Genomic DNA, 57,671 nt, shown 5'->3' on the forward strand with positions numbered 1-57,671 from the left:
TGCGTTGTCTGCGGCCCTCAACCCCGGTCACTTACTGATGTAAGCTCCCGGGGATGTCGGGTCTTGACGCCTTTTTGCCACGCGAAATGCTGGGTTAAATGGGTGGGGCGCCTTTCACGCCCCAGATGTGTTGGCCGGATAAATGCTATCCGGCCTTCTCTTACCAGCCACCGCCGCCACCACCACCGGAACCGCCGCCTGACGATCCGCCACCGGAAGAGCCGGAACCGCTATAGCCCGACCCTGACGAGTCACCCTCTGAACGCTGCACCGGCTTCTCGCCGGCGGCGGAATGACAGCTCTGGTAGAAATGATGCATATCCTGCCAGTCTGCCTGCGCTAACACTTCCGACATCGCGCCGGTGCTGCTTAAATATCGGGAAAAAGTGTTCGCCAGGGTCTTTCCTACGCCGAGCGCCAGAGCGACCGGCAGCAGGCTTTCAAAGTGAGCGACCATCTGGTCAGGTGGATAAAGTGTCTGATAACGCTTCTCTTCGGCGGTTTTAATATACAGCTTCAAGCCCTTGGCGACGGCCAGATCGTTTAACCCCTTCTGCGTATAGCGAGGTGTTTTCCAGGCGACGAACGCGCACAGTGCGATGGCGGTTAACAAGGCGCCAGGATAGCCGGCAGGAAGTTGGGTGAGGGGTAGCATGCCAAGCAGGAAAACACCGCCCGCCACGGTGGCGAAAGGGCTAAATACCAGCGCCATCAGGATCATCACTGGTCCCAAACTACGCAGGGTTTTCATCGGATTGCGTAAAAACCTCAGGCACAAATACGTCATCACCCCGCCGACCGATACAAACAGCAGACAGGGAACGGTGAGCGCCGCCGCCGCCGGGCTAAATCCGATGCCGCAAACGATCGGGATCAGCAGAGCAATATAAATACAATGACGCAGCGGTTTACCCCATGTCCGGCACAGCTGCGATTTCTGCTCTTCACAACATTTTTCCAGCCATCTGCGCGCGTTTTGCATCAACGTTTGATGCGGCGTACTGAGATTGATGTTCTTACGTTTAGCGCTGAAAAGCAGGCTCATCAACTGCTTTTCATTGGGGTTCAGCGGCTTATGTTTTTCGTCTGGCTGACGGGAAAGCCACTGCTCATCAACAGGGGATGAAGACCACGCGCCTTTGGTTTGGCTTTTTTTACTCGTTAATCTGATTGCTCGTTTGGCAACCAGTCCCAGCAAATCGCTACTGAATGCCACATCATCATACTTACGTTGCGTAATAAAGCGCAGATAGCCTGGCGACATCGCGGCGGGCAGCGAAAATAGCGGCGTCACCGGCGGCATTTTTAACCCCGCCGCGATGACGTTTTTGCGCCACCACAGCCAGTAGTAGCCAACAAGCAGTAGCAGGGGAAGCCAGATAATACTGGTGGCCAGCGTCGGCACCAGTAAATGGACCAACGGCCAGACCGCTTCGGGCGCGGCGGCGCCTGCCAGAATATCTCGAGGCCAGGTATAGACCACGGTTAGCCCTTCGCCGGTGGCAAGGGGGCGGGAAGTTTGTATGCTGCCATCAGGCAGGATGATCGCATGGTGGTCTTTCGCCCCCTGACGACCAGTGTAAACATCAATGGTGCGCAACCTTGCATCTCTGCCATCCGCATTCAGCTGCCCGGCGGCGTCAGGCAGTACAAGCTGGAAACGGGCTTTCCCGATTGGCCAGCTCCAGTCGTTGCCCGTCACGTTCCAGTACAGCTCATCCCAGTCATGGAAGCGGCTGAAATGGTTGCTAACCTGATAGCGAATTTCATAGTGATAAATACCTGGCTTCAGGGTGCGATCGGCGCTGCCAATGCGCACGGTCAGCGCTTTTGTCGTGCGATCGAGGCTGTAGGGTTCAGGGAGTCCATTGCGTGAGACCGATTTGATGACGTAATCAACGCTAAAAATTTTGCCGTCCTGCCGGTGCCAGGAGAGAGGTAGCGTGCGGAAAATGCCTCGACGAATCTCCTTTCCGAGGGACAGCACGGTGATATTTTCCCGCATCTCCATGCTGCCGTTTGGCTGAAAACGCGCCAGGGAATCGAAAAAGAGAATATGTTCATACGCGGGAACCCGGCGGACATTGGCCGGGAGTGGCGACGCCTCGGTGATAGCGTTATCGTCGCTGACGGCTAAGCCAGAGATGCTCAACAGCAGCAACAGGCCAATACTGCGCAGTATCCGCATGGACCAGGTGGACATAGGTCACTCCATCCGCGGCAATTTGGCTTCTTCAGGGGACTCCAGTTCAAAGAACAGTTCCGCCCTGAAGCTAAACAGGCGGGCCAGCAGCAGGCTGGGGAAAGACTCCACCAGAATATTAAACTCACGGACCGTGGCGTTGAAGTAACGGCGGGCCATTTGCAGCTGTTCTTCTATTTCGCCAAGGGATTGCTGCAGCGAGAGGAAATTTTCGCTGGCTTTGAGTTCCGGATAGGCTTCCGCCAGGGCGAAGATACGACTCAACGTTCCGGCATATTGCTGCTCGCTGTCGGCCACCTGTCGGGGATTGCCGATCAGGACGCTGCGCTGGCGGCCGATCTCTTCCAGCAGCTCTTTTTCGTGCTGCGCATAGCGTTTGACCAGACTGAACAGATTGGGCGCCAGATCGTGACGGCGCTTGAGCTGGACGGCAATGCCACTCCAGGCTTCATCTTTGAAACGGCGTAGAGAGATAAAACGGTTATAGGTGAAGATCGCCCAGATAAGGATCACGGCGACAATAGCCAGCCCGATATACATTTCCATATGTTTATTCCATGTTGACTGCTGATGATCGCGTTGCGCTGAATACTTTCTGCGCAATTTTACGCGTCAGCGAATCTTACCGCACGTGAAACGCCAGGAGAAACTGTGCTTGCAGATTAAATTCTGAAATATCACGCGAGCCTTTGTCCTGGCGGATATCTGACAGGACAATCCGCAGTTTCACGTTCGGGGCACCATGGCATTATCGTCGCAGTATGAAATAAACAAGCCCAGCCGTTCACCCGCGGCTGGGCTTTATTCCGTTGCCGGGAGGCAACAAACAAGCGCTGTGTTACCTGACGAACGCTTTTCTTAATGCTTTTCCCAACCGGTCTGCTGGGCGCTAAAGCCGAGCGCCTGCATAAAGGCCGCCATCACGCCGCGGTCCTCCACCCCTTGGTCGGCGACGCGCCAGCTTTTGATGGCCGGGTTATCACGCAACGTCTCTTCCACTAAATATTGCCCGACGCCGCGGCGGCGGGTCACTTCACGCACGCACAGATCGCTGAGCTCACCTTCAACGCCGCGCAGGGTAACGCGCACGGCGCCCAGCAGGCGCTCGTTAAAGCGGGCGGCGTAGAGACGATGGTTTTCATCAAGGGTCAGCGTCGACAGATCCTGCGACGGCCAGATTTTTCCCAGATCAATGCGATCCTGATCGCTGAAGTGCTGTAAACGGATAATGGTCAGTTTCATGGGCGGCAAGTCCAGTGCAAAACAGAGGCGCCAGTGTACCCAAAATTGCTGTCTGGCGGAGCGCTGTTTTTTGCGCATACATCAGGGGATTCGTTTTCCTGGCGTTGTTGGGGTAGCGCAATCCGTCATGGATCGAAAAATAAGCAGAATTTTAACCTAATGTGCAGCGTTTTATTCCGCCTTATGTATCGTTATTTTATGCTGCCGCATGGACTTTTTTTGTTTATCTTCAGCAAAATACAGAATATTATCTTTGCTTAATCGACTGAAAAATAGAGATTTTAATCTGTTTTTTAGTGAAAAGCTGCGCTAAACCATTAAACTCAATGGTAAAAATGGCGTTGTTTAATAAAAGCACAGAATGCTTTTTAACCATAAAAATACAAAACATTTACACCACATCACGAACGGGGTTCTGCAGCATGAAAAGGAACGCGAAAACCATCGTCGCGGGCATTGTCGCATTAGCGATGTCGCACGCGGCGATGGCCAAGGATATTAAGGTCGCCGTGGTCGGCGCGATGTCGGGCCCAGTGGCCCAGTGGGGCGACATGGAGTTCAATGGCGCGCGTCAGGCGATTAAAGACATCAACGCCAGCGGCGGCATTAAGGGCGACAAGCTGGTGGCCGTCGAATACGACGACGCCTGCGATCCGAAGCAAGCGGTCGCGGTAGCCAACAAAATCGTCAACGACGGTATTCAGTACGTTATCGGCCACCTGTGCTCCTCTTCCACCCAGCCGGCTTCCGATATCTATGAGGATGAAGGCATCCTGATGATCTCCCCGGGAGCGACCAACCCGGAGCTGACCCAGCGCGGCTATCAGTACATCATGCGTACCGCCGGCCTCGACTCCTCGCAGGGGCCGACCGCGGCGAAATATATCGTCGAGAAAGTGAAACCGCAGCGTATCGCCATCATTCATGACAAGCAGCAGTACGGCGAAGGGCTGGCGCGTTCGGTGCAGGACAACCTGAAAAAAGCCGGCGCCAACATCGTCTTCTTTGACGGCATCACCGCGGGGGAAAAAGATTTCTCCGCCCTGCTGGCGCGCCTGAAGAAAGAGAACATCGACTTCGTCTACTACGGCGGCTACTACCCGGAAATGGGCCAGATGCTGCGCCAGGCGCGCTCCGTCGGGCTGAAAACCGTGTTTATGGGGCCGGAAGGGGTCGGCAACGCCTCGCTGTCCAATATCGCGGGCGCCGCGGCGGAAGGGATGCTGGTGACAATGCCAAAACGCTACGATCAGGACCCTGCCAACAGCGCCATCGTCAACGCGCTGAAAGCGGAGAAGAAAGATCCGAGCGGGCCGTATGTCTGGATCACTTACGCCGCGGTTCAGTCGCTGGCGCAGGCGATGGACAGAACCGGCAGCCAGCAGCCGCTGGATTTAATCAAAGATTTGAAAGCGCACGGGGCGAAAACCGTGATTGGGCCGCTGACCTGGGATGAAAAAGGCGATCTGAAGGGATTTGAGTTTGGTGTCTTCCAGTGGCACGCCGACGGCTCTTCGAGCGCGGCGAAATAAGCGCTGAAGACGAGTTATCCCTCCGCCCGCGAACCGCGGGCGGTTTGAAAAAGGTTACCTTATGTCCGAGCAGTTTCTCTATTTTCTGCAGCAGATGTTTAACGGCGTCACGCTGGGCAGTACCTATGCGCTGATCGCCATCGGCTATACGATGGTGTACGGCATTATCGGCATGATCAACTTCGCCCACGGCGAGGTCTATATGATTGGCAGCTATGTCTCCTTCATGATCATCGCCGCGCTGATGATGATGGGCATCGACACCAGCTGGCTGCTGGTCGCCGCCGGCTTCGTGGGCGCCATTGTGATTGCCAGCGCCTACGGCTGGAGCATTGAGCGCGTGGCCTATCGGCCGGTGCGTAACTCCAAACGTCTGATTGCGCTGATCTCCGCTATCGGGATGTCTATCTTCCTGCAGAACTACGTCAGCCTGACCCAGGGCTCCCGCGACGTGGCGCTGCCGAGCTTGTTTAACGGCCAGTGGGTCGTCGGCCACAGCGACAGCTTCTCTGCGACGATCACCACCATGCAGCTGGTGATCTGGGTGGTGACTTTTATCGCCATGCTGGCCCTGACGCTGTTCATTCGCTACTCGCGGATGGGGCGCGCCTGCCGCGCCTGTGCCGAAGACCTGAAAATGGCCAGCCTGCTCGGGATTAATACCGACCGCGTTATCGCCCTGACCTTTGTCATAGGCGCAGCGATGGCGGCGGTGGCCGGCGTGCTGCTGGGGCAGTTCTACGGCGTGATTAACCCCTACATCGGCTTTATGGCCGGGATGAAGGCCTTCACCGCCGCCGTGCTCGGCGGTATCGGCAGTATTCCGGGCGCGATGATCGGCGGCCTGATCCTGGGTATTGCCGAAGCGCTCTCTTCTGCCTATCTCAGCACTGAATATAAGGACGTGGTTTCCTTCGCGCTGCTGATTCTGGTGCTGTTAGTAATGCCGACCGGCATTCTGGGCCGCCCGGAGGTTGAAAAAGTATGAAACCGATGCAAATTGCAATGGCGCTGCTCTCTGCTGCGATGTTCTTCATTCTGGCGGGCGTCTTTATGGGCGTGCAGCTGGAGCTGAACGGCACCAAACTGGTGGTGGATACCGCCGCCGATATTCGCTGGCAGTGGATCTTCATCGGCACCGCGGTGGTCTTTTTCTTCCAGCTGCTGCGGCCGCTGTTCCAGAAAGCGGTTAAGAACGTCTCCGGGCCGAAGTTTATTATGCCGGCGATTGACGGCTCAACGGTGAAGCAGAAGCTGTTCCTGATCGCCCTGCTGGTCATTGCCGTGGCCTGGCCGTTTATGGTGTCGCGCGGCACGGTGGATATCGCCACCCTGACGATGATCTATATCATCCTCGGCCTCGGGCTGAACGTGGTGGTCGGGCTTTCCGGCCTGCTGGTGCTGGGCTACGGCGGGTTCTACGCCATCGGCGCCTACACTTTCGCGCTGCTGAACCACTATTACGGTCTTGGTTTCTGGACCTGTCTGCCGCTGGCCGGCCTGGTCTCCGCGGCGGCTGGCTTCCTGCTCGGTTTCCCGGTACTGCGTCTGCGCGGCGACTACCTGGCGATCGTGACCTTAGGCTTCGGCGAGATCGTGCGTATTCTGCTGCTCAACAATACCGAAATCACCGGCGGGCCGAACGGCATCAGCCAGATCCCGAAACCGACCTTCTTTGGCCTCGAATTTAGCCGTAGCGCCCGCGAAGGCGGCTGGGATACCTTCAGCAACTTCTTCGGCGTCAAATACGATCCCTCCGACCGGGTGATTTTCCTCTACCTGGTGGCGCTGCTGCTGGTGGTGCTGAGCCTGTTCGTTATCAACCGCCTGCTGCGGATGCCGCTGGGGCGGGCGTGGGAAGCGCTGCGTGAAGATGAAATCGCCTGTCGTTCGCTGGGCCTGAGCCCGACGCGCATTAAGCTGACCGCCTTTACCATCAGCGCCGCGTTTGCCGGCTTTGCCGGGACGCTGTTCGCCGCGCGACAGGGTTTCGTCAGTCCGGAATCCTTTACCTTCGCCGAGTCCGCCTTCGTACTGGCGATCGTCGTGCTGGGCGGGATGGGCTCGCAGTTCGCGGTGATCCTGGCGGCTATTCTGCTGGTGGTGTCGCGTGAGCTGATGCGTGACTTTAACGAATACAGCATGTTAATGCTCGGCGGCCTGATGGTGCTGATGATGATCTGGCGTCCGCAGGGGCTTCTGCCAATGACGCGCGTGCAGTTGAAGCTGAAAAACGGTCAGGCGAAAGGAGAGCAGGCATGAGTCAGCCATTATTATCCGTCAGCGGCCTGATGATGCGTTTCGGCGGTCTGCTGGCCGTCAACAATGTGTCGCTGGAGCTCAGAGAGCGCGAGATCGTCTCGCTGATCGGCCCCAACGGCGCCGGGAAGACCACGGTCTTTAACTGCCTGACCGGTTTCTACAAGCCTACCGGCGGCACCATTCTGCTGCGCGACCAGCATCTGGAAGGGCTGCCGGGCCAGCAGATTGCCCGGATGGGCGTGGTGCGGACCTTCCAGCACGTGCGTCTGTTCCGCGAAATGACGGTGATTGAAAACCTGCTGGTGGCGCAACATCAGCAGCTGAAAACCGGACTCTTCTCCGGTCTGCTGAAAACGCCGGCCTTCCGTCGGGCGCAGAGCGAAGCGCTGGATCGCGCGGCCACCTGGCTGGAGCGTATCGGCCTGCTGGAGCACGCTAACCGCCAGGCCAGCAACCTGGCCTATGGCGACCAGCGCCGGCTGGAGATTGCTCGCTGCATGGTGACCCAGCCGGAAATTCTGATGCTCGATGAACCCGCGGCGGGGCTGAACCCGAAAGAGACCAAAGAGCTGGACGAGCTTATCGCCGAGCTGCGTAACCATCACAACACCACCATCCTGCTTATCGAACACGATATGAAGCTGGTGATGGGCATTTCCGATCGCATCTACGTCGTAAACCAGGGGACACCGCTGGCCAACGGGACGCCGGAAGAGATTCGTAATAACCCGGACGTGATCCGCGCATACCTTGGTGAGGCATAAGATGGAAAACGCGATGTTAACTTTTGACAACGTCAGCGCCCACTACGGCAAGATTCAGGCGCTGCACAACGTCAGCCTGCATATCAAACAGGGCGAGATTGTGACGCTTATCGGCGCCAACGGCGCGGGGAAAACCACCCTGCTCGGCACGCTGTGCGGCGATCCGCGCGCCTCCAGCGGGCGCATTGTCTTTGACGGTAAGGATATTACCGACTGGCAGACGGCGAAGATCATGCGTGAGGCGGTGGCGATCGTCCCGGAAGGGCGGCGCGTCTTTTCGCGTATGACGGTGGAAGAGAACCTGGCGATGGGCGGTTTTTTTGCCGACCGCGATCAGTTCCAGACCCGCATCAAATGGGTGTATGAGCTGTTTCCGCGTCTGCACGAGCGCCGTATCCAGCGCGCCGGCACCATGTCCGGCGGCGAACAGCAGATGCTGGCGATCGGTCGCGCTCTGATGAGCCAGCCGCGTCTGCTGCTGCTGGATGAACCGTCATTAGGGCTGGCGCCGATCATTATTCAGCAGATCTTCGATACCATTGAGCAACTGCGCGAGCAGGGGATGACTATCTTCCTCGTCGAGCAGAACGCCAACCAAGCGCTGAAGCTGGCCGACCGCGGCTACGTGCTGGAGAACGGTCACGTGGTGCTGGAGGATACCGGCGACGCGCTGCTGGCCAACGAGGCGGTGCGCAGCGCCTATCTCGGCGGTTAATTCATCGCAACCCGGCGTCGTTCAGTTCGCCGGTTTGTAGCCCGGGCGAGGCGCTTGCGCCGACCCCGGGAGCCGATCGCACAACTCTTATCCGTGTCTCAGCTCCCACTTTACTTCCCCCGTCCTTTCATCGGCTTGTCATCTCTCTGACCCGTTACTATCTTTTTTTTGTAATAAAAAAGTTATTTTTCTGTAATTCGAACATGTCATGTTACCCCGCGAGCATAAAACGCGTGAAATCGCGCATCCGGCACAACAAGAGAGATAACCGATGATATCGTTACGACATACAGCTTTAGGACTGGCGCTGAGCCTGGCTTTTGCCGGTCAGGCCCTGGCGGTTACCACCATCCCGTTCTGGCACTCAATGGAAGGCGAACTGGGTAAAGAAGTGGATTCTCTGGCGCAACGCTTTAACGCGGCCAATCCTGATTACAAAATCGTTCCGGTATACAAGGGCAACTATGAACAGAGCCTGAGCGCCGGTATCGCCGCCTTCCGTACCGGCAACGCGCCGGCGATCCTGCAGGTGTATGAAGTGGGCACCGCCACCATGATGGCGTCGAAAGCCATTAAGCCGGTCTACCAGGTGTTTAGCGAGGCGGGCATCAAGTTTGATGAATCGCAGTTTGTGCCGACGGTCGCCGGGTATTACACCGATTCGAAAACCGGCCATCTGCTCTCCCAGCCGTTTAACAGCTCCACCCCGGTGCTGTACTACAATAAAGACGCCTTCAAAAAAGCCGGTTTAGATCCAGAGCAGCCGCCGAAGACCTGGCAGGATCTGGCGGCCTACACCGCGAAGCTGAAAGCTGCCGGGATGAAGTGCGGCTACGCCAGCGGCTGGCAGGGCTGGATCCAGATCGAGAACTTCAGCGCCTGGCATGGTCTGCCGGTGGCGACGAAAAATAATGGCTTTGACGGCACCGACGCGGTTCTTGAGTTCAATAAGCCGGAGCAGGTGCAGCATATTGCGCTGCTCGAAGAGATGAACAAGAAGGGCGATTTCAGCTACTTCGGGCGTAAAGACGAGTCCACTGAAAAGTTCTATAACGGCGATTGTGCCATTACCACTGCCTCGTCCGGCTCGCTGGCCGATATCCGCCAGTACGCCAAATTTAACTACGGCGTCGGCATGATGCCTTACGATGCCGATGTGAAAGGCGCGCCGCAGAACGCTATCATTGGCGGGGCCAGCCTGTGGGTGATGCAGGGCAAAGACAAAGAGACCTACACCGGCGTGGCGAAGTTCCTCGACTTCCTGACCAAACCGGAAAACGCCGCCGAGTGGCACCAGAAAACCGGCTATCTGCCGATCACCACCGCGGCCTACGATCTGACCCGCCAGCAGGGCTTCTATGATAAGAACCCGGGCGCCGATATCGCCACCCGCCAGATGCTGAACAAGCCGCCGTTGCCGTTCACCAAAGGCCTGCGCCTGGGCAACATGCCGCAAATCCGCACCATCGTCGATGAAGAGCTGGAGAGCGTGTGGACCGGCAAGAAAACCCCGCAACAGGCGCTGGATTCCGCCGTTCAGCGTGGGAATCAGCTGCTGCGCCGCTTCGAACAAGCGACCAAATCGTAATCTGTAACTTGCCCGGTGGCGCTGCGCTTACCGGGCCTACGATGTGCCCTATGTAGGCCGGGTAAGGCGTAGCCGCCACCCGGCATTGTTCAGGAACCCAATCTCCATGTCATCATCCCGTCCGGTATTCCGCTCGCGCTGGCTGCCCTACGTGCTGGTCGCGCCGCAGCTGATTATCACGCTGATTTTCTTTATCTGGCCCGCGGGCGAAGCGCTGTGGTATTCGCTACAGAGCGTCGACCCGTTTGGCCTCTCCAGCCAGTTCGTCGGCCTGGATAACTTCGTTGCGCTGTTCCATGACCCGTACTATCTGGACTCATTTTGGACCACCATAAAATTCAGCACCCTGGTGACCGTCAGCGGCCTGCTCATTTCGCTGTTTTTTGCCGCGCTGGTCGACTATGTGGTGCGCGGCAGCCGCTTTTATCAAACGCTGATGCTGCTGCCGTACGCCGTGGCCCCCGCCGTCGCGGCGGTGCTGTGGATCTTCCTCTTTAACCCCGGGCGCGGGCTGATCACTCACTTCCTTGGCGAGCTGGGCTACGACTGGAACCACGCGCAAAACAGCGGCCAGGCGATGTTCCTGGTGGTCTTTGCCTCGGTATGGAAGCAGATAAGCTACAACTTCCTGTTTTTCTTCGCCGCGCTGCAGTCGATCCCGCGTTCGCTGGTTGAGGCCGCCGCCATCGACGGCGCCGGACCAATCCGCCGCTTCTTCAAGCTGGCGCTGCCGCTGATTGCGCCGGTAAGTTTCTTCCTGCTGGTGGTCAACCTGGTTTACGCCTTCTTCGACACCTTCCCGGTGATCGATGCTGCCACCGCCGGCGGGCCGGTGCAGGCGACCACCACCCTGATTTACAAAATCTATCGCGAAGGTTTCGCCGGGCTCGATCTTTCCGCTTCCGCCGCGCAGTCGGTGGTGCTGATGTTCCTCGTCATTATCCTGACGGTGGTGCAGTTCCGTTACGTTGAAAGTAAGGTGCGTTACCAATGATTGAGAACCGTCGCGGGCTGACGATTTTCAGCCACACCATGCTGATTTTGGGCATCGCCGTCATTTTATTCCCGCTGTATGTTGCCTTCGTGGCGGCGACGCTGGATAACCAATCGGTGTTCGAAACGCCGATGACGCTGATCCCCGGCGGACATCTGCTGGAGAACATGAAGACCATCTGGGTGAACGGCGTCGGCGTCAACAGCGCGCCGTTCTGGCTGATGATGCTCAACAGCTTCATCATGGCGTTCGCCATTACGGTGGGCAAAATCGTGGTGTCGATGCTTTCGGCGTTCGCCATCGTCTGGTTCCGCTTTCCGCTGCGTAACCTGTTCTTCTGGCTGATCTTTATCACCCTCATGCTGCCGGTCGAGGTGCGTATTTTCCCGACGGTGGAAGTGATCGCCAATCTCAACATGCTCGACAGCTATGCCGGGCTTACGCTGCCGCTAATGGCCTCGGCCACCGCCACCTTCCTGTTCCGCCAGTTCTTTATGACCCTGCCGGACGAGCTGATTGAAGCGGCGCGTATCGATGGCGCTTCGCCGATGCGCTTTTTTCGCGACATCGTGCTGCCGCTGTCGAAAACCAACCTCGCGGCGCTGTTCGTCATCACCTTTATCTACGGCTGGAACCAGTATCTGTGGCCGTTGCTGATTATTCAGGATGTGAATCTTGGCACCGCCGTCGCCGGCATCAAAGGCATGATCGCCACCGGCGAAGGCACTACCCAGTGGAATCAGGTGATGGCGGCGATGCTGCTGACCCTGATCCCGCCGGTTGTCATCGTTTTAGCCATGCAGCGCGCGTTTGTGCGCGGCCTGGTCGATAGTGAGAAATAAAATGGCTGGTTTAAAACTACAGGCAGTAAGCAAAAGCTGGGATGGCAAAACCCAGGTAATTCAACCGCTGACGCTGGACGTGGCGGACGGGGAGTTTATCGTCATGGTCGGCCCGTCGGGCTGCGGGAAATCCACGCTGCTGCGGATGGTCGCCGGACTGGAGCGGGTGACCAGCGGCGATATCTGGATCGACCGCAAGCGGGTGACCGAGATGGAGCCGAAGGATCGCGGCATCGCCATGGTGTTCCAGAACTATGCCCTTTACCCGCATATGAGCGTGGAAGAGAACATGGCGTGGGGGCTGAAGATCCGCGGCATGGGTAAGGGATTGATCGCCGAACGGGTGCAGGAGGCGGCGCGTATTCTTGAGCTGGACGGCCTGCTCAAGCGCCGCCCGCGCGAGCTCTCCGGCGGCCAGCGCCAGCGCGTGGCGATGGGCCGCGCCATCGTGCGCGACCCGGCGGTATTCCTCTTCGACGAACCGTTGTCAAACCTCGACGCCAAGCTGCGCGTGCAGATGCGTCTTGAGCTGCAGCAGCTGCATCGCCGCCTGAAAACCACCTCGCTGTACGTTACCCATGACCAGGTGGAGGCGATGACCCTCGCCCAGCGGGTGATGGTGATGAACAAAGGCGTTGCCGAGCAGATCGGCACCCCGGTCGACGTATATGAGAAACCGGCCAGCCGCTTTGTGGCGAGCTTTATCGGCAGCCCGGCCATGAACCTGCTGGAAGGGCGCATCAGCGATGACGGCGGTCGCTTTGAGCTGGCGGGCGGCATGCAGCTGCCGACGAATCATGAGCATCGGCGCCACGCCGGGCGTAAAATGACGCTCGGTATCCGCCCGGAGCATTTTATCTTAAGCTCGCAGGCGCAAGGCGGCATTCCGCTGCTGATGGACACCCTGGAAATTTTAGGTGCCGATAACCTCGCCCACGGGCGCTGGGGCGAACAGAAGCTGGTGGTCAGACTGCCGCACCAGCAGCGTCCGGCGGCAGGCAGCACGCTATGGCTGCATCTGCCTTTGGAACATCTGCACCTCTTTGATGGTGAAACAGGACAACGCGCATGAGTAACTGGCCTTATCCCCGTATCGTCGCCCATCGCGGCGGCGGTAAACTGGCGCCGGAGAACACCCTGGCGGCTATCGATGTTGGCGCCCGCTACGGGCACACGATGATTGAATTTGACACCAAGCTGTCAAAGGACGGGCAGATCTTTCTGCTGCATGACGATAATCTCGAACGCACCAGCAACGGCTGGGGCGTGGCGGGGGAGCTGCCATGGGACGATCTGCTGAAGGTCGATGCCGGCAGCTGGTTCAGCCGTGAATTTAAGGGCGAGCCGCTGCCGCTGCTCTCCCAGGTGGCGGAGCGCTGCCGCCGTCACGGCATGATGGCGAATATTGAAATTAAACCGACCACTGGCCTTGGGCCGCAGACCGGCAACGTGGTGGCCCTGGCGGCACGGGAGCTGTGGGCGGGAATGACCGCGCCGCTGCTGTCGTCGTTTGAAATCGATGCCCTGGAGGCGGCGCAGGAAGCCGCTCCCGAGCTGCCGCGCGGGCTGCTGCTGGATGAGTGGCGCGATGACTGGCGGGAGTTGACCACCCGGCTGGGCTGCGTCTCCATTCACCTCAACCACAAGCTGCTGGACGCCGGGCGTGTGGCAAGCCTGAAACAGGCCGGCCTGCATATCCTGGTGTATACCGTTAACAAACCCCAGCGCGCCGCCGAGCTGCTGCGCTGGGGCGTAGACTGCATCTGCACCGATGCCATTGACGTCATCGGGCCGGATTTCCAGCCTTAATATCCACTGCGCGGCGGCTGGCCTTTACGGGTTGGTCTGCCGCAGCATCCCTCCATTATTGTTCGGCAGTACCTGCTGCGGCGGATTGATATTCCCGCCCTGTGCGGCACGCTGCTGATTGGTCTGCAGCTGGTTTTGCAGATGCTGCTGCTGGGAGCGAGTCTGATTGTTCAGATTCTGCTTCAGCATGCTCTGCTGCTGCTGTTGCTGCACCTTCATCTCATTTTGCATGCGCTGCTGGCTGGGGACCACGTAACCCGGCTGATTGGGGTTGTTATCAATATTGATTGGCTGGGCTAAAACGCCGAGCGGCATCAGCGCCGCCAGAAATAACATCGCTTTCATGGTTTTCTCCTCCCGTGCGTGGGATCACTTAAGTGTACCTCGAATCCGCCATAACAATGATTTTTTAGGAGTTATCAACCAGGCTTAAGCGGGGAATGAAACCTACCTATCAGGAGTAAGACAATGATAAAAACAACAATCTGGCGTCAGGTGGTCATCGCTGCGTTGCTGGCGGGCGGGAGTTTTACCGTTGCCGCCAGTCCGCCACCGCCGCCGCCGGTCTCTTATGGCGTAGAGGAGGATGTGTTCCACCCGGTTCGCGCCCGACAGGGGATGGTGGCCTCGGTGGATGCCCTGGCCACCCGCGTCGGTGTGGACATTCTGCGCCAGGGCGGCAACGCCGTCGATGCGGCGGTGGCGGTCGGCTACGCGCTGGCGGTCACCCATCCGCAGGCCGGGAATATCGGCGGCGGCGGTTTTATGCTGCTGCGTACGAAAGACGGCAAGACCACGGCCATCGATTTCCGCGAAATGGCGCCGGAGCAGGCCACCCGCGACATGTTCCTTGACGATCAGGGTAACCCGGACAGTAAAAAATCGCTCACCTCGCATCTCGCCTCCGGCACGCCAGGCAGCGTCGCCGGTTTCTCTCTTGCCCTGGAAAAATACGGCACCATGCCGCTGAACAAAGTGATCCGCCCGGCGATTAAGCTGGCGGAAGAGGGCTTTATCGTTAACGATGCGTTGGCGGACGATCTGAAGACCTACGGCAGCGAAGTGATCCCGCAGCACGAAAACAGCAAAGCGATCTTCTGGAAGAACGGCGAGCCGCTAAAGAAGGGCGACCGGCTGGTACAGAAGAACCTGGGGAAAAGCCTCGAGCTGATTGCCGAGCACGGTCCGGATGCCTTCTATAAAGGCGCCATCGCCGACCAGATCGCTGAGGAGATGAAAAAGCACGGCGGGCTTATCACCAAAGCCGACCTCGCTAACTATAAGGCGGTGGAGCGCACGCCGATTAGCGGCGAATATCGCGGGTATGAGGTTTATTCCATGCCGCCGCCGTCTTCCGGCGGGATCCACATCGTGCAGATCCTCAATATCCTCGAAAACTTCGATCTGCAGAAATATGGCTTTGGCAGCGCCGACACCATGCAGGTGATGGCGGAGGCGGAGAAACACGCCTATGCCGACCGCTCTGAATATCTCGGCGATCCTGACTTCGTCAAAGTGCCGTGGCAGGCGCTGACCAGCAAAGCCTACGCCAAAGCGATCGCCGCTGAGATCGACGTCAATAAGGCGAAGCCTTCCAGCCAGATCCGCCCGGGCAAACTGGCGCCCTATGAAAGCAACCAGACCACCCATTTCTCGGTGGTGGATAAAGAGGGCAATGCGGTGGCGGTGACCTATACGCTGAATACCACCTTCGGTACCGGCATTGTGGCCGGCGACTCCGGCATTCTGCTGAATAACCAGATGGATGATTTCTCGGCGAAGCCCGGCGTGCCTAACGTCTATGGCCTGGTGGGCGGCGACGCCAATGCGGTGGAGCCGAAAAAACGCCCGCTGTCGTCGATGTCGCCGACCATTGTGGTGAAAGACGGCAAAACCTGGCTGGTGACGGGCAGTCCCGGGGGCAGCCGGATCATCACCACCGTACTGCAGATGGTGGTCAATACCATCGATTTCGGGATGAACGTCGCAGAAGCCACCAACGCCCCGCGTTTTCACCATCAATGGCTGCCGGATGAGCTGCGGGTGGAGAAAGGCTTTAGCCCGGATACCCTGAAGCTGCTGGAGGCGAAGGGGCAGAAAGTGGCGCTGAAAGAGGCGATGGGCAGTACCCAGAGCATTATGGTGGGGCCGGACGGGATGCTGTATGGCGCCTCCGATCCGCGTTCGCCGGATGATTTAACGGCGGGGTATTGATATGTTGCCCGGTGGCGCTGTTGCGCTTACCGGGCCAACCACGGCACGAACGTAGGCCGGGTAAGGCGAAGCCGCCACCCGGCAATAAGCTACTTCATTCTCGCCATATAATACGCATCCACATACTCACCGTTGCGCAGCGCGTAACGCTTGCCGGTGCCTTCGATCTCAAAACCGTGTTTTTTGTACGCCGCAATCGCTGGCTCGTTATCGGCGAACACCGTCAACTCGATGCGGTCAACGCGCAGCCAGTTATCGCACAGGTCGATCATCTCGCGCATCAGGGCGCTGCCGATACCGCGGCCCTGATGGCCTGCTGAAACCGCCATACCAAAGGTCGCAACGTGGCTGCGGCGAGGGCGCGGCTCGACATGGAGCGACAGATGCCCGGTAACCCGATCGTCCAGCGTCGCTACCAGATGGAAGGTATGGGGTTTGGGCTGTAGCTTCTCCTGCCAGGCTTCCATGGCGGGGTAAGGGATCTGTAGCGTGTCATGATAGACCTCCGGGTGCGCCATCAGCATACGTAAAGGTTCAGCATCGCGCGGTTCGGCATGGCGTATCACTATGTCACTCATTCCCTTATCCTCTTTTTGGTGGTTGATTCCCCTTCACCATCTCTGACGGCAGCCGGGGAGTCAATGTTGTTTTTTGCAAAAAAAGATAGACAAGTGCGAATGAGAATGATTATTATTGTCCTGCATTCAGGAAGACCCCTGCGGAAAGCCTGAAAGCACGACATTGCTCACATTGCTTCCAGTATTACTTTAGCCAGCCGGGTGCTGGCTTTTTTTTTGCTGCAATCTCAGGCGCTTTGCGGCCTGGCGGACGTCACGCCGTCTTCCGCAACCAGGCCGATGAGATGACTTTTGCTTTCCGCCGCGGCCAGCACCTCGGCGCTGCCGGTGAACAGGCCGCCCTTTTTAATCGCCAGCGAGCGATAGGTGAGGGTGCCATCCAAATTGCCATGCTCCTCAATGGTGATACTGTCGCCGCGACACTGGCCCTGCACCTTGCCGTCAATAATCAGCTCCCGGCAGCTGATGTTGCCCTCCACCTGGCCTTCACGCATCACCTTAATCAGATGTTCTTTAGCCTCAATGTTGCCGGTAAGCTGGCCGTGAATGTAGACATGGCCGCTGGCGACAATATTGCCAACGAAATGCACCCCGCTGGCGATGACCGTGGTCTCTTGTTTTTTACTGGCGACCGTTGGGGATTCTGGGTTATTTGCCGGAGGCGTGACCACTTCTGAAGTCTGGGGTTCCGTTTTATTTTTCTTAATAAACATTGGGTTAATCTTGTTCCGTTGGCTATGGAGGAGGAAGGCGACCAGCGCGCAGGCGGCCGCCAGGCGCGCCGGCACGATCGCATCGACAGACCAGGCGATCAGCGCGAGAAGCCAGAAAAAAAGGGCGCCGTTTAAGGCGAGATACTGTTTGTCCATCCGTAGCGGCTGGCTACTCCGTTAGTCATCAGCAACGTCCTGGTTTGCCCTCCACTTATCCGCAGTTTCGCCATTGAGATCAAGATATTTAACCGAAAAATGTCGATTTAATCTGTTGTTAATCAATGAGTTATTAATAATTACGTATGGATGGTACGAGACCTATTTTTTTGACGAATCTTCACGGAAAACGGACTGAGAGGATGAAGTCATGTCCCGGCTTGCGCTATGGTTGAAGGTAGCTCATTCACTAAGGACAGCGTTATGACTCTGCACTGCGCATTTATTGGCTTCGGCAAAAGCACCACCCGCTACCATCTTCCTTACGTATTACACCGCCAGGACCGCTGGCAGGTGGCGCACATCTACCGCCGTCGGGCGAAGCCCGAAGAGCAGGCGCCGCAGTATTCCCACATCCATTTCACCAGCGATCTCGATGAAGTATTAAACGACCCGCAGGTCAGGCTGGTGGTGGTCTGCACCCATGCCGACAGCCATTTTGACTATGCGAAAAAGGCGCTGGAGGCGGGGAAAAATGTGCTGGTGGAAAAGCCGTTCACCCCGACGCTGGAGGAAGCCAAAACCCTGTTTGCGCTGGCGAACAGCAAAGGCCTGACGGTGACGCCCTACCAGAACCGCCGCTTCGATTCCTGCTTCCTGACCACCAAGAAGGTGATTGAGAGCGGCAAGCTTGGCGAACTGGTGGAGATCGAAAGCCATTTTGACAACTACCGCCCGCTGGCGGAGACCAACCCTGGCGGTCCGCAAAACGGCGAGTTCTATGGCCTTGGCGTACATACCCTGGACCAGATTATTTCGCTGTTCGGCCGCCCGGACCATGTTGCTTACGATCTGCGCTCGCTGCGCAACAAAGCTAACCCGGACGATACCTTTGAGGCCCAGCTGTTCTACGGCGATCTGAAGGCTATCGTTAAGACCAGCCATCTGGTGCAGATCGACTACCCGAAATTCATCGTCCACGGCCATAAAGGCTCGTTTGTGAAATATGGTATCGACCAGCAGGAAACCAGTCTGAAAGCCAATATCATGCCGGGCGAGCCGGGCTTTGGCGCGGATGACAGCGTCGGCGAGCTGGTGTATGTCAACGACGCGGGGGAGACAGTGCGCGAAGCGGTCCCGCTGGAGAGCGGCGACTATGGCCGGGTATACGACGCGCTGTACGATACCCTCGTCAACGGCCAGCCAAATTACGTCAAGGAATCTGACGTTCTTACCAATATGGAGATCCTGCAGCGCGGCTTTGAGCAGCCATCACCGGCCACTATTACCCTGGTGAAATAAGCCCAATCGGCTCCTCTGCGCTTGTTCATATTTTTTGAACAGAGGAGTCAATTTTCACCCTCTATGATCGTTGGCGAAATGGGTCCACACTGACTCCATCGAAAACATATGGGGGTGCAACATGATCTACTTACGCAAAGCGAACGAACGTGGCCATGCTAACCATGGCTGGCTGGATTCCTGGCATACTTTCTCTTTCGCCAACTATTACGACCCGAACTTTATGGGCTTCTCCGCCCTGCGGGTGATTAACGATGACGTCATCGACGCCGGTCAGGGCTTCGGTACCCACCCGCACAAAGACATGGAGATCCTGACCTATGTGCTGGAAGGGGCGGTGGAGCACCAGGACAGCATGGGCAACAAAGAGCAGGTGCCGGCGGGCGAGTTTCAGATCATGAGCGCGGGTACCGGGGTGCGTCACTCTGAGTACAATCCGAGCAAAACCGATCGTCTGCGTCTGTACCAGATCTGGATTATTCCGGAAGAAACCGGTATTACCCCGCGCTACGAGCAGCGCCGCTTCGACGCCGCCCAGGGCAAACAGCTGGTGCTGTCGCCGGATGCGCGAGATGGCTCGCTGAAGGTGTACCAGGATATGGAACTGTATCGCTGGGCGCTGCTGAAAGATGAGCAGTCGGTTCACCAGATTGCTGCGGAACGCCGCGTCTGGATCCAGGTCGTCAAAGGCGAAGTGACCATTAACGGTACCAAAGCTACCACCAGCGATGGTCTGGCCATCTGGGATGAGCAGGCGATTTCGGTTCATGCCGACAGCGATAGCGAAATCCTGCTGTTCGATCTGCCGCCGGTTTGATAGTTATCTGAGGTAGTCTATACCCAAAATAATGCGAGTTGCAGGAAGGCGGCGACGCAGCGAATCCCCAGGAGCTTACATAAGTAAGTGACTGGGGTGAGCGAGGAAAGCCAACGCGCATGCAACTTGAACTATGATGGGTATAAATAAATTGCGCAACCTTCCCTAACATGAGGGAAGGTTGCGCTTTGTCCGTGATAAACTGAGAAAATGTTTCCCCGTTGATCACAGTCAGGACGATGAAAAAGAAAAGACCCGTACTTCAGGATGTAGCCGATCTTGTCGGCGTGACCAAAATGACGGTCAGTCGCTATTTACGCAACCCGGAGCAGGTCTCCGAAGCGCTGCGTGGCAAGATTGCCGTTGCCCTCGATGAACTGGGTTATATTCCCAATCGCGCCCCTGACATTCTCTCCAACGCCACCAGCCGCGCGATTGGCGTGCTGCTGCCATCGTTAACCAACCAGGTGTTCTCGGAAGTGCTGCGCGGTATTGAAAGCGTCACCGACGCCTTCGGCTATCAAACCATGCTGGCGCACTACGGCTACAAGCCGGAAATGGAAGAGAAACGCCTCGAATCAATGCTCTCCTGGAACATTGACGGCCTGATCCTCACCGAACGCACCCATACGCCTCGCACCCTGAAGATGATTGAAGTCGCCGGCATTCCGGTGGTGGAGCTGATGGACAGCCGGTCGCCATGCCTCGATATTGCGGTCGGGTTTGATAACTTTGAAGCTGCCCGGCAGATGACCGCGGCGATCATCGCCCGCGGCCACCGCCACGTCGCCTATCTGGGGGCGCGTCTTGATGAACGTACTATCATCAAACAGAAGGGGTACGAGCAGGCGATGCTCGACGCCGGTATGACGCCCTACAGCGTGATGGTGGAGCAGTCCTCGTCCTATTCATCCGGGATTGAGCTGATGCGCCAGGCGCGTCGCGAATACCCGCAGCTTGACGGCATCTTTTGCACCAACGATGACCTCGCGGTCGGCGCGGCCTTTGAGTGCCAGCGCCTGGGGCTGAAGATCCCCGATGATATGGCAATTGCCGGTTTCCACGGCCACGATATCGGCCAGGTGATGGAGCCGCGGCTGGCCAGCGTCCTGACTCCGCGTGAGCGGATGGGGCGCATCGGCGCCGAACGTCTGCTGGCGCGCATTCGTGGCGAAGCGATTACCCCTAAGATGTTAGATTTAGGTTTCACATTGTCACCGGGCGGATCAATTTAAACTGACAAGTTTGAAGTAGATCACACATATTCACATCTGGCACGAATGGATATTGCTTCTCCACAGGTCCGGCATGACAATGTTACCGATAACAGTTACCCGTAACAATTAACCGATACGCCGCCTTCGCGCTCAATGAGTCTCAGCCACGGCGCGGCGTACCTGTCCGGTGGGAGGATGCTTTGAGCACGACTAATCATGATCACCACGTCTACGTTCTGATGGGCGTTTCCGGCAGCGGAAAATCCGCTGTCGCCAGCGAAGTGGCGCATCAGCTGCATGCCGCGTTTCTCGACGGCGACTTTCTGCATCCGCGCAGCAATATCACCAAGATGGCTTCCGGTGAGCCGCTCAACGATGACGACCGTACCCCGTGGCTGCAGGCGTTAAATGACGCCGCGTTTGCCATGCAGCGTACCAATAAGGTGTCGCTGATCGTCTGCTCGGCGCTGAAGAAGAGCTATCGCGACATTCTGCGCAAGGGCAACCCGAACCTCTCCTTCATCTACCTGAAAGGCGACTTCGAGGTGATCGAAAACCGTCTGAAGGCGCGTAAAGGGCACTTCTTCAAAACCCAAATGTTGGTGACGCAGTTTGAAACGCTGCAGGAACCAGGCGCCGACGAGAGCGATGTGCTTATCGTCGATATCGACCAGCCGCTGGAAGGCGTGGTGGCCAGCACCATTGAGGTGATCAACAAAGGCAGTCACTAGTGAGTACTTTAACGCTTGTTTTAACAGCTGTCGGCTCGGTATTGCTGCTGCTGTTTTTAGTCATGAAGGCGCGGATGCACGCCTTCGTGGCTTTGATGGTGGTTTCTATTGGTGCAGGTCTCTTCTCCGGCATGCCGCTGGATAAAATCGCGGCGACGATGGAGAAGGGGATGGGCGGTACGCTGGGCTTCCTGGCGATCGTCGTCGCGCTGGGCGCGATGTTCGGTAAGATCCTGCATGAAACGGGGGCGGTCGATCAGATTGCCGTCAAGATGCTCAAATCCTTCGGCCACAATCGCGCGCACTATGCGATTGGTCTCGCCGGCCTCATCTGCGCGCTGCCGCTGTTTTTCGAAGTGGCGATCGTACTACTGATCAGCGTCGCCTTCTCGATGGCGCGCCATACCGGCACTAACCTCGTGAAGCTGGTGATCCCGCTGTTTGCCGGGGTGGCCGCCGCCGCAGCGTTCCTGCTGCCGGGACCGGCGCCGATGCTGCTGGCGTCGCAAATGCACGCCGACTTTGGCTGGATGATCCTGATTGGCCTGTGCGCGGCAATTCCGGGGATGATTATCGCCGGGCCGCTGTGGGGCAACTTCATCAGCCGCTACGTTGAGCTGCATATTCCTGACGACGTGACCGAGCCGCATCTCGGCGAAGGCAAAATGCCCTCCTTCGGCTTCAGCCTGTCGCTGATCCTGCTACCGCTGGTGCTGGTAGGCCTGAAAACCATCGCCGCGCGCTTTGTGCCGGTGGGGTCTACCGCTTACGAATGGTTCGAATTTATCGGTCACCCGTTCACCGCGATCCTGGTGGCCTGCCTGGTGGCGATCTACGGCCTGGCGGTACGTCAGGGGATGGCGAAAGACCGGGTAATGGAGATCTGCGGCCATGCGCTGCAGCCGGCGGGAATTATCCTGCTGGTGATCGGGGCTGGCGGCGTCTTCAAGCAGGTGCTGGTTGACTCCGGCGTCGGCCCGGCGCTTGGTGAAGCGCTGACCGGCATGGGGCTGCCGATCGCCATTACCTGCTTCGTGCTGGCGGCGGCGGTGCGTATCATCCAGGGATCTGCCACCGTGGCGTGCCTGACGGCTGTCGGCCTGGTGATGCCGGTGATTGAGCAGCTGAACTACAGCGGCGCGCAGATGGCGGCATTATCTATCTGTATCGCCGGCGGCTCGATTGTGGTGAGCCACGTGAACGACGCCGGCTTCTGGTTGTTCGGTAAATTTACCGGCGCCACCGAAGCCCAGACGCTGAAAACCTGGACGATGATGGAAACCATCCTCGGCACCACCGGGGCGATTGTCGGCATGATTGCCTTCCAGCTTCTGAGCTAAGTCTGTTCGTCACCCGCTCGCGGGAGGCCAAAAGCCAGGGTAACGCCGTTTACCCTGGCTTCCCGGCAATAAGCCGCGCTTTTTCCCTCTTTTCTCTTCCGGCTCCTCGCCCTTATTAGCGCTACGACGATACTCGTATCCTTCGGCAAGCCTTGCTGCACCTGGGTTTGTTGCTTCTTTTTGGCAAGGGGAAAATCAGCCGATTTCGTGCTTAATCCATAATCAGGATCAATAAAATCGCAACGGAAAATGTTCCATTCCCTGGGTGATTTCCCCGATAATCATTGCGCTTTTGACGACTACCAGCGACGGTGGACAATGCGCAGGATAAGTTGCTTTTCTGATTGTTCAGCAATCATTGATTAATTTCACTTGCGACTTTAGCTGCATTTTGTAAGGTGAGGGATAATCCAGTTGGAAACTGGTCAGGCACAAACAGCACACACCTCGCAGGAATACGTTATGAAAAATGTTGGTTTTATCGGCTGGCGCGGAATGGTCGGCTCTGTTCTCATGCAACGCATGGTTGAAGAGCGCGATTTCGACGCCATTCGCCCGGTGTTCTTCTCTACCTCCCAGCTGGGACAGCCAGCGCCGTCATTCGGCGGTAGCACCGGTGGCACGCTTCAGGATGCGTTCGATCTGGACGCGCTGAAGGCACTGGACATTATTGTCACGTGCCAGGGCGGCGATTACACCAACGAGATTTATCCGAAGCTGCGCGAAAGCGGCTGGCAGGGTTACTGGATTGACGCCGCCTCTTCGCTGCGCATGAAGGACGATGCGATCATTATCCTCGACCCGGTTAACCAGGACGTGATCACCGCCGGCCTGAACAACGGCGTAAAAACCTTTGTCGGCGGCAACTGTACCGTCAGCCTGATGCTGATGTCCCTCGGCGGCCTGTTTGCCCAGGATCTGGTGGAGTGGGTCAGCGTGGCGACATACCAGGCGGCTTCCGGCGGCGGCGCGCGTCATATGCGCGAACTGCTGAGCCAGATGGGCCAGCTGCACAACCACGTCGCGACAGAGCTGGCGGACCCGGCTTCCGCCATTCTGGAAATCGAGCGCAAAGTGACGTCGCTGACCCGCAGCGGCGAGCTGCCGGTGGATAACTTCGGCGTTCCGCTGGCGGGCAGCCTGATCCCGTGGATCGACAAACAACTGGATAACGGCCAGAGCCGCGAAGAGTGGAAAGGCCAGGCGGAGACCAACAAGATCCTCGCCACCTCGTCCGTTATCCCTGTAGACGGCCTGTGCGTCCGCGTTGGCGCGCTGCGCTGCCACAGCCAGGCGTTCACCATCAAGCTGAAAAAAGATGTCTCTATCCCGACCGTTGAGGAGCTACTGGCCGCGCACAACCCGTGGGCCAAAGTGGTACCGAACGATCGCGACATTACCATGCGCGAGCTGACCCCAGCCGCGGTGACTGGCACCCTGACCACCCCGGTCGGACGCCTGCGTAAACTGAATATGGGACCGGAATACCTGTCGGCCTTTACCGTTGGCGACCAGCTGCTGTGGGGCGCCGCCGAGCCGCTGCGCCGGATGCTTCGCCAGCTGGCGTAAGCGCAGGATGAACAGAAAGGGGGTCTTCGAGCCCCCTTTTTTTTTGCGTAATACAAGGAGTAAACGCGGATGTTAGATTTTTCCCCACGGAGGTAACTCAGCCTTGGCTATGCTTTAAGTAAGGAATTCCTTACCTGAAGGTGGGACGGAGCAGAAGGATGCAAAAAGCGCTGCGCCGTTCAGGTCAAAAAAGTCGCCAGTTACAGGAATGAGCGACACTTACAACAGGATGAAAGCATGTCTAATCATATCGATAGAGACGTGATTAATGCGCTAATCGCCGGTCATTTCGCGGACCCTTTTTCCGTGCTCGGCATGCACCGTACCGACGCCGGGCTGGAAGTGCGCGCATTATTACCCGATGCCACCGATGTGTGGGTTATTGAACCAAAAACCGGACGTAAAGTCGGCAAGCTCGAATGCCTCGACTCGCGTGGTTTTTTCAGCGGCGTTCTGCCGCGGCGTAAAAACGCCTTTCGCTATCAGCTGGCCGTCACCTGGCACGGACAGCAGAATCTGATTGATGACCCTTATCGCTTTGGTCCGCTGCTGCAGGATCTTGACGTCTGGCTGCTGTCGGAAGGGACCCACCTGCGCCCTTACGAAACGCTGGGCGCGCATGCCGCCACCATGGACGGCGTTACCGGCACCCGTTTCTCGGTGTGGGCGCCGAACGCCCGCCGTGTCTCGGTGGTGGGGCAGTTTAACTACTGGGACGGTCGACGCCACCCGATGCGATTCCGCAAAGAGTCCGGGATCTGGGAGCTGTTCGTTCCCGGCGCGCACAATGGCCAGCTGTATAAATTCGAACTGATTGACGCCCACGGCCACCTGCGGGTCAAAGCCGACCCGTACGCCTTTGAATCGCAAATGCGTCCGGAAAGCGCCTCGCTTATCTGCGACCTACCGCCCAAAGTGGAACAGCCGGCGGACCGCAGAGCGGCGAACCAGTTTGATGCCCCGATCTCTATCTATGAAGTGCATCTCGGCTCCTGGCGCCGCCATACCGACAATAATTTCTGGCTGAGCTACCGCGAGCTGGCCGACCAGCTGGTCCCCTACGCGAAATGGATGGGCTTCACCCATCTCGAGCTGCTGCCGGTTAACGAACACCCGTTCGACGGCAGCTGGGGCTATCAACCTACCGGCCTCTATGCACCGACCCGCCGTTTCGGCACTCGTGACGATTTCCGTTACTTTATCAACGCCGCGCATGCCGCCGGGCTGAACGTCATTCTTGACTGGGTGCCCGGCCACTTTCCGGCGGATGATTTTGCCCTTGCCTCGTTTGACGGCACTTCGCTGTATGAGCACAGCGATCCGCGCGAGGGATATCACCAGGACTGGAATACCCTGATCTACAACTACGGACGTCGGGAAGTCAGCAACTACCTGGTGGGTAACGCGCTGTACTGGATCGAACGCTTCGGCATCGATGCGCTGCGCGTCGACGCGGTGGCCTCGATGATCTATCGCGACTACAGCCGCAAGGCGGGGGAGTGGATCCCTAACGAATACGGCGGCCGGGAAAATCTGGAAGCCATTGAGTTTCTGCGCAACACCAACCGCATCCTTGGCGAACAGACGCCGGGCGCGGTCACCATGGCGGAAGAGTCCACCGATTTCGCCGGGGTAACCCGTCCGCCAGCCGGCGGCGGCCTCGGTTTCTGGTTCAAATGGAACCTCGGCTGGATGCATGACACCCTGGATTACATGAAGCTCGATCCGGTGCATCGCCGCTACCATCACGACAAAATGACCTTCGGCATGCTCTACAACTACACCGAGAACTTTGTGCTGCCGCTCTCCCACGATGAAGTGGTGCACGGCAAAAAATCGATTCTCGACCGCATGCCGGGGGATGCCTGGCAGAAGTTCGCTAACCTGCGCGCCTACTACGGCTGGCTGTTCGCCTTCCCGGGGAAAAAGCTGCTGTTTATGGGCAATGAGTTCGCTCAGGGCCGCGAGTGGAACCATGACACCAGCCTCGACTGGCACTTGCTGGAGGGCGGCGACAACTGGCACCACGGCGTTCAGCGGCTGGTGCGCGACCTGAACCATACCTATCGCCACCATAAGGCGCTGCACGAGCTGGATTTCGACCCGTACGGCTTCGAATGGCTGGTGGTCGACGACCATGAGCGCTCGGTGTTTGTCTTTGTGCGCCGCGACCGGGCCGGGAACGAGATTATCGTCGCCAGCAACTTCACGCCGGTACCGCGCCATGACTACCGCTTCGGCATCAACCAGCCGGGCCGCTGGCGCGAGGCGTTGAATACCGACTCAATGCACTATCACGGCAGCAACCAGGGCAACGGCGGCGTGGTGGAAAGCGATGCTATCCCTAGCCACGGTCGCGAACATTCGCTGTCCCTGACCCTGCCGCCGCTGGCGACGATCTGGCTGGTCCGGGAGGCGCAATGACCACCCTCGCGGCAGGCAAACCTGCGCCGTTGGGCGCCAGCTATGACGGCAAAGGGGTGAACTTCGCCCTCTTCTCCGCCCACGCTGAGCGGGTGGAGCTGTGCGTGTTCGACGAGCAGGGCAACGAGCAACGCTTCGATCTCCCGGCGCGCAGCGGCGACATCTGGCACGGCTGGCTGGCTGGCGTCGGGCCGGGCCTGCGCTACGGCTACCGGGTGCATGGTCCCTGGGATCCGGCGCAGGGACACCGCTTTAACCCGGCCAAGCTGCTGCTCGATCCCTGCGCGCACCGGGTGGAAGGCGAGCTGCCGGACGACGAACGCCTGCACGGCGGAATGTGGCAGCCGGATCATCGCGACAGCGCCGCGATAGCGCCAAAATCGCAGGTCGTGGATCTGCATTACGACTGGCTGGGCGATCAACCGCCGCGTACCCCGTGGGGGGAAACGGTGATTTATGAGGCGCACGTGAAAGGGCTCACCCTGCTTAATCCGCAGCTGCCGGAAGCTATTCGCGGAACTTATAAGGCGCTGGGCCACCCGGTAATGATCGCTTACTTCAAATCGCTGGGCATTAGCGCCCTTGAGCTGTTGCCGGTGGCGCAGTTCGCCAGCGAGCCGCGACTGCAGCGGATGGGGTTGAGCAACTACTGGGGCTACAACCCACTGGCATGGTTCGCGCTGGATCCGCGCTATGCCAGCGACCCGACGCGCGCCCTGGATGAGTTTCGCGATGCGGTTAAGGCGCTGCACGCCGCCGGTATCGAAGTGATTCTGGATATCGTGCTCAACCATAGCGCGGAAATCGATCTTGAAGGTCCCACCGTCTCCCTGCGCGGAATCGACAACCGTAGCTATTATTGGGTAAGGGAAGATGGTGATTATCACAACTGGACCGGGTGCGGGAATACGCTCAATCTCAGCCACCCGGGGGTAGTGGAACTGGCGCGCCAGTGTTTGCGCTTCTGGGTGGATGAGTGCCATGTCGACGGTTTTCGCTTCGATCTCGCCTCAGTGATGGGGCGGACACCGGAATTCCGCCAGGATGCGCCACTGTTCGAGGCTATCCGCCACGACAGCGTGCTGTCGCAGGTGAAACTGATCGCCGAACCCTGGGATATCGGCCCGGGGGGCTACCAGGTGGGCAATTTTCCCCCGCTGTTCGCCGAGTGGAACGACCATTTTCGCGATAGCGCCCGCCGCTTCTGGCTGCAGCAAAACGTCTCCCTGGGGGATTTCGCGCAACGCTTCGCGGCCTCCAGCGATCTCTTTGCCCGTGATGGCAAGCCGCCATCGGCGACGGTCAACCTGGTGACGGCCCACGATGGATTCACGCTGCGCGACTGCGTTTGTTTCAATCAGAAACACAATGAGGCAAACGGGGAGGAGAATCGCGATGGGACTAACAACAACTACAGCAACAATCATGGTATAGAAGGATTAGAAGCTAATTTTGCGGTGGTTGAACGGCGACGCGCCAGCGTGCATGCGCTGCTGACGACGCTGCTGCTGGCTCAAGGGACGCCGATGCTGCTGGCGGGCGATGAGCAAGGCCACAGCCAGCACGGCAACAATAATGCTTACTGCCAGGACAATGCCCTGACGTGGCTGGACTGGCGCCAGGCGAACCCGGGATTAACCGCCTTTACCGCGGCGCTGATCCACCTGCGCCGGCGCATTCCGGCGCTCACCCGCAACCGCTGGTGGCAGGAGGGGGATGGTAGCGTCCGTTGGCTTAATCGCAATGCCCAGCCGCTGACTGCCGGGGAGTGGCAGCAGGGGGCAGCGTGTATGCAAATCCAGTTGTCGGATCGCTGGCTGCTCACGCTGAACGCCACCGCAGAGGTGGTCGATATGGTTTTACCCGAGGGGGAATGGCGCGCCGTTCCTCCATTCGCCGGAGAGGATAATCCGGTCATCATGGCTGTCTGGCATGGGCCCGCGCACGGAGTGTGCGTATTTCAAAGGTCGTAAGCCCTGAAGCTTCCGGTAAACCCGTGGCGGCGGCGCGGCGGGATGAGCAGGAAAGCGGGGGTGTAAAAAGGAGTTAATCATGGTTAGGCTTGAAAAAAACGATCCGCTGATGCTGGCGCGTCAATTACCCATCAAATCCGTGGCGTTGATCCTCGCGGGCGGCCGTGGCACCCGGCTTAAGGATCTCACCATTAAGCGTGCGAAACCTGCCGTTCACTTCGGCGGCAAGTTCCGTATTATCGATTTCGCATTATCTAACTGCATTAACTCAGGGATCCGCCGCATCGGCGTTATTACCCAGTATCAGTCGCATACGCTGGTGCAGCACATCCAGCGCGGCTGGTCTTTCTTCAGCGAAGAGATGAACGAGTTTGTCGATCTGCTGCCGGCTCAACAGCGCGTACACGGCGAAAACTGGTATCGCGGCACGGCGGATGCGGTGACGCAGAACCTGGATATCATCAGCCGCTACAAGGCCGAGTACGTGGTGATCCTCGCGGGCGACCATATTTATAAGCAGGACTACTCGCGCATGCTGATCGACCATGTCGAAAAAGGGGCGCGTTGCACCGTGGCCTGCATGCCGGTGCCCATTGAAGAGGCATCCGCCTTCGGCGTCATGGCGGTCGACGAAAACGAAAAGATCATTGAGTTTGTCGAGAAACCCGCCAACCCGCCGGCGATGCCGACCGACCCGACCAAATCGCTGGCCAGCATGGGCATTTATGTCTTTGACGCCGCCTATCTTTATGAGCTGCTGGAAGAAGACGATCGCAACGAGAACTCCAGCCATGATTTCGGCAAAGACATCATTCCGAAGATCACTGAAGCTGGCATGGCTTATGCACATCCTTTCCCGCTCTCCTGCGTGCAGTCCGACCCGAACGCCGAGCCGTACTGGCGCGACGTGGGGACGCTGGAAGCCTACTGGAAGGCCAACCTCGATCTGGCGTCAGTCACGCCGGAGCTGGATATGTACGACCAGAACTGGCCGATCCGTACCCATATGGAATCGCTGCCGCCGGCGAAGTTCGTGCAGGACCGCTCCGGTAGCCACGGCATGACCCTGAACTCGCTGGTTTCCGGGGGGTGCATTATCTCCGGGTCGGTGGTGGTGCAGTCGGTGCTGTTCCCGCGCGTGCGGGTGAACTCATTCTGTAACATTGATTCGGCAGTTTTGTTGCCAGATGTCTGGGTGGGGCGCTCATGCCGCCTGCGTCGCTGCGTGATTGACCGCGCCTGCGTCATCCCGGAAGGTATGGTGATTGGTGAGAACGCGGAAGAGGATGCACGCCGCTTCTATCGCTCAGAGGAAGGTATCGTGCTGGTGACCCGCGACATGCTGCGGAAATTGGGGCACAAACAGGAGCGCTAATGCAGGTCTTACATGTATGTTCTGAGATGTTCCCGCTGTTAAAGACGGGCGGTCTGGCGGACGTCATCGGCGCGCTGCCGGCGGCGCAAATCGCGGAGGGTATCGATACGCGTGTGCTGTTGCCGGCGTTTCCTGATATCCGCCGCGGCGTGGTGGATGCCCAGGTGGTGACCCGCCGGGATACGTTCGCCGGGCGGATCACGCTGCTGTACGGCCACTTTAACGGCGTGGGGATCTATCTGATAGACGCCCCGCATCTCTATGACCGGCCGGGGAGCCCTTACCACGATACCAACCAGCACGCTTATACCGACAACGTTCTGCGCTTTGCGCTACTGGGCTGGGTGGGAAGCGAAATGGCCAGCGGACTGGATCCATTCTGGCGACCGGATGTGGTCCATGCCCACGACTGGCACGCCGGCCTGACGCCGGCCTACCTGGCGGCGCGCGGCCGCCCGGCTAAATCGGTCTTTACCGTGCATAACCTGGCGTACCAGGGGATGTTTTACTCCTGGCATATGAATGATATCGAACTGCCGTGGTCGTTTTACAACATGCATGGCCTCGAGTTTAACGGCCAGATCTCGTTTCTGAAGGCCGGTCTTTACTACGCCGATCATATTACGGCGGTGAGCCCGACCTACGCGCGCGAGATCACCGAGCCGCAGTACGCCTACGGCATGGAGGGGCTGCTGCGTCAGCGCCATCATGAAGGACGGCTGTCGGGAATTCTCAACGGCGTTGACGACGGTATCTGGAGCCCGCAAAACGACCTCCTGCTGCCGATGCGCTACGATCGCGACACGCTGGAGGAGAAGGCGGAGAACAAGCGTCAGCTGCAGATCGCCATGGGCCTGAAGGTCGATGATAAAGCGCCGCTGTTTGCTGTCGTCAGCCGTCTCACCAGCCAGAAAGGGCTGGATCTGGTGCTCGAAGCGCTGCCGGGCCTGCTTGAGCAGGGCGGCCAGCTGGCGCTGCTGGGCGCTGGCGATCCGGTGCTGCAGGAAGGGTTCCTCGCCGCCGCCGCCGAACATCCAGGCAAAGTGGGCGTGCAGATTGGCTACCATGAGGCCTTCTCCCACCGCATTATGGGGGGCGCCGACGTCATTCTGGTCCCGAGCCGCTTTGAACCCTGCGGCCTGACCCAGCTGTACGGTCTGAAGTACGGTACGCTGCCGCTGGTGCGCCGCACCGGCGGTCTGGCGGACACGGTCTCAGACAGTTCGCTGGAGAACCTTGCCGATGGTCTGGCGACAGGTTTTGTCTTTGAGGACAGCAATGCGCTGTCATTGCTGCGCGCTATTCGTCGCGCCTTTGTCCTCTGGTCGCGCCCGTCGCTCTGGCGCTATGTGCAGCGTCAGGCGATGAATATGGATTTTAGCTGGCAGGTTGCCGCGAACTCCTATCGCGAACTTTATCAACGCTTGATGTAACCACTGGAGTCATTGTTATGAATGTACCCTTTAGCTATGCATCACCGACGCTGAGCGTTGAGGCGTTAAAGCATTCTATTGCCTATAAGCTGATGTTTATCATCGGCAAAGATCCGGCCATCGCCAACAAGCATGAATGGCTTAACGCCACGCTGTTTGCCGTTCGCGATCGCATGGTGGAGCGCTGGTTGCGCTCCAACCGCGCGCAGCTCTCGCAGGAAGTGCGCCAGGTATACTATCTGTCGATGGAGTTCCTGATCGGCCGTACCCTCTCGAATGCCCTGCTGTCGCTCGGCATCTATGACGATGTGAGCAGCGCGCTGGCGGAGATGGGGCTCGATCTCGAAGAGCTGATCGATGAAGAGAACGACCCCGGGCTTGGCAACGGCGGTCTGGGCCGCCTGGCGGCCTGCTTCCTTGACTCCCTGGCGGCGCTAGGCCTGCCGGGACGCGGCTATGGGATCCGCTACGACTACGGGATGTTTAAACAGAATATCGTCGATGGCCGGCAAAAAGAGTCCCCTGACTATTGGCTGGAGTACGGTAACCCGTGGGAGTTTGAGCGCCACAATACCCGCTATAAAGTGCGCTTCGGCGGCCGCATTCAGCAGGAGGGGAAGAAAACCCGTTGGATTGAGACGGAAGAGATCATCGCCGAAGCCTACGACCAGATTATCCCCGGCTTTGACACTGACGCCACCAACACGCTGCGTCTGTGGAGCGCACAGGCCAGTAGCGAAATAAACCTCGGTAAGTTCAACCAGGGTGACTATTTCGCCGCGGTAGAGGATAAGAACCACTCCGAAAACGTCTCCCGCGTGCTCTATCCGGACGACTCAACCTACTCCGGCCGCGAGCTGCGCCTACGCCAGGAGTATTTCCTCGTCTCGGCCACGGTGCAGGATATCCTGAGCCGCCATTACATGTTGCATAAGACCTATGACAACCTGGCGGACAAGATTGCCATTCACCTGAATGATACCCACCCGGTGCTATCGATACCGGAGCTGATGCGTCTGCTTATCGATGAGCATAAATTCAGCTGGGACGAGGCGTTCGAGGTGACCTGCCAGGTCTTCTCCTATACCAACCATACCCTGATGAGCGAAGCGCTCGAGACCTGGCCGGTGGATATGCTGGGTAAAATTCTCCCGCGCCATCTGCAGATTATCTTTGAGATTAACGACTACTTTCTCAAGACTCTGCAGGAGCAGTATCCCAACGATACCGCGCTGCTCAGCCGTACCTCGATCATTGACGAGTCCAACGGCCGTCGCGTGCGGATGGCCTGGCTGGCGGTGGTGGTCAGCCACAAAGTCAACGGGGTGTCGGAGCTCCATTCCCGGTTGATGGTGGAGTCGCTGTTTGCCGAATTCGCTAAAATTTTCCCGATGCGCTTTACCAACGTGACCAACGGCGTCACGCCGCGCCGCTGGCTGGCGCTGGCCAACCCGCCGCTGTCGAAAGTGCTGGATGAGCATATCGGCCGCACCTGGCGGACCGATCTGAGCCAGCTTGACGAGCTGAAGCAGCATATCGACTATCCGACGGTCAACCAGGCGGTGCGTCAGGCTAAACTGGAAAACAAACAGCGGCTGGCCAGCTATATTGCGCAGCAGCTCAATGTGGTGGTGAATCCGAAGGCGCTGTTTGATGTGCAGATCAAACGCATTCACGAGTACAAACGCCAGCTGATGAATGTGCTGCACGTTATTACCCGCTATAACCGGATCAAAGCCGATCCGCAGGCCGAGTGGGTGCCGCGGGTGAATATTTTCGCCGGTAAGGCGGCTTCAGCCTACTACATGGCCAAGCATATTATTCACCTGATCAACGATGTGGCAGCGGTAATCAATAACGATCCGCAGATTGGCGACAAGCTGAAGGTGGTCTTTATCCCCAACTACAGCGTCAGCCTGGCGCAGCTGATCATTCCGGCAGCAGACCTGTCGGAACAGATCTCCCTCGCAGGCACGGAAGCTTCCGGCACCAGTAATATGAAGTTTGCCCTTAACGGCGCGCTGACTATCGGCACCCTCGACGGGGCGAACGTGGAGATGCAGGAGCACGTGGGCGAAGAGAATATCTTTATCTTCGGTAACACCGCGGAAGAGGTGGAGGAGCTGCGTCGCAGCGGCTATAAACCGCGCGAATACTACGAGCAGGATGAAGAGCTTCACCAGGCGCTGACGCAGATCGGTACCGGCGTTTTCAGCCCGTCGGAACCGGGGCGCTACCGCGACCTGCTGGATTCGCTGATTAACTTTGGCGACCACTACCAGGTGCTGGCGGACTATCGCAGCTATGTGGACTGCCAGGATCGCGTCGACGAGCTGTATCAACATCCGGAAGAGTGGGCCTATAAGGCGATGCTGAATATTGCCAACATGGGCTACTTCTCTTCCGACCGGACGATCCAGGAGTACGCGAAATATATCTGGCATATCGACCCGGTAAGGCTGTAAGCCAGTCAACGCAACACAACGGGGCCATTTGGCCCCGTTGTTTCATTATTGCGGTTGAACCTGGCCTCAGGCGTTTCCGCCGGGCAGCGTTACGACGCTAACGACAGCTCAGACTTTCCCGCATGCTGCGCCAGCCATTCGCTGATGCGCGCCTGCTGCTCGCCATTCAGCCACATGCCCTGTTTGGTACGGCGCCAGATGGCGTCATCCAGGCTGCGCACCCATTCATGCTCAACCAGATACTTCAGCTCGGCTTCATAAAACTCATGGCCAAAATCTTCTCCCAGATCGCTCAGGGCGCTGGCTTCTTTCAGGATCCACTCGCTGTTGCTCCCGTAGGTGCGGGCATAATGGCGGGCCAGTGATTCGCTGATGAACGGGAAGCGACGGCGCAGTTTTGCCGCGTAGTCGTCGCGGTCGCCGCCAATATCGCCGCCGGGGAGCACCGCGGTTTTGGTCCATGCCGGGCCGATCCCTTTGTAATAGGGGGTCAGTTTTTCCAGCGCGTGCTCGGCCAGTTTGCGATAGGTGGTCAGCTTCCCGCCGAAGACGGAGAGCAGCGGCGCCTGGCCGTTCTCATCGTGAATATCCAGCGTGTAGTCGCGGGTGATCGCCTGCGGCGAATCCGACTCGTCGTCGCACAGCGGACGGACGCCGGAGTAGGTCCAGACGATATCGTCCCGGCTGAGGGTCTTTTTAAAGTGCGCGTTATAGACGTTCAGCAGGTAATTAATCTCTTTATCATCAATGGCCACCGCTTTCGGATCGCCCTTATACTCGACGTCCGTCGTGCCGATGATCGAGAACTCATCCATCCACGGGATAACAAACACAATACGTTTATCTTCGTTTTGCAGAATGTAGGCCTGCTTCTGGGTATGTACCCGCGGCACCACGATGTGGCTGCCCTTAATCAGGCGGATACCGTAAGGCGAGCGCAGATGCATCCCTTCGTCGAAGAACTGTTTGACCCATGGACCGGTGGCATTAACCAGACCGCGCGCCTTCCAGGTAAACTTCTCGCCGCTATCAATATCTTCCGCTTCCACCACCCACAGGCCATTCTCTCGTTTTGCCGAGATGGCGCGAGTGCGGGTGCGTACTTCGCCGCCTTTGCGGACGACCATCTGCGCGTTGGCCAGCACCAGGCGGGCATCGTCGACCCAGCAGTCGGAATATTCGAAACCGCGCACAATTTCCGGCTTAAGTACCGATTCTGCGCCAAAACGCAAACCGGTGGATCCCGGCAGGCTGGTGCGTTTGCCCAGATGATCGTACATAAACAAGCCGATACGGATCATCCATGCCGGACGCAGATGCGGGCGATGCGGGAGACGAAAGCGCATCGGGAAGGCGATATGCGGGGCCATTTTTAACAGCACTTCGCGTTCGGCCAGCGCTTCGCTGACCAGGCGGAACTCATAGTGTTCGAGGTAGCGTAGCCCGCCGTGGATCAGTTTGGAACTGGCGCTGGAGGTGGCGCAGGCGAGATCGCGCGCTTCCAGCATCAGTACGGATAAACCACGCCCGGCGGCATCTGCCGCGATACCGGCACCGTTGATGCCTCCGCCTATCACAATCAGATCTTTGGTTTCCACGTTCTTACCCTCTCACACTTTCGTTTAAGCTCACAAATGCTCGATATCGCTCACTATAGCAAACAAACGCGCTTTTGGTAACATCAAAAAAACATTTTGGAGTGATGGGTGTAACATATTGGCGTTTCTTTACCGCCTGACGGTACACTACAGGGTAAAATTGGGTCGGCCATCGCCCGTCATGACGAGAAAGAGAAGAGAACCATGGAACAGTTTGAATGTATCAACGTTGAAGAAGCGCACCAGAAACTGCATCAGCAGACGGCGGTTTTGGTCGATATCCGCGATCCGCAAAGCTATGCGATGGGCCATACGCCGGGCGCGTTTCATCTGACCAACGATACGCTGGGCGCGTTTATGCGTGATCACGACTTTGACACGGCGGTGATGGTGATGTGCTATCACGGCAACAGCAGCAAGGGCGCCGCGCAGTATCTGCTGCAGCAGGGGTTTGATAAGGTCTACAGCGTTGACGGCGGGTTCGACGCCTGGCATCGCCATTTCCCGGCGGAAGTGGCGCACGGGACGTTTTAACGACTGGCAGGTATACTATCTCCCTTTGTGTGGAATAAGCGATTCGCTGCATGTTAATGATTACCTCTTTTGCCAACCCGCGCGTGGCCCAGGCGTTTGTCGATTATATGGCGACGCAGGGGATTATCCTGACTATCCAGCAGCACACCCAGAGCGACGTCTGGCTGGCTGATGAGAGCCAGGCCGGGCGCGTCAGGGCTGAGCTGGCGCGTTTTCTCGAAAACCCGGCGGACCCGCGCTATCTGGCGGCGAGCTGGCAGTCCGGGCAGACCAATAGCGGGTTGCGCTATCAGCGCTTTCCTTTCTTTGCCACGCTGCGGCATAACGCCGGCCCGTTCACCTGGGCGATTCTGCTAATCTGCATCGCGGTGTTCATCCTGCAAAATCTGCTGGGCGATCAGCCGGTGATGATTTGGCTGGCCTGGCCCTACGATCCTTCGCTGCAGTTCGAAGCCTGGCGCTATTTCAGCCATGCTTTCATGCATTTCTCGCTGATGCATATTCTCTTCAACCTGCTATGGTGGTGGTATCTCGGCGGCGCGGTGGAAAAGCGCATCGGCAGCGGCAAGCTGGTGGTGATCACCGTCATCAGCGCCCTGCTGAGCGGCTTTGTGCAGCACCAGTTTAGCGGCCCGTGGTTTGGCGGCCTGTCGGGCGTGGTCTACGCGCTGATGGGCTATGTCTGGCTGCGGGGCGAGCGCGATCCGCAGAGCGGTATTTATCTGCAGCGCGGGTTAATACTCTTCTCTTTAGTGTGGTTAATTGCTGGCTGGTTTGATGTTTTCGGCATGGCGATCGCCAACGGCGCGCACGTGGCTGGTCTGGCGACCGGTCTGGCGATGGCGTTTGTCGATACCTTGCATGGGCGAAAACGCGCATAAAGACTTACCGACAGGGGTCGGGTAGGCGACATTTTTCCAGGGATATTTCATGAAACAAACACAACGTCATGACGCCATTATCGAGCTGGTAAAAAAACAGGGTTACGTTAGCACGGAAGAGCTGGTTGAGCAGTTTGCGGTCAGCCCGCAGACCATCCGCCGCGACCTGAACGATTTAGCCGAACAGAAAATGATCCTCCGCCACCACGGCGGCGCGGCGCTGCCCTCCAGCTCGGTGAACACCTCCTGGCACGATCGCAAAGCGACCCAGACGGCGGAGAAAGAGCGTATCGCCCGGCGGGTGGCCAGCGAGATCCCGGACGGGGCGACGCTGTTTATCGATATCGGCACCACGCCGGAAGCGGTGGCGCACGCCCTGCTCGATCACAACGATCTGCGGATTGTGACCAATAACCTTAACGTCGCCAACACGCTGATGGTGAAAGAGGACTTCCGCATTATTCTTGCCGGCGGCGAACTGCGCAGCCGCGACGGCGGGATCATCGGAGAAGCCACCCTCGACTTTATCTCGCAGTTCCGTCTCGACTTCGGCATTCTCGGCATCAGCGGCGTCGACAGCGATGGCTCGCTGCTGGAGTTTGATTATCATGAAGTGCGCACCAAGCGCGCGATCATTGAGAATTCACGCCACGTGATGCTGGTGGTGGACCATACTAAGTTTGGCCGTAACGCGATGGTCAACATGGGAAGCATCAGCATGGTCGATGCGGTCTATACCGACGTGCTGCCCCCGGCGGGCGTGCTGAAGGTCATTACCGATAACAACCTCCAGCTCGAGCTGTGCTAAACGGCAACGGCGTCGTCAGACGCCGTATCCCATCATCTTAAGCAACTGCTGGGCATGCTGCACCGCGTCCTGACGGTGGGCGACGCCCAGTTTCTGATACAGATTGCGAATGTGGGTCTTGATGGTGGTGGCCGCCACGTCAAGCTCGCCGGCAATCTGCTCGTTGCTGTAGCCGGAATAGATTAAGCCAAGCACCTGCCATTCGCGCTGGGTCAGCGGGCTGGTGCGGATAAGCTCCGGCACCTCCGGGTGATTCAGCAGCCGCTCGACGAACCCTTCGTCAAAGTGGGCGAATTTGTGGCGATGATGTTGGTTGATGTCGCGCAGAATACGCTGGGCGCGATGCTGCTCCAGCTCCGGCAGGGTGTTCAGCTGGATCAGCTGGCGCAGCTGCTGGGCCATCGCCTCGCCTTCAATCACAAAGTGGTTGATAAAGCCGGTGCGGTTGGCGAGCGTCAGGGCTTCCAGCAGGGCTTTCTGCGCTTCGCTCTTGCGTCCTGCCTGCCAGTACAGCTGGTTGAGCAGCAGCAGGTTGCGGTTGAGATCGCTCATCAAACGCAGCGAACGCGCATTTTCGTTCAGCTCTTCCAGCACCATTTCCGCGGGTTCGAAATCGCCCAGCAGGATCTGCGCGCGGGCAATATTGCGCCATTGGCTCTGCAGGAAGTGGTTATTGGCGAATTCCGGCTTCGGCGTCTGGCGCAGCCAGTTGGCCGCCGCGGTTTTATCGCCGGTCATCTGCCAGTAGATCACCCGCACCTTGTCGGCGTTGGAGACCCAGTCGCTGTGATAGTGACCATTACCGAGCAGGTTTTCCAGTCGGTTCAGGTGGCTGCGGGCATTATCCAGATCGCCGCGCGCCAGCGAGCATTGCACCATGAGCGCCAGGCACTGTAGCTGCTGCTGTGGTTGATAAGTTGAGAGGACCTCCATCCCCTGACGGGCGCAGGCTTCAGCTTCGTCGAGGCGCGCCCATGCCCACAGCAGCTGAGAGCGGATGCGCAACAGGAACTCATGCATCGGCAGCTGCTCAAGATGCTGTTCGCGTACCAGCTGGAAGGCTTTCTCCTGGCTCTCCCAGGCGGCCTGCAGGAAGCCCTGGGCGAACAGAATTTCGCTTTGCTGAATGATGCTCCACAGGGCGTAATGCCACACGTCGTGACGGCGGGCCATCTGTTCGGTCTGCTGCATCACGGCGAGAGATTTGGTCAGTTTACCCTTACAGTGGAGGACTTCGCCATGTACCGAGGTGGCGACGATGCGGCTGTAATAGTTGGCCAGCGGCAGCTCTTCCAGGGCCACCATCGACAGACGTTCCGCCTCGTCCTGGTCGCCGTCGTTAATCGCCACCTGCGCGCGCAGGGCGTTGAAATCGCCATGCATCGCGGTATCCATTTCGACGCTCATCTCCTGCTCGGCGCGCGCCAGCAGGGTGTTGACTTCGCTGTAGCGATGCTGGCTCTGCATCAGCCAGGCCTGCAGCAGGATCAGGCGCGGATTTTCCAGCAGATTTGACCAGGGCAGCGCCGACAGCGACTGCTCCAGCAGGCCTAGTTCGCTATGGTTAAACATGCCCCAGGCGTGATTGAGCAAGATATCGCGCAGCATTTTGGCATCGCCGGCCGCCAGCGCATGGTGGATGGCCTCGCTGGGGAAGCCTTGCGCCATCCAGCTTTCCGCCGCGGCGCGGTGGATCTCCGGCAGTTCAACCGCCAGCTCCCACTGACAGCGCTGGCGCAGGAAACTGCCAAACAGCGGGTGATAGCGGAACCATTCGCCGGAATCATCCATCCGCTGCAGGAACAACCCCTGACGTTCGATCTCCTCCAGCTGCATCTGGCCATTCTCTTCGCCGGTGACGCGAACGATTAACGCGTCGTTCATTGAGCGCAGCAGCGAACTCTTCAGCAAAAAATTGCGCGTGCGGGCGTCGACGTTATCCAGCACTTCATCCACCAGATAATCCGACAGATGGCTGGCGTTAATCCCGGCGAGTCGGCGGGCGGAGTGTTGGGCGGAGGAGTTATTCTGGCGGGCGGAGAGGGCAATGAGCTGCAGCGCGGTGGCCCACCCGGCGACGTCGTCGCACAGCCGGCTGCTGTCGTCGGCTTCGATAGGCGACGTCAGACGGCAGTCGAAAAATTGTTTCGCTTCCTGGTGGGTAAAGGCCAGCTGCTGGCTGCCAATCTCCAGCAGCTGATCGCGGACGCGCAGGTTGGCAATCCCCAGCTGCGGCAGGTTCCGCGACAGGACCACGAGGGTCATATTCTCCGGCTGATGGCGGAGGAAAAAGCGCATCGCGTCATGGATCACCGGATTATTGATCAGATGGTAATCATCAATGACGAGGTACAGCGGGCGCTGCCAGTCGGCGAGTTCAATAAACAGCTGCGCAAAAAGAGAGGAGAGGCTGGCGTACTGGCGCTTTTGCACCATCGCTTCACTGGCCGCGCAGTGGTTGCCGGTGGCCTGCTGGATCGCCGCGATCAGATAACTGGCAAAACGCTCCTGCTGGTTGTCGCCTTCGTCCAGCGAAAACCACCCAAGATCGTTTTTACCTGCGGCCCACTGAGAAATGAGCGTTGTTTTACCGTACCCGGCAGGACTGGTGATCAGCACGAGACGATAATTGTTCGCGCCGGAAAGTTTCGCCAGTAAACGCTCACGAACCACGGTGTGTTCAAGGCGGACCGGACGACTTAATTTGGACGGAATCAACATAGTTCTACATTTCGCTGTGCAAGAGAGAGGTTGCGATTTTTTTTGCGCTTCGTAATTAATATCTAATAAGGTCGGTGATTATGAAATTTATTGCAAGTTATGTCCGAAGTTTATGCTCTTGAATTTGCTCTATGTCACAAATTTCGACATTGGTTGCGAATGGGGAAAAATCGCAGGCAGGACTCGTCGTCAGCGGTTTTTAGCCGGTGGTGAGCGGAGCGGGGAGAGATTAATTTTATGTCTGAAGTAGTTGTTTGTTTTTATTAAATTATTGTCAGTGATTTCTTAGAAGTAATCTTTTTTGCGGGTTAATGTGATGAAATGTGCTTATTTTCCCGGAGGTCTCTATTTATTTTTTTAATAACCCTGCGAAGGGCGGGAAAATTTTTGCCGCGTATTGGCCTGTAACAAATTTCTGGTCGGCAGAAATGGCATCTCGACTGTCATACTGCGGTGATTTTTACAGCATATTTTGGCCTTCTCACCCACACTATAGTGGTCAGGATCACACTTTTCGCTCATCCCCGGCACTCCTCCCTGTCTAATCCCCGTCGGGATGAGGACGATGAATCGGGAGGTCGGCACACTAGCGCCATCGTTTTAGTAAAGGACCCGGATCTCATTATGTCACAGACTTCATTTAACAAAGCTCAGTTTCAGGCTGCACTGACGCGTCAGTGGCAGCGTTTTGGTTTACAGTCCGCTTCCGAGATGACGCAGCGTCAATGGTGGCGCGCCGTCAGCGGAGCGCTGGCGGAACTTCTGTCGGCGCAGCCGGTGGCAAAACCAGCGCAAGGACAGCGTCACGTTAACTACATCTCGATGGAGTTTCTGATTGGCCGCCTGACCGGCAACAACCTGCTCAACCTGGGCTGGTACGAGGGCGTGAGCGACGCGCTGAAAGGCTATGACGTCAACCTCACCGATCTGCTGGAAGAAGAGACCGACCCGGCGCTGGGTAACGGCGGCCTGGGCCGTCTGGCAGCCTGCTTCCTCGACTCCATGGCGACCGTGGGGCAGTCGGCGACCGGTTACGGCCTCAATTACCAGTATGGTCTGTTCCGCCAGTCCTTTGACGACGGCCAGCAGAAGGAAGCTCCGGACGACTGGGGCCGCAGCAGCTACCCGTGGTTCCGCCATAACGACGCGCTGGATGTCCAGGTCGGTATCGGCGGCAAAGTCAGTAAAAACGGCGAGTGGCAGCCGGCGTTCGTCATTACCGGCGAAGCCTGGGACCTGCCGGTGCTAGGCTATCGCAACAACGTCGCCCAGCCGCTGCGTCTGTGGCAGGCCAAACATACTCATCCGTTTAACCTGACCAAATTCAACGACGGCGATTTCCTGCGCGCCGAGCAGCAGGGCATCGACGCGGAAAAACTGACCAAGGTGCTGTACCCGAACGACAACCATCAGGCCGGTAAAAAACTGCGCCTGATGCAGCAGTACTTCCAGTGCGCTTGCTCAGTGGCCGATATCCTGCGTCGTCATCATCTGGCAGGCCGCAAGCTGGCCGAGCTGGCGGATTACGAAGTGATCCAGCTGAACGATACGCACCCGACCATCGCCATCCCGGAGCTGCTGCGCGTGCTGATCGACGAGCACCAGTTGAGCTGGGATGACGCCTGGGCGATCACCAGCAAAACCTTTGCTTACACCAACCATACCCTGATGCCGGAAGCGCTGGAGTGCTGGGATGAGAAGCTGGTGAAAGCGCTGCTGCCGCGCCATATGCAGATCATTAAAGAGATTAACGACCGCTTTAAACTGCTGGTGGACAAAACCTGGCCGGGCGATAAGCAGGTCTGGGCGAAACTGGCGGTGGTGCATAACAAGCAGGTGCGGATGGCCAACATGTGCGTGGTGGGCGGTTTTGCCGTCAACGGCGTAGCGGCGCTGCACTCGGACCTGGTGGTGAAAGATCTGTTCCCGGAATATAACCAGCTGTGGCCGAACAAATTCCATAACGTGACCAACGGCATCACACCGCGCCGCTGGATCAAGCAGTGCAACCCGGCGCTGGCCACGCTGCTGGATGAGACGCTGAAAAAAGAGTGGGCCAATGACCTCGACCAGCTGATCAACCTGGAAAAATACGCTGACGATGCGGCGTTTCGTCAGACCTATCGCGATATTAAGCAGGCCAACAAAGTTCATCTGGCCGAGTTTGTGAAGCAGCGTACCGGGATTGAGATCAACCCGCAGGCGATTTTCGACATTCAGATCAAACGTCTGCACGAGTACAAGCGTCAGCACCTCAACCTGCTGCATATCCTTGCGCTGTACAAAGAGATCCGCGAAAACCCGCAGGCCGATCGCGTACCGCGCGTCTTCCTGTTCGGCGCGAAAGCGGCGCCGGGCTACTATCTGGCGAAGAACATTATTTTCGCCATCAACAAGGTAGCGGAAGCGATCAACAACGACCCGAAAGTCGGCGATAAGCTGAAAGTGGTCTTCCTGCCGGACTACTGTGTTTCGGCTGCGGAAAAACTGATCCCGGCGGCAGATATCTCCGAGCAGATCTCCACCGCGGGCAAAGAAGCCTCTGGCACCGGCAACATGAAACTGGCGCTGAATGGCGCGCTGACCGTCGGGACGCTGGATGGCGCCAACGTGGAAATCGCCGAGCAGGTCGGTGAAGAGAACATCTTTATCTTCGGCCACACGGTAGAAGAAGTGAAAGCCCTGAAAGCGAAAGGCTACGATCCGCTGAAATGGCGTAAAAAAGACAAACTGCTTGATGCGGTGCTTAAGGAGCTGGAGAACGGCACCTATAGCAACGGCGACAAGCATGCCTTCGACCAGATGCTGCACAGCCTGCTGCAGGGCGGCGACCCGTATCTGGTGCTGGCCGATTTCGAAGCCTACGTGGCGGCGCAAAAACGGGTAGATGAGCTGTATCGCGACCAGGAGGCCTGGACCCGCGCGACAATTCTCAACACCGCGCGCTGCGGCATGTTCAGCTCCGACCGCTCGATCCGCGATTATCAGCAACGTATCTGGCAGGCGAAACGCTAAAGGAAGGCCTATGGAGAGTAAACGCCTCGATAATGCCGCGCTGGCGGCGGGCATCAGCCCCAGCTATATCAACGCGCACGGCAAGCCGCAGTCTATCGCGGCTGTCACCAAACAGCGTCTACTGGATGCGATGCATCGCTCAACCGCCGCCACGAAAGTGGCGGTTAACCCGCTGCCGAACGTGAAGATCTTCACCCACGGCAAAAAAATGTCGCTGCCGGTGGCAGGACGCGGTGAGTATCAGTGGATCCTGACCACTGAGGACGGTAAGCAGTATCAGGGTAAAACCCGCGGCGGCGAGACGCTGCCGCTGCCGGCCAAACTGCCGGAGGGGTATCACTCCCTGACGCTCACCCAGGAGGGGGAGCGCTGGCACTGCCGGACCATCGTCGCTCCGGCCCGCTGCTATGAGCCGCAGCCGCTGAAAGAGGGGAAAAAGCTGTGGGGCACCTGCGTGCAGCTGTATACCCTGCGTTCGGAGAAAAACTGGGGGATCGGCGATTTTGGCGATCTGCGCGCCATGCTGCCGGAAATCGCCCGCCGCGGCGGGTCGTTTATTGGTCTCAACCCGATCCATGCTCTCTATCCGGCGAACCCGGAGAGCGCCAGCCCCTATAGCCCGTCTTCACGTCGCTGGCTGAACGTTATCTACATCGACGTCAATGCGGTTGAAGATTTCCAGCGTAGCGAAGAGGCGCAGGCGTGGTGGCAGTCCGCAGCGACGCAGCAGGCCTTGCAGGCGGCGCGGCAAACGGATGATGTGGACTATACCGCGGTCACCACGCTGAAAATGACCGCGCTGCGTATGGCGTGGAAACGATTCTCTCGTCGTGAAGATGAGCAGATGACGGCGTTCCGCGAGTTTGTTCTGCGTGAAGGGGAAAGCCTTTACTGGCAGGCCGCTTTCGATGCGCTGCACGCCTGGCAGGTTCAACAGGACCCGCTGCGCTGGGGCTGGCCGGCCTGGCCGAAGGCCTTTCAGGATATCGACAGCCCGGAGGTGAAAGCCTTCTGCGTCGAGCATGAGGACGACGTCAGTTTCTATCTCTGGCTGCAGTGGCTGGCCTGGAGCCAGTTTGCCGCCTGCTGGGAAACCAGCCAGCGCGATGGGATGCCGATCGGCCTCTACCGCGATCTGGCGGTGGGCGTCGCCGAAGGCGGGTCGGAGACCTGGTGCGACCGTGAGCTGTACTGCCTGAAAGCGTCCGTGGGCGCGCCGCCGGATATTCTGGGTCCGCTGGGCCAGAACTGGGGCCTGCCGCCGATGGATCCGCATATTATTGCCGCTCGCGCCTATGAGCCGTTTATCGACCTGCTGCGCGCCAATATGCAGAACTGCGGCGCGCTGCGCATCGATCACGTGATGTCAGTGCTGCGTTTGTGGTGGATCCCCTATGGTGAAACCGCCGACCATGGCGCTTACGTCCAGTATCCCGTCGACGATCTGCTGTCGCTTCTGGCGCTGGAAAGCCAGCGTCATCGCTGCATGGTGATCGGCGAAGATCTGGGCACGGTACCGGTGGAGATCGTCAGCAAGTTACGCAACAGCGGCGTCTATTCTTATAAGGTGCTCTATTTTGAGAGCGATGCAGAGAAAACGTTCCGCGCGCCGGCGCTGTACCCGGAGCAATCAATGGCTGTGGCGACGACGCACGACCTGCCCACCCTCCGCGGCTACTGGGAAAGCGGCGATCTGACGTTAGGTAAAGCGCTGGGTCTCTATCCTGATGAGGTGGTGCTGCGCGGGCTGTACCAGGACCGTGAGCTGGCGAAACAAGGGCTGCTGGATGCGCTGCATAAGTACGGCTGTCTGCCCAAGCGTGCCGGCCATAAGGCCTCCCTGATGAGCATGACGGGGATCCTCAACCGGGGGATGCAACGTTATATTGCCGACAGCAACAGCGCCCTGCTGGGCCTGCAGCCGGAAGACTGGCTGGAGATGGCGTCGCCGGTCAATATTCCGGGCACCAGCACCGAGTACCCGAACTGGCGCCGGAAGCTTTCCGTCACCCTTGAGCAGATGTTTGCCGATGAACAGGTCAATAAGCTGATTAAGGATCTGGATAAACGGCGCAAGGCGGCGAGCAAAAAAGCCGCCTCCTGATGACACCCCGCCGCGCGCTCCTCTGCGCGGCGAAGAGGATGTCCGATAAAAAAGGCCGGTCCGCATCATGCGGACCGGCCTTTTTCTGTGGCGGGAGTCTCCTTACACCACCATCCCCAGCAGCAGACAGCCTACCAGGCCGCAGACAGAGATAATGGTTTCCAGTACCGACCAGGACCTGATGGTCTCGCCGATGGTCAGGTTAAAGTACTCTTTGAACAGCCAGAAGCCCGGATCGTTCACGTGGGAGAAGATAACGCTGCCGGAGCCGACCGCGATAACCATCAGCTCCGGGCTGACGCCGGTGGTGGCGATCAGCGGCGCGGCGATCCCGCCCGCGGTGATGGCGGCAACGGTCGCCGAACCCAGCGCGATACGCAGCACCGCGGCGATGGACCACGCCATAAACAGCGGAGACATATTCGATTCGTGCATGATAGAAGCGATGTATTTATCCATGCCGCTATCCACCAGCACCTGTTTGAAGGCGCCGCCGCCGCCGATGATCAACAGCATCATGGCGATGATTTTAATAGAAGAGGTCAGGGTATCGTTGATCTGCTCCATGGAGCGGCCGCGGTTCAAACCGAAGGTGAACAGGGCGATCAGTACCGCAATCAGGGTGGCCATCACCGGGTCGCCGAAGAACTCGGCAATCGGCAGGAAGGCGTGGCCTTTCGGCAGGATCATCTCGGCCACGGCGCGCATCGCCATCAGGATCACCGGAACCAGCGAGGTCCAGACGCTGACGCCAAAGCCAGGCATCTCTTCTTCAGTGAACACTTTCGGGTTATGCAGGCCTTCCGGGATCGGCTTATCAATGCCTTTCAGGAAACGGGCGAAAACCGGGCCGGCGAGAATAACCGTCGGGATAGCCAGAATGGTGCCGTAGAGCAGCGTTTTACCCATATCGGCGTGGAAGATGGTGGCGATCGCGGTCGGACCCGGGTGCGGCGGCAGGAAGCCATGGGTGACGGAGAGCGCGGCGGCCATCGGTACGCCGACGTACAGCAGCGGAATACGGGCCGAGGCGGCGATGGTAAACACCAGCGGCAGCATCAGCACGAAGCCCACTTCATAGAACAGGGCGAAACCGACGGTGAAGCCCGTCAGGACCACCGCCCATTGAATATGCTTCTTACCGAACTTATTGATAAGCGTGGTGGCGATACGCTGAGCGCCGCCGCAGTCTGCCAGCAGCTTACCGAGCATAGCGCCGAAGCCCATGATCAGCGCGAGGCTGCCAAGGGTGCCGCCAACGCCATTTTTGATGGAAACGATCACTTTATCCAGTGGCATACCCTGCATTAATCCGACGGCGAGCGCCACCAGAACCAGCGCAATGAAGCCGTTCATTTTGAAACGGATCATTAACAGCAATAACAGGGCAACCCCGAAAGCAACGATGACTAATGGCATGATTTACCTGGCCTTAATTTGTTATGGGTAACGTCAAAGTTTGAACCTGTAGAGCATCCGCTCCGTCAGGGAGCAAAATAGTCTGGCACCGTAAACGCTTGCATTATCCTTACCCAGAGAAAGGATAGCTGGCTATTTTTTGCCGGTGGTGCCTGAAGTGGATGATACGGGTAACATGTGAGGGTTGAGAATCACCTGACCGGGGAAAATGTTAAATATGAGACTTAAGTCATACTCTTTCCCCGGTTTTTGCCGGTCGTTTAGTGGGAGATGTTGCGCGGTAACACAGAAAGGAGCAAGGAGAGCCGGCGACAGGGTGCCGCCGGAGGAAAGGCTTAGTAGTAGGAGTGCTCGCCGCGCTGGTGCTCGGTCAGATCGCGAACCCCTTTCAGCTCTGGAAACTCGTTCAGCAGCTGTTTTTCAATACCTTCTTTCAGGGTTACGTCGACCATCGAGCAGCCATTGCATCCGCCGCCGAACTGCAGGATAGCCAGACCGTCGTCGGTGATCTCCATCAGCGACACGCGACCGCCGTGGCCGGCCAGCTGCGGGTTAATCTGCGACTGCAGCAGGTACTCGACGCGCTCCATCAGCGGGGCATCGTCAGCGACTTTGCGCATTTTGGCGTTCGGCGCTTTCAGGGTCAGCTGCGAGCCAAGCTGGTCGGTGACGAAATCAATTTCAGCGTCTTCCAGATAGGGCGCGCTGAGCTCATCGACATAGGCGGTCAGCTGTTCAAATTTCAGCGCCGTGTCGGTGTCTTCCACCGCATCCGGTGGGCAGTAGGATACGCCGCACTCAGCGTTTGGGGTGCCGGGATTAATCACAAATACGCGAATTTGCGTCCCTTCTTCCTGATTTGCCAGCAGTTTGGCAAAGTGCGCTTGTGCAGCATCGGAAATACGGATCATAGCGTTGGCCTAATAGTTGACTATTTTACTGGGTTATAATACGCCCATCAGCGGGGGTCTACAAGGTACGGCATATACACCATACCTGAACCGTCGCGGCGCCGTTTCGCAAAAGCAGGCGGGATATCTCGGCGACGGTGCTGCCGGTCGTGACGACATCATCCACCAGAGCGATATGGAGTCCCTGGACGGCAAATTCAAGCTGAAAGGCATTTTTCAGGTTCTGCCTGCGCAGGCGGGCATTGAGCGAATGCTGCACGGCGCCCGCTCGCTGGCGCGTCAGGCCGTCGCGACGCCAGACGCACCCACGCCAGCGGGCCAACGGTCGGCACAGCTCATCGCACTGATTATAACCCCGGCGCCAGCGGCGGCGATGCCACAGCGGCACGCCGACCAGCGCGTCTACCGGCGGCAAATCGTCGCGCTGTTTAAGGCGCAGCAGCAGCAGGCGCGCCAGGGTGGGGCCCAGTTCCGGACGATGGTGAAACTTCAGCTGCCGCACCAGGTCGCTCAACGGCGAACGATAGTCATTGACCGCCACCATTCGATGCCAGGGCGGCGGCTTTTGCAGGCAGCGGCCGCAGGGATGCCGGGACATTGCCGCCGGCAGGCCGCACTGCGGGCAGAGCGGGGGGCAGGCGAGCAGGGCGCGGCTGCAGCGAGAGCAGATCCCCCAGCGGGCGACCGCCAGCGGCATTTGGCATAGCCAGCATAAGCTGTGTGCTGTTAGCATATTTGGCCTTCTGTCCAGTAAAAAAGAGAACGGTAACGGATGAACGACATCTGGTGGCAAACAATCGGCGAAGGTGATTGTCATCTTGTGCTGCTGCACGGTTGGGGACTGAACGCTCAGGTCTGGGATTGCATCACGCCGCAGCTGGCTTCGCATTTTACCCTTCACCTGGTGGACCTGCCTGGCTATGGCCGTAGCGGCGGGTTTGGGGCGATGTCGCTGGAGGCGATGGCGCAGCGGGTGCTGGAGCAGGCTCCGCCTCAGGCGGTGTGGCTGGGCTGGAGCCTGGGCGGGCTGGTGGCCAGCCAGGTCGCGATTATGCGTCCGCAACGGGTGCAGGCGCTGGTAACGGTTGCCTCTTCCCCCTGTTTCGCGGCTCATGAGGACTGGCCCGGCATCAAGCCGGAGGTGCTGGCCGGATTTCAGCAGCAGCTGAGCGAGGATTTCCAGCGCACCGTCGAGCGGTTCCTCGCACTGCAAACCATGGGCACGGAGAGCGCCCGTCAGGATGCGCGGGCGTTAAAGCAGGCGGTGCTCTCGCTGCCGATGCCTTCCGCTGAGGCGCTGAACGGCGGTCTGGAGATCCTCAGAACCGTCGATCTGCGCCAGGCGCTGGTCGGGCTGCCGATGCCGTTTCTGCGGCTGTACGGTCGACTGGACGGGTTGGTGCCGCGCAAGATTGTCCCGCTGCTGGATAAGCTATGGCCGGAAAGCGAGTCAATTCTCTTTGACAAGGCAGCGCATGCGCCGTTTGTTTCCCATCCCGCGGCCTTTTGCGAGCCGCTGATGGCGCTCAAAAAACGGCTGGAGTAATTTTTTTTGCCGCGCCATGGTAAAAGGGCCATTCACAGCAATACTTAGGTTGTTACGGTGGTTGATTATTTCATTCCGCCACCGTGACCTACAATAACAACCTAATGGAGAGTAGAGGCTATGAAACTTGTTACAGGAATGGTTGCATCTCTGGTGATTGGCTGTCTGTCTTTTGGCGCATTCGCAGCGAAAGAGATCCAAAAAGAGGACGTGGCGAAGATGAATCTGACCAAGGTCGGCAGCATCACGACCTCAAGGACGACCTCGCCGATGGACGCCCGACGCGATCTGTCGAAAAAAGCTGATGAGCTGGGTGGAAAATACTTTGTGGTGATTGCCGGGCAGAAAAACGAAAAAACCGTTCACGCTAACGCTGACGTGTATAAATAATCCAGTCATAAAAAACGGGCCTGTTGGCCCGTTTTTCTCTGCTGTCACACTCGTTTTACCTCATGGCGCTGGCTGGCCTTACTCCCTTCATCGCAGCGCCCACCACTCCTGCTGGCACGCCGCTTTCCCTTCAGGACAGCTTTTACAGCTGCCGGAGAGGCAGCCCTCGCTCGTTTCGCTGATCCGTACCACCTTGCCCATGGCTTCCATGCGTTCGAGCATGGCGTCAATCAGCGGCTGAGGCGTCCGCAGGCGGGCGCTGAGCTGTTTCGCCTCCATGCGGCCCTGCAGGGCCAGCATATCGCGGACTTCCATTAACGACGCCACCGCTCCTCCTTAGTGGCAATCGCCAGCCGGGCTGGAACAGCAGGAGGTCGGCGTTTTCCGGGTGGCCAGCAGCGAGACGTCAACCCGGCTGCGCGCCCGACGCAGCAGACCGAAGAGCACTACGTTGAACAATACCACCGCCAGGATACACGCCAGGCTGTAGCGCGGATGGTCGCTAAAGCTGACGGTCTGGTAGTAGAGCGTCGAGAGCGAATAGGCGATATTCAGCCCCCACAGAATGGAGAAGGTCATCCAGCCGCGGCTCGATTCGCGGGCGATGGCGCCCATCACCGAGATGCAGGGGATGTAGAGCAGAACGAAGATCAGATAGCTGTAAGCCGCCGCGGCGCTGCCAAATTTACTGCCCATCACGCCCATCGCGCCGGTGGCCATTTCGCCATCGCCTTTGCTGGCTTCGATGGGGTTGGCCAGGACGCTGAGGCTGAAGGTGTCTTTCAGTCCCTGCCATGTCTCGTCGACGGCCGCCAGCAGTTCTTCGCCGAGGCTGAAGGTCCGCGGATTGAACTCCTCGTTCTGGATATCTTCGGCGGTATAGAGGGTGTTCAGCGTACCGACCACCACCTCCTTCGCCATCGCGCCGGTAAACAGGCCCACGGTGGCCTGCCAGTTATCTTCATGTACGCCGATCGGTTTAAACACCGGAGTAATGACCCGGCTCACCGAGGCCAGCGCGGAGTCGTTGATGTTGTCGACGACCTTACCGCTCAGCGAGAAGCTGTTCAGCGCGCTGAGGAAGATGCTGACAATGACGATCACCTTCCCGGCGCGCAGCACAAAGCCTTTCAGGCGCTGCCAGGTCTGGATAATCAGGCTCTTGATATGCGGGACGTGGTACACCGGCAGCTCCATCACGAACGGCGAGGCTTCGCCGCGCATAATGGTGTGCTTCAGCATCAGGCCGGTGAGAATGGCCATCACAATGCCCAGCACGTAGAGCGAGAAGACCGCCAGCGCGCCGTTCTGACCAAAGAACGCGGCCGCGAAAACGGCGAAGATCGCCAGCCGCGCGCCGCAGGACATAAACGGCGCCATCATAATGGTCATCAGACGTTCGCGCGGGGCGTCGAGGGTGCGGGCGCCCATCACCGACGGCACGTTACAGCCGAAACCGACAATCAACGGGACAAAGGATTTTCCCGGCAGGCCGAGGGCTTGCATCAGGCGGTCCATGACAAAGGCGGCGCGCGCCATGTAGCCGGAGTCCTCAAGGAAAGAGAGGAACAGATACATCATGCCGATCTGCGGCACCAGCGGCAGCACGGTGTTGATACCGCCGCCGATCCCCTGGGCGAGGAACACGGTCAGCCAGTCCGGGAAGTGCAGGGTGTAGCCCAGCCATTGAATACCGTGAATAAAGACCGCGACCGAGCCGGCGTCAAAAATCGGCTGCAGCGCGCCGCCGATGTTGATCGCCAGCAGGAACATCAGATACATGACAAAGAGAAAAATCGGCAACCCGAGGAAGCGGTTGAGGATCACCTTGTCCATCGCCGCGGTAAAGCGGCTTGGCTCGGCGGTCAGGGTGTTACTGACGGCGTCGCAAATGGCGGCGATGGTCTGATAGCGCGCGTCAGCGATATGCAGCGCCGGGTCGTCGATCTCGTCGCTAAGATTCGCCAGGGCGATATCCAGTTTATCGGCGGCGTCGCCGGCATAGGCCCGGCTGTAGATGTCGCCCTCCAGCATCTGCAGACCGAGCCAGCGCCGTTGCTTGACCGGGATCTGCGCTGACATCTGCTGCGCCAGCAGGTCAGCTTCGCGCAGCAGCGGCTGCGGATAATGGACCAGCTCAATATCGCTGTTCGCCTGATGACGGTCGAGGGCAATCTTCAGCGCTTCGATCCCGCGTCCGCGGGTCGAAACCAGCGGAATGACCGGGCAGCCGAGGCGCGCGGCGAGGGCATCGATATCGATACGCACCTGCTGCTTTTCGGCAATATCCAGCATGTTCAGCGCCACGACGCAGGGGATCCCAAGCTCAAGCAGCTGCAGCGTCAAATAGAGGTTTCGCTCGAGGTTGGAGGCGTCGACCACGTTAATCAGCATGTCGGCCTCGCCGCTGAGGATGTAGTGGCAGGCGATCTGCTCGTCCAGCGAGGTCTGCGAAGAGATGGTGGTCAGAGAGTAGGTCCCGGGGAGGTCAACCAGCGTGACCTGGTGGTCAGTGGTGGCGAATACGCCCTCTTTACGCTCAACGGTGACCCCGGCCCAGTTGCCCACGCGCTGGCGGGCGCCGGTCAGTTGATTAAATAAAGTGGTCTTGCCGGAATTAGGATTACCAATTAAACCAACGGTTAATTTTTTCATATTTCAGACTCTTGTGCCGGGCCAGCCGTTATTGTGCAACCGCTTCCAGTTCGATTAAGGCGAGATCTTTTTTGCGTAATACCAAACTGACGCGTCGGGTTTCAATATGAACAGGATCGCCGAGCGGCGCCACGCGCACCACATGAAAAGAGGATCCGGGCAGCATGCCGAGGGAGAGCAATTTCTGACGGTATGCTGGGCTAATATCGCGGGAGAATCCAATGATTTTCCACGCACTATCAGGTGTGAATTGCATAGGGCCTACTTGTCTATCGCTAACCGAAGATGAATTGACCGGGCGTCGGGATGTCACCGCGCCGGATACCATAGCCAACGAAAAAAGAAAAAATCATTCTGAAAGTGATGATAATGAGAATGGTTTTTATCATCAATACATATGATGCGATCAACGCTATTTTTAAAGCGGAAATCACTTTTTTATTGATGTGCCGCAAAATCTGTCTGTGATCGAAAATGCACGAAATATTATTTCGGCGATCTAATGTTTAATTAAGGTTTCTTAAGTTAACGAAATGAAAATATTAATTTCGCTGTCTTCAGGCGTGGAATAAAAACAGGTTATCAGAAACAACTGAACCTGTTTTGCGCGTGATGGCGATGGCCTGGTCATGAAAAGAAAACTGCCCCTGAAAAGGGGCAGGGTGGGATTAGCGTTTTTTACCCATCGCCGCCGCGAGGGCATCCATCATCGCGCTGTTGCCGGCAGGCTGCGCTTCGCGACCGCGAGGTTTGGCGGCTTTCGCGGCCGGGCGGTTGCCCTGCGGGCGATCCTGACCGCCGCCGCGGCGGGCGTTGCTGTCGCCCGGCTGCTCGTCGAGACGCATGGTCAGGGCGATACGCTTACGCGGCAGATCGACTTCCATGACCTTGACCTTCACGATGTCGCCCGCTTTCACCACGGTGTGCGGATCTTCAACAAACTTGTCAGAAAGCGACGAAATGTGGACCAGTCCGTCCTGATGGACGCCGATATCGACAAATGCGCCGAAGTTGGTGACGTTGGTGACGGCCCCTTCCAGAATCATCCCCGGCAGCAGATCGTTCATGGTCTCTACGCCGTCTGCGAACTTCGCTGTCTTAAACTCCGGACGCGGGTCGCGGCCCGGTTTTTCCAGCTCTTTGATGATGTCGGTCACGGTCGGTACGCCGAACTTCTCATCGGTGAAATCCACGGCCTTCAGGTGGCGCAGCGCACTGCTATTGCCCATCAGATCTTTCAGCGCCTGCTGGGTAGCGGCCAGAATGCGTTCGACCACCGGGTAGGCTTCCGGGTGAACGGTGGAGGCATCCAGCGGGTTGTCGCCGTGGTTGATACGCAGGAAGCCGGCGCACTGTTCAAAGGCTTTCGGCCCCAGGCGGCTGACCTTCAGCAGCTGCTGGCGGTTCTGGAACTGGCCGTTCTCGTCGCGCCAGGCGACGATGTTCTGCGCCATCATGCGGGTCAGGCCGGCCACGCGGGTCAGCAGCGGCACGGAGGCGGTGTTCAGGTCAACGCCAACGGCGTTCACGCAGTCTTCCACCACCGCGTCCAGCTTACGCGCCAGCTGGGTCTGGCTGACATCGTGCTGATACTGGCCGACGCCAATGGATTTCGGGTCGATTTTCACCAGCTCGGCCAGGGGATCCTGCAGACGGCGGGCAATGGAGACCGCGCCGCGCAGCGACACGTCGAGGTCAGGGAACTCCTGCGCCGCCAGCTCGGAGGCGGAGTAAACGGAAGCCCCGGCTTCGCTGACGATCACCTTCTGGGCGGTGACCTTCGGGAACTGTTTCTGCACGTCGAGGAAGAAACGCTCGGTTTCACGCGAGGCGGTGCCGTTGCCGATCGCCACCAGCTCGACGTTGTGCTTCTCGCACAGCGCCGCCACGACAATCGCCGCTTTAGCCGCCTGGCCGGTGTGGGGGTAGATGGTATCGGTGGCCACCAGTTTGCCGGTACCGTCAACCACGGCCACTTTCACCCCGGTGCGCAGGCCCGGGTCAAGGCCCATGGTAGCGCGCAGCCCGGCGGGCGCAGCCATCAGCAGGTCGTGCAGGTTGCGGGCGAAGACGTTAATAGCTTCGTCTTCGGCGCGCTCGCGCACGGTACCCATCAGCTCGGTTTCGAGATGCATCAGGACTTTGATCCGCCAGGTCCAACTGACGACGCCTTTACGCCAGCTGTCCGCCGGGGCGTTATTCAGGCGCAGGCCCAGATGGTCGATAATAATCTGCTCGCCGTGGCTCTCTTTCGGCGGCTCGTCAAACTGCGGGTCAGCGTTTAAAGAGAGCTGCAGGACGCCTTCGTTGCGACCGCGGAACATCGCCAGCGCGCGATGCGACGGCACGGTGGCGATCGGTTCATGGTGATCGAAGTAGTCGCGGAATTTGGCGCCTTCCTCTTCTTTGCCGCTGACGACGGTGGAGACCAGGTGGGCGTTTTTCCACAGATAGTCACGGACCTTCGCCAGCAGCGCGGCGTCTTCGGCAAAACGCTCCATCAGGATATAGCGCGCGCCATCCAGCGCCGCTTTGCTGTCGGCCACGCCTTTATCGGCATCAATATATTTTGCGGCTTCCGTTTCCGGATCGTGGGACGGTTCGTTCCACAGCAGGTCAGCCAGCGGCTCCAGCCCCGCTTCGATAGCGATTTGCCCGCGGGTGCGGCGCTTCGGTTTATACGGCAGGTAGAGATCTTCCAGTTCAGTTTTGCTGAGCGTGGTGTTGATGGCTTTTTCCAGCGCGTCGGTCAGTTTGCCCTGTTCAGCGATGGATTTGAGGATCGCCTGACGACGGTCTTCCAGTTCGCGCAGATAGCCGAGGCGGGTTTCCAGATTACGCAGCTGCGTGTCATCCAGACCGCCGGTGACTTCTTTACGATAACGTGCAATAAACGGCACGGTGTTCCCTTCATCAAGCAGGCGAACGGCAGCTTCTACCTGTTCGGCTCTGGCCTGAAGTTCACCCGCAATAATGCGGCAGAGCGAATCATTCATCATGGCTTTTAATTCATCTTTAGGGTCAAAAATCAGGGACTAGTTATACGGACTGACGGCTGAAAATGCCAGTCGCGCCGGGCGTCTCTCGGAAAGTTCTTGTCTATTTAACGTATTCGATCTCGTTGACATACCAGCTGGCTTCGCCCGCCGGCGTGTTGACGATGGCCAGATCGCCAACCTCTTTTTTTAACAGTGCGCGCGCCATCGGCGAGTCGATGGAGATATAGTCTTTGCGGCCAAAAATTTCATCGTAACCGACGATGCGAAAGCGCTTGATATCGCCTTCATCGTTTTCAATCTCTACCCAGGCGCCGAAGAAGACTTTGCCCTCCTGCTGTGGGGAGTAATCGACGATCTTTAACTGTTCCAGACATTTGGTCAGATAGCGGACCCGGCGATCGATCTCGCGCAGGCGCTTTTTGTTGTACTGGTAATCCGCGTTCTCGCTGCGGTCGCCAAGGCTGGCGGCCCAGGTCACCTTTTTGGTCACTTCCGGGCGCTCCTGGCGCCACAGGTAGTCCATCTCCTGCTTCAGTTTTTCATATCCCTCGCGGGTGATCAGCGGCGTTTTCATCGTGAGTTCAACCTTCTGACAGTCTGTCGTTGCGCACAATTTGTAGCGCGTAATAATACCGACAGGATAAATACTGTGTCTTATGATTAAATGTATACTTAACCTGCTGTTAAATATGCTTTGTAACAATTTAGCCTGGAATATATACCAGATTTAGCTGGTGAGCGCGCCGGGCTTTTTTGAGAATACGCACTGACTATTGCAGTGAACCTTTGGGAGTACAAACAATGCAAGAGAATTATAAGATTCTGGTTGTGGATGACGACATGCGCCTGCGTGCGCTGCTCGAACGTTATCTGACCGAGCAGGGCTTCCAGGTTCGTAGCGTGGCGAACGCCGAACAGATGGATCGTCTGTTAACCCGCGAATCCTTCCACCTGATGGTGCTGGATCTGATGCTGCCTGGGGAAGATGGTCTCTCGATTTGCCGCCGTCTGCGCAGCCAGAGCAACCCGATGCCGATCATTATGGTGACGGCGAAAGGCGAAGAGGTTGATCGTATTGTGGGCCTGGAGATCGGGGCCGACGACTACATTCCGAAGCCGTTCAACCCGCGTGAACTGCTGGCCCGCATCCGGGCGGTGCTGCGCCGTCAGGCGAACGAGCTGCCGGGCGCGCCGTCGCAGGAAGAGGCGGTTATCGCCTTTGGTAAATTCAAACTGAACCTGGGCACCCGCGAGATGTTCCGTGAAGACGAGCCGATGCCGTTGACCAGCGGCGAGTTTGCGGTCCTGAAGGCGCTGGTAAGCCATCCTCGTGAGCCGCTGTCGCGCGATAAGTTAATGAACCTCGCTCGCGGCCGCGAATACTCTGCGATGGAGCGTTCCATCGACGTACAGATCTCCCGCCTGCGCCGCATGGTGGAAGAGGACCCGGCGCATCCGCGCTATATCCAGACCGTCTGGGGTCTGGGCTACGTCTTCGTCCCGGACGGTTCTAAGGCATGAAACGCGTGCGCTTTTCGCCGCGCAGCTCCTTTGCTCGCACGCTGCTCCTGATCGTCACCTTGCTGTTCGTCAGCCTGGTGACGACCTATCTGGTAGTACTGAATTTCGCGATCCTGCCAAGTCTCCAGCAGTTTAATAAAGTATTGGCCTACGAAGTGCGTATGCTGATGACTGATAAGCTGCAGCTGGAGGATGGCACCCAGCTGGTGGTGCCCCCGGCGTTTCGCCGTGAAATTTATCGCGAGCTGGGGATTTCGCTCTATTCCAATGAAGCGGCGGAAGACGCAGGCCTGCGCTGGGCGCAGCATTAT

47 protein-coding genes and 1 pseudogene (1 of these 48 running past the window's edge) are annotated in these 57,671 nt (G+C 58.2%); 31 read left to right on the forward strand and 17 right to left on the reverse strand.

Annotation, left to right across the window (positions count from 1 at the left end; translation table 11 throughout):
- Nucleotides 1-160: 160 nt before the first annotated feature.
- From ABLV76_RS03890 to panM, 3 genes are all read right to left on the reverse strand, one after another.
- Nucleotides 161-2,203, reverse strand: coding sequence for a DUF2207 domain-containing protein (locus ABLV76_RS03890; protein WP_348878191.1), 2,043 nt, complete (start codon nucleotides 2,201-2,203; stop codon nucleotides 161-163).
- Nucleotides 2,204-2,206: 3 nt separating this feature from the next.
- Nucleotides 2,207-2,749: a LemA family protein gene (locus tag ABLV76_RS03895; protein ID WP_043522571.1), complete on the reverse strand. Its 543-nt coding sequence runs from the start codon at nucleotides 2,747-2,749 to the stop codon at nucleotides 2,207-2,209.
- Nucleotides 2,750-3,061: 312 nt separating this feature from the next.
- Nucleotides 3,062-3,445: an aspartate 1-decarboxylase autocleavage activator PanM gene (gene panM / locus ABLV76_RS03900; protein ID WP_048295678.1), complete on the reverse strand. Its 384-nt coding sequence runs from the start codon at nucleotides 3,443-3,445 to the stop codon at nucleotides 3,062-3,064.
- Between the two features lie 422 nt (nucleotides 3,446-3,867).
- On the opposite strand from panM, the gene livK reads away from it, so the two are divergent.
- The 10 genes from livK to ugpQ all read left to right on the forward strand — a co-directional run bounded on the left by livK (nucleotide 3,868) and on the right by ugpQ (nucleotide 13,951).
- A complete protein-coding gene (gene livK / locus ABLV76_RS03905; protein ID WP_002920808.1) occupies nucleotides 3,868-4,977 on the forward strand; it encodes a high-affinity branched-chain amino acid ABC transporter substrate-binding protein LivK in 1,110 nt (369 codons plus the stop codon).
- Between the two features lie 61 nt (nucleotides 4,978-5,038).
- Entirely contained in the window at nucleotides 5,039-5,965 is a 927-nt protein-coding gene (gene livH, locus ABLV76_RS03910) for a high-affinity branched-chain amino acid ABC transporter permease LivH (RefSeq protein ID WP_002920807.1), read from the forward strand.
- Nucleotides 5,962-7,239: a branched chain amino acid ABC transporter permease LivM gene (gene livM / locus ABLV76_RS03915; RefSeq protein WP_004202111.1), complete on the forward strand. Its 1,278-nt coding sequence runs from the start codon at nucleotides 5,962-5,964 to the stop codon at nucleotides 7,237-7,239. Before livH ends, livM begins: the two co-directional genes overlap by 4 nt.
- Nucleotides 7,236-8,003 (forward strand): high-affinity branched-chain amino acid ABC transporter ATP-binding protein LivG, encoded by a 768-nt coding sequence (gene livG, locus ABLV76_RS03920; protein ID WP_002920803.1) that lies wholly within the window; start codon nucleotides 7,236-7,238, stop codon nucleotides 8,001-8,003. Before livM ends, livG begins: the two co-directional genes overlap by 4 nt.
- A gap of 1 nt (nucleotide 8,004) precedes the next feature.
- Nucleotides 8,005-8,718 (forward strand): high-affinity branched-chain amino acid ABC transporter ATP-binding protein LivF, encoded by a 714-nt coding sequence (gene livF, locus ABLV76_RS03925; RefSeq protein WP_004145133.1) that lies wholly within the window; start codon nucleotides 8,005-8,007, stop codon nucleotides 8,716-8,718.
- A 271-nt stretch (nucleotides 8,719-8,989) separates the two neighbouring features.
- Nucleotides 8,990-10,306 carry a sn-glycerol-3-phosphate ABC transporter substrate-binding protein UgpB gene (ugpB, locus tag ABLV76_RS03930; protein WP_048295676.1) on the forward strand — a complete coding sequence of 439 codons (1,317 nt, stop codon included), beginning with the start codon at nucleotides 8,990-8,992 and terminating at the stop codon, nucleotides 10,304-10,306.
- A 106-nt stretch (nucleotides 10,307-10,412) separates the two neighbouring features.
- A complete protein-coding gene (gene ugpA, locus ABLV76_RS03935; RefSeq protein WP_004202113.1) occupies nucleotides 10,413-11,300 on the forward strand; it encodes a sn-glycerol-3-phosphate ABC transporter permease UgpA in 888 nt (295 codons plus the stop codon).
- A complete protein-coding gene (gene ugpE, locus ABLV76_RS03940; protein ID WP_004202115.1) occupies nucleotides 11,297-12,142 on the forward strand; it encodes a sn-glycerol-3-phosphate ABC transporter permease UgpE in 846 nt (281 codons plus the stop codon). Before ugpA ends, ugpE begins: the two co-directional genes overlap by 4 nt.
- A 1-nt stretch (nucleotide 12,143) precedes the next feature.
- Nucleotides 12,144-13,214: a sn-glycerol-3-phosphate import ATP-binding protein UgpC gene (locus tag ABLV76_RS03945; protein ID WP_064151020.1), complete on the forward strand. Its 1,071-nt coding sequence runs from the start codon at nucleotides 12,144-12,146 to the stop codon at nucleotides 13,212-13,214.
- Nucleotides 13,211-13,951, forward strand: coding sequence for a glycerophosphodiester phosphodiesterase (ugpQ, locus tag ABLV76_RS03950; protein WP_108433216.1), 741 nt, complete (start codon nucleotides 13,211-13,213; stop codon nucleotides 13,949-13,951). Before ABLV76_RS03945 ends, ugpQ begins: the two co-directional genes overlap by 4 nt.
- 24 nt (nucleotides 13,952-13,975) lie before the next feature.
- Here ugpQ and ABLV76_RS03955 read toward each other — a convergent pair whose 3' ends face one another.
- A complete protein-coding gene (locus ABLV76_RS03955; protein WP_004202118.1) occupies nucleotides 13,976-14,296 on the reverse strand; it encodes a DUF2756 family protein in 321 nt (106 codons plus the stop codon).
- Nucleotides 14,297-14,419: 123 nt separating this feature from the next.
- Here ABLV76_RS03955 and ggt point away from each other — a divergent pair, with 123 nt between their 5' ends.
- The gene (gene ggt / locus ABLV76_RS03960) at nucleotides 14,420-16,165 is read left to right on the forward strand and encodes a gamma-glutamyltransferase (protein ID WP_023319264.1); all 1,746 of its coding nucleotides are present in this window, start codon (nucleotides 14,420-14,422) and stop codon (nucleotides 16,163-16,165) included.
- A gap of 89 nt (nucleotides 16,166-16,254) precedes the next feature.
- Here the strand turns inward: ggt and yhhY are convergent, their stop codons facing one another.
- Both yhhY and ABLV76_RS03970 read right to left on the reverse strand, forming a co-directional pair.
- Nucleotides 16,255-16,731: an N-acetyltransferase gene (yhhY, locus tag ABLV76_RS03965; RefSeq protein ID WP_074195325.1), complete on the reverse strand. Its 477-nt coding sequence runs from the start codon at nucleotides 16,729-16,731 to the stop codon at nucleotides 16,255-16,257.
- A gap of 239 nt (nucleotides 16,732-16,970) precedes the next feature.
- Nucleotides 16,971-17,612: a polymer-forming cytoskeletal protein gene (locus tag ABLV76_RS03970; protein WP_069603521.1), complete on the reverse strand. Its 642-nt coding sequence runs from the start codon at nucleotides 17,610-17,612 to the stop codon at nucleotides 16,971-16,973.
- A 264-nt stretch (nucleotides 17,613-17,876) separates the two neighbouring features.
- Here ABLV76_RS03970 and ABLV76_RS03975 point away from each other — a divergent pair, with 264 nt between their 5' ends.
- The 5 genes from ABLV76_RS03975 to gntU all read left to right on the forward strand — a co-directional run bounded on the left by ABLV76_RS03975 (nucleotide 17,877) and on the right by gntU (nucleotide 23,019).
- Entirely contained in the window at nucleotides 17,877-18,914 is a 1,038-nt protein-coding gene (locus tag ABLV76_RS03975; RefSeq protein ID WP_017899973.1) for an oxidoreductase, read from the forward strand.
- Between the two features lie 121 nt (nucleotides 18,915-19,035).
- A complete protein-coding gene (locus tag ABLV76_RS03980; protein ID WP_002920779.1) occupies nucleotides 19,036-19,731 on the forward strand; it encodes a pirin family protein in 696 nt (231 codons plus the stop codon).
- Between the two features lie 239 nt (nucleotides 19,732-19,970).
- The gene (gntR, locus tag ABLV76_RS03985; RefSeq protein WP_002920777.1) at nucleotides 19,971-20,966 is read left to right on the forward strand and encodes a gluconate operon transcriptional repressor GntR; all 996 of its coding nucleotides are present in this window, start codon (nucleotides 19,971-19,973) and stop codon (nucleotides 20,964-20,966) included.
- A 182-nt stretch (nucleotides 20,967-21,148) separates the two neighbouring features.
- The gene (gene gntK / locus ABLV76_RS03990) at nucleotides 21,149-21,679 is read left to right on the forward strand and encodes a gluconokinase (RefSeq protein WP_004202126.1); all 531 of its coding nucleotides are present in this window, start codon (nucleotides 21,149-21,151) and stop codon (nucleotides 21,677-21,679) included.
- Complete coding sequence (gene gntU / locus ABLV76_RS03995; RefSeq protein ID WP_004202127.1) at nucleotides 21,679-23,019, forward strand: gluconate transporter; 1,341 nt, start codon at nucleotides 21,679-21,681, stop codon at nucleotides 23,017-23,019. The genes gntK and gntU overlap by 1 nt, the downstream gene beginning before the upstream one ends.
- On the opposite strand, the pseudogene ABLV76_RS04000 reads toward gntU, so the two are convergent.
- Nucleotides 23,016-23,378: pseudogene (locus tag ABLV76_RS04000) on the reverse strand (hypothetical protein). The gene gntU and the pseudogene ABLV76_RS04000 sit on opposite strands and share 4 nt — an antisense overlap.
- Nucleotides 23,379-23,481: 103 nt before the next feature.
- Between ABLV76_RS04000 and asd the strand changes: the two are divergent.
- From asd to glgP, 6 genes are all read left to right on the forward strand, one after another.
- Nucleotides 23,482-24,588: an aspartate-semialdehyde dehydrogenase gene (gene asd, locus ABLV76_RS04005; protein ID WP_017899971.1), complete on the forward strand. Its 1,107-nt coding sequence runs from the start codon at nucleotides 23,482-23,484 to the stop codon at nucleotides 24,586-24,588.
- A gap of 237 nt (nucleotides 24,589-24,825) precedes the next feature.
- The gene (glgB, locus tag ABLV76_RS04010; protein WP_004202131.1) at nucleotides 24,826-27,012 is read left to right on the forward strand and encodes a 1,4-alpha-glucan branching enzyme; all 2,187 of its coding nucleotides are present in this window, start codon (nucleotides 24,826-24,828) and stop codon (nucleotides 27,010-27,012) included.
- Nucleotides 27,009-28,985: a glycogen debranching protein GlgX gene (gene glgX / locus ABLV76_RS04015; RefSeq protein ID WP_017899969.1), complete on the forward strand. Its 1,977-nt coding sequence runs from the start codon at nucleotides 27,009-27,011 to the stop codon at nucleotides 28,983-28,985. Before glgB ends, glgX begins: the two co-directional genes overlap by 4 nt.
- A gap of 79 nt (nucleotides 28,986-29,064) precedes the next feature.
- Nucleotides 29,065-30,360 (forward strand): glucose-1-phosphate adenylyltransferase, encoded by a 1,296-nt coding sequence (glgC, locus tag ABLV76_RS04020; RefSeq protein WP_002920566.1) that lies wholly within the window; start codon nucleotides 29,065-29,067, stop codon nucleotides 30,358-30,360.
- Nucleotides 30,360-31,793, forward strand: a complete 1,434-nt coding sequence (gene glgA, locus ABLV76_RS04025) for a glycogen synthase GlgA (RefSeq protein WP_004202133.1) — start codon at nucleotides 30,360-30,362, stop codon at nucleotides 31,791-31,793. The genes glgC and glgA overlap by 1 nt, the downstream gene beginning before the upstream one ends.
- Before the next feature lie 17 nt (nucleotides 31,794-31,810).
- On the forward strand, nucleotides 31,811-34,258 hold the full coding sequence (gene glgP, locus ABLV76_RS04030) for a glycogen phosphorylase (protein ID WP_004202135.1): 2,448 nt from the start codon (nucleotides 31,811-31,813) through the stop codon (nucleotides 34,256-34,258).
- Nucleotides 34,259-34,347: 89 nt separating this feature from the next.
- Here the strand turns inward: glgP and glpD are convergent, their stop codons facing one another.
- A complete protein-coding gene (gene glpD / locus ABLV76_RS04035) occupies nucleotides 34,348-35,856 on the reverse strand; it encodes a glycerol-3-phosphate dehydrogenase (RefSeq protein ID WP_004202136.1) in 1,509 nt (502 codons plus the stop codon).
- A gap of 204 nt (nucleotides 35,857-36,060) precedes the next feature.
- On the opposite strand from glpD, the gene glpE reads away from it, so the two are divergent.
- The 3 genes from glpE to ABLV76_RS04050 are packed head-to-tail and all read left to right on the forward strand — an operon-like array spanning nucleotide 36,061 to nucleotide 38,079.
- Entirely contained in the window at nucleotides 36,061-36,390 is a 330-nt protein-coding gene (glpE, locus tag ABLV76_RS04040; protein ID WP_004202138.1) for a thiosulfate sulfurtransferase GlpE, read from the forward strand.
- 50 nt (nucleotides 36,391-36,440) lie between these two features.
- Nucleotides 36,441-37,271 carry a rhomboid family intramembrane serine protease GlpG gene (glpG, locus tag ABLV76_RS04045; RefSeq protein WP_004151408.1) on the forward strand — a complete coding sequence of 277 codons (831 nt, stop codon included), beginning with the start codon at nucleotides 36,441-36,443 and terminating at the stop codon, nucleotides 37,269-37,271.
- 49 nt (nucleotides 37,272-37,320) lie between these two features.
- Nucleotides 37,321-38,079: a DeoR/GlpR family transcriptional regulator gene (locus ABLV76_RS04050; protein WP_002920548.1), complete on the forward strand. Its 759-nt coding sequence runs from the start codon at nucleotides 37,321-37,323 to the stop codon at nucleotides 38,077-38,079.
- Between the two features lie 15 nt (nucleotides 38,080-38,094).
- On the opposite strand, the gene malT is transcribed toward ABLV76_RS04050, so the two are convergent.
- Nucleotides 38,095-40,800: an HTH-type transcriptional regulator MalT gene (malT, locus tag ABLV76_RS04055; RefSeq protein ID WP_004202139.1), complete on the reverse strand. Its 2,706-nt coding sequence runs from the start codon at nucleotides 40,798-40,800 to the stop codon at nucleotides 38,095-38,097.
- Between the two features lie 624 nt (nucleotides 40,801-41,424).
- On the opposite strand from malT, the gene malP reads away from it, so the two are divergent.
- Entirely contained in the window at nucleotides 41,425-43,815 is a 2,391-nt protein-coding gene (malP, locus tag ABLV76_RS04060; RefSeq protein ID WP_135716007.1) for a maltodextrin phosphorylase, read from the forward strand.
- Between the two features lie 10 nt (nucleotides 43,816-43,825).
- On the forward strand, nucleotides 43,826-45,919 hold the full coding sequence (gene malQ / locus ABLV76_RS04065) for a 4-alpha-glucanotransferase (RefSeq protein ID WP_049093780.1): 2,094 nt from the start codon (nucleotides 43,826-43,828) through the stop codon (nucleotides 45,917-45,919).
- 102 nt (nucleotides 45,920-46,021) lie between these two features.
- On the opposite strand, the gene gntT is transcribed toward malQ, so the two are convergent.
- From gntT to gntX, 3 genes are all read right to left on the reverse strand, one after another.
- Nucleotides 46,022-47,338, reverse strand: coding sequence for a gluconate transporter (gene gntT, locus ABLV76_RS04070; RefSeq protein ID WP_348878192.1), 1,317 nt, complete (start codon nucleotides 47,336-47,338; stop codon nucleotides 46,022-46,024).
- A 335-nt stretch (nucleotides 47,339-47,673) separates the two neighbouring features.
- Nucleotides 47,674-48,249, reverse strand: coding sequence for a Fe-S biogenesis protein NfuA (nfuA, locus tag ABLV76_RS04075; protein ID WP_004202143.1), 576 nt, complete (start codon nucleotides 48,247-48,249; stop codon nucleotides 47,674-47,676).
- Between the two features lie 58 nt (nucleotides 48,250-48,307).
- Nucleotides 48,308-48,982: a DNA utilization protein GntX gene (gene gntX / locus ABLV76_RS04080; RefSeq protein WP_268199105.1), complete on the reverse strand. Its 675-nt coding sequence runs from the start codon at nucleotides 48,980-48,982 to the stop codon at nucleotides 48,308-48,310.
- A gap of 39 nt (nucleotides 48,983-49,021) precedes the next feature.
- On the opposite strand from gntX, the gene bioH reads away from it, so the two are divergent.
- Both bioH and ABLV76_RS04090 read left to right on the forward strand, forming a co-directional pair.
- On the forward strand, nucleotides 49,022-49,795 hold the full coding sequence (gene bioH, locus ABLV76_RS04085; protein ID WP_017899964.1) for a pimeloyl-ACP methyl ester esterase BioH: 774 nt from the start codon (nucleotides 49,022-49,024) through the stop codon (nucleotides 49,793-49,795).
- A gap of 120 nt (nucleotides 49,796-49,915) precedes the next feature.
- Complete coding sequence (locus tag ABLV76_RS04090; RefSeq protein WP_004202149.1) at nucleotides 49,916-50,185, forward strand: YdgH/BhsA/McbA-like domain containing protein; 270 nt, start codon at nucleotides 49,916-49,918, stop codon at nucleotides 50,183-50,185.
- An 87-nt stretch (nucleotides 50,186-50,272) separates the two neighbouring features.
- Here ABLV76_RS04090 and feoC read toward each other — a convergent pair whose 3' ends face one another.
- The 5 genes from feoC to greB all read right to left on the reverse strand — a co-directional run bounded on the left by feoC (nucleotide 50,273) and on the right by greB (nucleotide 56,413).
- Nucleotides 50,273-50,512 carry a [Fe-S]-dependent transcriptional repressor FeoC gene (feoC, locus tag ABLV76_RS04095; RefSeq protein WP_004202151.1) on the reverse strand — a complete coding sequence of 80 codons (240 nt, stop codon included), beginning with the start codon at nucleotides 50,510-50,512 and terminating at the stop codon, nucleotides 50,273-50,275.
- A gap of 9 nt (nucleotides 50,513-50,521) precedes the next feature.
- Complete coding sequence (gene feoB, locus ABLV76_RS04100) at nucleotides 50,522-52,840, reverse strand: Fe(2+) transporter permease subunit FeoB (protein WP_017899963.1); 2,319 nt, start codon at nucleotides 52,838-52,840, stop codon at nucleotides 50,522-50,524.
- Between the two features lie 28 nt (nucleotides 52,841-52,868).
- Nucleotides 52,869-53,096: a ferrous iron transporter A gene (feoA, locus tag ABLV76_RS04105; RefSeq protein WP_004202154.1), complete on the reverse strand. Its 228-nt coding sequence runs from the start codon at nucleotides 53,094-53,096 to the stop codon at nucleotides 52,869-52,871.
- Nucleotides 53,097-53,508: 412 nt separating this feature from the next.
- Entirely contained in the window at nucleotides 53,509-55,839 is a 2,331-nt protein-coding gene (locus ABLV76_RS04110; protein WP_160125035.1) for a Tex family protein, read from the reverse strand.
- Nucleotides 55,840-55,939: 100 nt separating this feature from the next.
- Complete coding sequence (gene greB, locus ABLV76_RS04115; protein WP_002920503.1) at nucleotides 55,940-56,413, reverse strand: transcription elongation factor GreB; 474 nt, start codon at nucleotides 56,411-56,413, stop codon at nucleotides 55,940-55,942.
- A gap of 227 nt (nucleotides 56,414-56,640) precedes the next feature.
- Between greB and ompR the strand changes: the two genes are divergently transcribed.
- Both ompR and envZ read left to right on the forward strand, forming a co-directional pair.
- Nucleotides 56,641-57,360, forward strand: a complete 720-nt coding sequence (gene ompR / locus ABLV76_RS04120; RefSeq protein ID WP_001157751.1) for a two-component system response regulator OmpR — start codon at nucleotides 56,641-56,643, stop codon at nucleotides 57,358-57,360.
- Nucleotides 57,357-57,671: the start of a two-component system sensor histidine kinase EnvZ gene (gene envZ / locus ABLV76_RS04125; protein WP_004202158.1), read on the forward strand. 1,041 nt of this gene lie beyond the right edge of the window; the window shows 315 of its 1,356 coding nt (coding positions 1-315); it begins with the start codon at nucleotides 57,357-57,359; its stop codon lies beyond the right edge, outside the window. Before ompR ends, envZ begins: the two co-directional genes overlap by 4 nt.

The sequence above is a fragment of the Klebsiella sp. GB_Kp047 genome, from assembly GCF_040065235.1.
GTDB lineage: Bacteria > Pseudomonadota > Gammaproteobacteria > Enterobacterales > Enterobacteriaceae > Klebsiella > Klebsiella quasipneumoniae.

What these genes read in the sequence shown, in the direction of transcription:
- ugpB (WP_048295676.1), top strand. Translation starts at nt 8,990, where the DNA reads ATGATATCGTTACGACATACAGCTTTAGGACTGGCGCTGAGCCTGGCT.
- ggt (WP_023319264.1), top strand. Translation starts at nt 14,420, where the DNA reads ATGATAAAAACAACAATCTGGCGTCAGGTGGTCATCGCTGCGTTGCTG.
- ugpQ (WP_108433216.1), top strand. Translation starts at nt 13,211, where the DNA reads ATGAGTAACTGGCCTTATCCCCGTATCGTCGCCCATCGCGGCGGCGGT.
- glpG (WP_004151408.1), top strand. Translation starts at nt 36,441, where the DNA reads ATGTTAATGATTACCTCTTTTGCCAACCCGCGCGTGGCCCAGGCGTTT.
- malT (WP_004202139.1), bottom strand. Translation starts at nt 40,800, where the DNA reads ATGTTGATTCCGTCCAAATTAAGTCGTCCGGTCCGCCTTGAACACACC.
- ABLV76_RS03970 (WP_069603521.1), bottom strand. Translation starts at nt 17,612, where the DNA reads ATGGACAAACAGTATCTCGCCTTAAACGGCGCCCTTTTTTTCTGGCTT.
- ugpA (WP_004202113.1), top strand. Translation starts at nt 10,413, where the DNA reads ATGTCATCATCCCGTCCGGTATTCCGCTCGCGCTGGCTGCCCTACGTG.
- malQ (WP_049093780.1), top strand. Translation starts at nt 43,826, where the DNA reads ATGGAGAGTAAACGCCTCGATAATGCCGCGCTGGCGGCGGGCATCAGC.
- ABLV76_RS03975 (WP_017899973.1), top strand. Translation starts at nt 17,877, where the DNA reads ATGACTCTGCACTGCGCATTTATTGGCTTCGGCAAAAGCACCACCCGC.
- glpE (WP_004202138.1), top strand. Translation starts at nt 36,061, where the DNA reads ATGGAACAGTTTGAATGTATCAACGTTGAAGAAGCGCACCAGAAACTG.
- ABLV76_RS04090 (WP_004202149.1), top strand. Translation starts at nt 49,916, where the DNA reads ATGAAACTTGTTACAGGAATGGTTGCATCTCTGGTGATTGGCTGTCTG.
- glgC (WP_002920566.1), top strand. Translation starts at nt 29,065, where the DNA reads ATGGTTAGGCTTGAAAAAAACGATCCGCTGATGCTGGCGCGTCAATTA.
- ugpE (WP_004202115.1), top strand. Translation starts at nt 11,297, where the DNA reads ATGATTGAGAACCGTCGCGGGCTGACGATTTTCAGCCACACCATGCTG.
- glgA (WP_004202133.1), top strand. Translation starts at nt 30,360, where the DNA reads ATGCAGGTCTTACATGTATGTTCTGAGATGTTCCCGCTGTTAAAGACG.
- malP (WP_135716007.1), top strand. Translation starts at nt 41,425, where the DNA reads ATGTCACAGACTTCATTTAACAAAGCTCAGTTTCAGGCTGCACTGACG.
- ABLV76_RS03945 (WP_064151020.1), top strand. Translation starts at nt 12,144, where the DNA reads ATGGCTGGTTTAAAACTACAGGCAGTAAGCAAAAGCTGGGATGGCAAA.
- livM (WP_004202111.1), top strand. Translation starts at nt 5,962, where the DNA reads ATGAAACCGATGCAAATTGCAATGGCGCTGCTCTCTGCTGCGATGTTC.
- bioH (WP_017899964.1), top strand. Translation starts at nt 49,022, where the DNA reads ATGAACGACATCTGGTGGCAAACAATCGGCGAAGGTGATTGTCATCTT.
- nfuA (WP_004202143.1), bottom strand. Translation starts at nt 48,249, where the DNA reads ATGATCCGTATTTCCGATGCTGCACAAGCGCACTTTGCCAAACTGCTG.
- livK (WP_002920808.1), top strand. Translation starts at nt 3,868, where the DNA reads ATGAAAAGGAACGCGAAAACCATCGTCGCGGGCATTGTCGCATTAGCG.
- glgB (WP_004202131.1), top strand. Translation starts at nt 24,826, where the DNA reads ATGTCTAATCATATCGATAGAGACGTGATTAATGCGCTAATCGCCGGT.
- glgP (WP_004202135.1), top strand. Translation starts at nt 31,811, where the DNA reads ATGAATGTACCCTTTAGCTATGCATCACCGACGCTGAGCGTTGAGGCG.
- greB (WP_002920503.1), bottom strand. Translation starts at nt 56,413, where the DNA reads ATGAAAACGCCGCTGATCACCCGCGAGGGATATGAAAAACTGAAGCAG.
- ABLV76_RS04050 (WP_002920548.1), top strand. Translation starts at nt 37,321, where the DNA reads ATGAAACAAACACAACGTCATGACGCCATTATCGAGCTGGTAAAAAAA.
- livF (WP_004145133.1), top strand. Translation starts at nt 8,005, where the DNA reads ATGGAAAACGCGATGTTAACTTTTGACAACGTCAGCGCCCACTACGGC.
- feoB (WP_017899963.1), bottom strand. Translation starts at nt 52,840, where the DNA reads ATGAAAAAATTAACCGTTGGTTTAATTGGTAATCCTAATTCCGGCAAG.
- ABLV76_RS03890 (WP_348878191.1), bottom strand. Translation starts at nt 2,203, where the DNA reads ATGTCCACCTGGTCCATGCGGATACTGCGCAGTATTGGCCTGTTGCTG.
- feoA (WP_004202154.1), bottom strand. Translation starts at nt 53,096, where the DNA reads ATGCAATTCACACCTGATAGTGCGTGGAAAATCATTGGATTCTCCCGC.
- gntR (WP_002920777.1), top strand. Translation starts at nt 19,971, where the DNA reads ATGAAAAAGAAAAGACCCGTACTTCAGGATGTAGCCGATCTTGTCGGC.
- panM (WP_048295678.1), bottom strand. Translation starts at nt 3,445, where the DNA reads ATGAAACTGACCATTATCCGTTTACAGCACTTCAGCGATCAGGATCGC.
- ABLV76_RS04110 (WP_160125035.1), bottom strand. Translation starts at nt 55,839, where the DNA reads ATGATGAATGATTCGCTCTGCCGCATTATTGCGGGTGAACTTCAGGCC.
- glgX (WP_017899969.1), top strand. Translation starts at nt 27,009, where the DNA reads ATGACCACCCTCGCGGCAGGCAAACCTGCGCCGTTGGGCGCCAGCTAT.
- gntX (WP_268199105.1), bottom strand. Translation starts at nt 48,982, where the DNA reads ATGCTAACAGCACACAGCTTATGCTGGCTATGCCAAATGCCGCTGGCG.
- ompR (WP_001157751.1), top strand. Translation starts at nt 56,641, where the DNA reads ATGCAAGAGAATTATAAGATTCTGGTTGTGGATGACGACATGCGCCTG.
- asd (WP_017899971.1), top strand. Translation starts at nt 23,482, where the DNA reads ATGAAAAATGTTGGTTTTATCGGCTGGCGCGGAATGGTCGGCTCTGTT.
- gntT (WP_348878192.1), bottom strand. Translation starts at nt 47,338, where the DNA reads ATGCCATTAGTCATCGTTGCTTTCGGGGTTGCCCTGTTATTGCTGTTA.
- livG (WP_002920803.1), top strand. Translation starts at nt 7,236, where the DNA reads ATGAGTCAGCCATTATTATCCGTCAGCGGCCTGATGATGCGTTTCGGC.
- ABLV76_RS03980 (WP_002920779.1), top strand. Translation starts at nt 19,036, where the DNA reads ATGATCTACTTACGCAAAGCGAACGAACGTGGCCATGCTAACCATGGC.
- ABLV76_RS03895 (WP_043522571.1), bottom strand. Translation starts at nt 2,749, where the DNA reads ATGGAAATGTATATCGGGCTGGCTATTGTCGCCGTGATCCTTATCTGG.
- livH (WP_002920807.1), top strand. Translation starts at nt 5,039, where the DNA reads ATGTCCGAGCAGTTTCTCTATTTTCTGCAGCAGATGTTTAACGGCGTC.
- ABLV76_RS03955 (WP_004202118.1), bottom strand. Translation starts at nt 14,296, where the DNA reads ATGAAAGCGATGTTATTTCTGGCGGCGCTGATGCCGCTCGGCGTTTTA.